The sequence below is a fragment of the Mycobacterium florentinum genome (assembly GCF_010730355.1).
Taxonomy (GTDB): Bacteria; Actinomycetota; Actinomycetes; order Mycobacteriales; family Mycobacteriaceae; genus Mycobacterium; species Mycobacterium florentinum.
On sequence record NZ_AP022576.1, the window covers coordinates 1,379,414 to 1,434,608 of the forward strand.

Genomic DNA, 55,195 nt, shown 5'->3' on the forward strand with positions numbered 1-55,195 from the left:
GGCAGCCCGTCGGCAAGCCGCGCCCGCAACGGCTCGAGCAGGTCCAAATCGAGCAGCAGGTGGCTCATCGTGGTGGATTCCCCGCCCGGGATGACCAGCCCGTCGATCGACTCGATCTCGCTGCGGCGGCGCACCGGCATCGACTCGGCTCCGGCGTCGCGCAGCGCCGCCAGATGCTCCCGGGTGTCGCCTTGCAGCGCCAGCACGCCGATCCTCGGGCGGCTCACGACTGGTATCCGCGTTTGAAGCGGGTCAGCCCCTCCTGCATGACCGCCGCGACCATCTCGCCGGACTGGGTGAAGATCTTGCCCTGACACAGCGAGCGACCGCCGCTGGCCGACGGCGAGGACTGGTCGTAGAGCAGCCACTCGTCGGCCCGGAACGCGCGCATGAACCACATCGCGTGGTCCAGCGAGGCCACCTGCAGATGCTCGCGCACGTCGAGGTGGGTGACCTGCGCCGACCCCAGCAACGTGAGGTCGCTCATGTAGGCCAGCGCGCAGATGTGCAGCACCGGGTCGTCGGGCAGCGGGTCACGGTGCCGGAACCACACCTGTTGCTGAGATGCCTTGCCGGGCAACAACTCCAAGCGATCACGCGGCACGATGCAGACGTCCCACTCCTCGAACTGCTTGAACCCGGCATCGTCGAAAACCTTGATCGAGTCCAGCCCGGGCAGGCCGTCGGGCGGTGGCGCGGCCGGCATCGGGTCCTGGTGGTGGATGCCTTCCTGATCGGTCTGGAAGGACGCGCCCATGTTGAAAATGATCTCGCCGTGCTGGATCGCGTTGACCCGCCGGGTGGCGAACGAGCCGCCGTCGCGGGTGCGCTCGACGAGGAAAACCGTGGGCTCTCTTGGGTCTCCGGGCCGCAGGAAGTAGCCGTGCAGCGAGTGCACCTGGTAGCGCGGGTCGACGGTGCGCACCGCCGAGACCAGGGACTGCCCGGCGACGTGGCCCCCGAAGGTGCGCTGCAGAAATCCCGATTCCGGGCTGAAGACGCTGCCCCGGTAGATGTTGACCTCGAGCTGCTCGAGATCAAGGATCTCTTCGATCGCCACAGATCGTTCTTACCAGCCGCGTTCGGCCAGGCGATGCGGCTGGGCGATCTCCTCGACGTTGATACCCACCATCGCCTCGCCCAGGCCGCGCGAAACCTTGGCCAGCACATCCGGATCGTCGAAGAACGTGGTGGCCTTGACGATCGCGGCGGCGCGCTGCGCGGGATCGCCGGACTTGAAGATGCCCGACCCGACGAATACGCCCTCGGCACCGAGCTGCATCATCATCGCCGCGTCGGCCGGGGTGGCGATGCCGCCGGCGGTGAACAGCGTGACCGGCAACTTGCCCGCCCGGGCCACCTCGACGACGAGATCGTAGGGCGCTTGCAATTCCTTTGCCGCAACGAACAATTCGTCCTCAGACAAGGATGTCAGGCGACGGATCTCGCCGCCGATGGCGCGCATGTGCGTGGTCGCGTTGGACACGTCACCGGTGCCGGCCTCGCCCTTGGAGCGGATCATCGCCGCGCCCTCGTTGATACGCCGCAGTGCCTCACCGAGATTGGTTGCGCCGCACACGAACGGCACGGTGAACTTCCACTTGTCGATGTGGTGGGTGTAGTCGGCGGGGGTGAGCACCTCGGATTCGTCGACGTAATCCACGCCGAGGCTCTGCAGAATCTGCGCCTCGACGAAATGCCCGATGCGCGCCTTGGCCATCACCGGGATGGTCACCGCGGAGATGATGCCCTCGATCATGTCGGGGTCGCTCATTCGCGACACCCCGCCCTGGGCGCGGATGTCGGCGGGTACTCGCTCCAGCGCCATCACCGCGACGGCGCCGGCGCCCTCCGCGATGCGGGCCTGCTCCGGGGTGACGACGTCCATGATCACGCCGCCCTTGAGCATTTCGGCCATGCCGCGCTTGACGCGCGCCGTTCCCGTCACTGGCTGGCTCGACTGTGCGCCGCTGTCCACTAGCCCCTTCTCTCCTCGAACCATCGCGCTTCCACTCTAGTGGTGAGTGACGACCGAGTTTTCCCGCCGTTTCGGATCGACATTCGACATCTGTACAGCAGGTGGGTGCGGCGACAGCCACATTGTGCTACATATTGCGACAGCCATTTGCGCACACTGTTGCTGCTGGTGCGAATCACGGGGTGGCACCCCTGGTCACACCGCTGTGGCGGTTGGCCGAGAAGAGGTTCGGAGATGTTGCCGGATTTCGTGCTATTGCCGCCGGAGATCAATTCCGCGCGCATGTATGCCGGACCGCGCTCGGGGACGATGTGGGCAGCGGCGGCCGCCTGGGACGCGTTGGCCGCACAGCTGGCGTCGTCGGCAAGTGCCTTCGCGTCGACGGTGTCGACGCTGACCGGCGGAGCGTGGCAGGGCCCGGCGTCGATGCTGATGGCAACCGCGGCAACTCCCTATGTGCAGTGGTTGACCGCGACCTCGGCAAAGGCAGAGCTGGTGGCCAACCAGGCCCGCTTGTCGGCGGGCGCGTTCGAGGCGGCGTTTACCGCCACGGTGCCCCCCGAAGTCGTGGTGGCCAACCGCACCCTGCTGATGACGCTGATCGCAACGAACATCTTGGGTCAAAACACCGCGGCCATCGCGGCGACCGAGGCCGAGTACGCGGAAATGTGGGCCCAGGATGTGGCGGCCATGACGGGCTATGACGCCGCCACCACCGCGGCAGAGGCCGGATGGACACCGTTCAGCAACCCGCCCCTGACGCTGTTTGGCATGCCCGCCACCCCTACCTACCCCTCGCTCCTTGACCAGCTGATCAACTCACTGGTCCAGTCGGTGACTCAGCAGCTGATGAATCCGATGTCGCAATTGCAGATGCTCTCGACGCCCGCCCAGTTCGCGATGGAACCGATGCAAATGGCGATGGGCCAGCTCATGTCCGGCGCGAATCCGTTGCTGAGCGGGGCAGGCAGCCTCCCGGCGATCGATCCGGTGCTGGCGACCGCGTCGAGTCCCGCGGTGGGCGCACCGGGCGCGGCGCAGCTCACGGGCGGCATGGTCACCGCGGGTGTGGGCCGGGCCGCCCCGATCGGGGCGCTGTCGGTGCCGGCGACCTGGGCCGGCACCGCGCAGGCGGCGGCCCCGCCTCCCGCGGTCGCCGGCGTGCCCGCTGCCGCGGCCGCTCCCGTTTCGGCGACCGCAACCTCCACGCCGTACGTGCCGCCGATGAACGTGCCCGGGCGATTGACGGGTGCCGTCACTCCCGCCGTCGCCGCGGCCCCCAAGGCCGTGGCACCCCGCGCGGCAGCGGAGTAGGCAGGCGGCGCGCCGATGACCTACGTGATCGCCGACCCCGACGCGATAGGTGCGGCTGCCGACGAGTTGCAAGGGATCGGCGCGGCACTCGAAGCGACGAACACGGCCGCGGCGGCCCCGACGACGGGAGTGCTACCGCCGGCTACGGATTCGGTATCGGTGCGCACGGCCGCGTTCCTGGATGCCCAGGCCGCGCAGTATCAAGCGCTCAGCGCGCAGGCGGAACTGTTCCACAACCAGTTCGTGCAAACCCTGATCACCGCGCAGAACGCCTACGCCGAAACCGAGGTCTCCAACGCGGCCGCCATGCAGTCGGCGTCGAGCAATCAGATTGCGCTGATCATGGGCGGTACCGGCAACCCGACACCCAGTGCCCAATATCTGCAGGAGGTCTACCAAACCTTCGTCCTCCCGAATTACCCCGGCTATTCCGCGCAGGGTCTATACACGCCCGAGCAGTTGTGGCCGCTCACCGGCATCAACAGCCAATCCTTCGGGCAGTCGGTCCAAGAGGGCATCGCGATACTGAACAACGCGATCATGACCCATACCGCCGCAGGCGACCAACTCCTCGTCGTCGGCTATTCGCAGAGCGCCACGATCGCCACCATGGAGATGCGCTATCTCGACGCCCTGCCCGCCGTCCTGCGGCCGAACCCCAACCTGCTGAACTTCATGATGCTCGCCGATCCGAACAATCCGGTGACCGGCGGAATCCTGACCCGCTTTATCCCGGGAGTGTTCACCGGATTTCACGTGCCGACGCCGTTCGACACCATCTACACGACCGCCATCTACGGCATCCAGTACGACCCCGTCGCCCAGTTCCCCGCGGGCATTTTCAACATCTCGGCCGACCTCAACGCCATCTTCGGCTTTCCGCTGCACACCCAAACTCCGTTGCTGACCGCGGCGCAACTTGCCACCGCGATCCAGCAGCAGATCGGCAACACCACCTACTTCATCGTTCCCACCATGAATTTGCCGCTGCTGGATCCGCTGCGGATGATCCCAATCTTGGGAAATCCGTTGGCCGACTTGCTCCAACCGTTCCTGCAGCCGTTAGTCGAGTTCGGCTACGCGACTGGGCTGCCCGGGCCGCTGCAGTCCATCGGCTCGCTCGCTATCGCCGGCGCAAGCCCGGCTATCTCGGTCCCGCTGGCTGTGGGCCTGCCGCCCGCGGGCGTCCTGCCCATTCTGTCGAACGCGCTCTAGTTCACGTCAACGGATGGACTGCAGCCGGGGCAGCCGGCCCGGTCTGTCGTTGTCGGCCAACGCGATCGCGTCGGCAAGCAGTTCGGCCAACTGGCGCGGGTACACGGTCTGCCCGGCGGCCACCAGTTCGGCGATGTCATTGGCATCGCACCAGCGGTGACAGTGAATGTAGCGGCGTTCCAGTTCGGTTCGGCCCGTGCAGACCGGCTCGAAGCGCGCGGTGCGCCGCACGAAGAAGAACTCCTCGCTGTCGATCAACGCGCCGTTGAATTCGAAGACCTCGTCGCGCCGCCAGATCGGCCCGACCATCTCGGCCGCCTCGACCCGTAAACCGGTCTCTTCGGCCAACTCTCGCGCGGCAGCCTCGGCCAGCCGTTCGCCCGGGCCTACCTCGCCGCCCACCGTGAACCACCACCGCGGCGCCGATTCCGCGATCGCCGGATCCGAACCGCACAGCAGCAGCACCGCGCCGGTCTCATCCAGCAGCACCACCCGCGCCGAGGTCCGGTGTTTGGGCACCCCGTGACCGGTGTACGCCAGCGCGTGCGGTCGCTCGACGATCTCGAAATAGCTTGGCAGCGCGGCTGTTCCGCCGAGACGAAGGGCACGCACCGGCCGCCGCTCGCCGAGCGCGAGGGTGTCGCGGACCGCGTCGTTGTGGAATCGGCGGGCCAGCAGCAGCCGGGCTTCGGCGTCGGCCAACTCGGCGATCAGGCCGGCCGGCAGTGCGGCCGGGTCGACCATCGCCAGCGCCGCGGACAGCTCGTTTTCGGCGTTCTCCCGGGATTGCCGGGGCGCCCGCTCGGCGGCGTCGGCCAACGCGGCCAGGCGTCGGCCTTCGGGGTTGTTCGTGGAGCCACCGTAGGCGTCGATCGCGACGGCACGCGCGACCACCGCGCGGCGCGCCAGCGCGCTGTCGAGGGCCTGCCAGGACAGGTCGTAGCGAATGTTGAGGCGGTTCAGCCGCTGCGCCGTCTGAAGTGCCCAGCCACCGATCGTCGCCAGTACGGCGATCAGCACGATCAGCAGCAGGATGACGATCAGCGGCCAGGCCATCAGCCGGCCACCTGGACCTTGACGCCCGCGCCGGCGACCGTCTCGTACACCCGCATGATCTGGCTGGCCACCACTTGCCAGTCGTAGCGGGCCACCGCTTCGGCCGCCGCGGCGACGTAACGCTCACGCAGCGCGTCGTTTTCGAGCATCTCGATCAGCCCGTCGGCCAGTGCGGCGGCGTCGCCGACCGGTACCAGCCGTCCGGCCTCACCGTCGCACAGCACGCGGCGGAAGGCGTCCAGGTCGCTGGCCACTACCGGCGTGCCCGCGGCCATCGCCTCGACCAGGACGATCCCGAAACTCTCACCCCCGATGTTGGGCGCGCAGTAGACGTCCGCGCTGCGCATCGCCGACGCCTTTCCGGCGTCGTCGACCTGGCCAAGAAAGTGCATATGCTCAGCCAAAGCGCCTGCCTTCGTGCGCAATTCGTCCTCGTCGCCGTGGCCGACGACCAGCACCTGCAGGTCGGGAAATCGTTCCACCACCCGCGGCAGCGCCTCGAGTAACACCCCCATGCCCTTGCGGGACTCGTCGAAGCGGCCCAAGAACAGCACCGTGCGGCCCGGCCGCGGATACCCGTCGAGGCGCGGCGCCGAGGCGAGCGCGGCGACGTCGACCCCGTTGGGAATCTCCACCGCGTCGGACCCGAGCGCCTCCATCTGCCAGCGCCGGGCCAGGTCGGACACCGCGACGCGGCCGATGATCTTCTCGTGCAACGGCCGCAGCAGGCCCTGAAAGACGGACAGCGTCAGCGATTTGGTGGTCGAGGTGTGAAAGGTGGCCACGATCGGACCCTCGGCGATCCGCAGGGCCCACATCGACAGGCTGGGGGCGTTCGGTTCGTGCAGATGCAGCACGTCGAAGTCGCCGTCGGTCAGCCAGCGCCTGACCCGGCCGTGCACCGCGGGACTGAATTGCAGCCGCGCCACCGAACCGTTGTAGGGAATCGGGATGGCCTTGCCGGCGGAGACGACGTACTCGGGCAGGCGGACGTGCGGCGACGCGGGAGCCAGCACGCTGACCTCATGGCCCCGTTCGCGCAACACCTCCGCGAGCTGCAACACGTGCGATTGCACCCCGCCCGACACGTCGAACGAATAGGGACAGACCATCCCGATCCGCATCAGGCTTCCTTCAGCCGGGCACGTCTGTCATCGGAGAGATCGGCCAGCCACTGCGGTTGCAGCATGTGCCAATCCTCGGGGTGGGCGGCGATGTTGTGGGCGAACCGATTCGCCAGCTCCTGGGTGATGGTTGCGACATCCCCGCTGGAACAGTCCAGCGGCGTGCTGATGGATACCCGCCAGGCGTCGCCCTCGTTCCAGCAATGCGCCGCGCACAGCGCCGCCCCGGTTTCGATCGCGAGCTTCGCCGGTCCGGCCGGCATCCGGGTGGGCTCGCCGAAGAAGTCGACTTCCACACCGGTGCGGGTGAGATCGCGTTCGGCCATCAAGCACACCACCCGGTTGGCCCGCAGTCGCTCGCACAACACGTCGAAGGGGGGCCGGTCGCCACCGGACAACGGCAGCACCTCGAAGCCGAGGCTTTCCCGGTAGGCGATGAAACGCCGGTACAGCGACTCGGGTTTGAGCCGCTCCGCGACGGTGGTGAAGGTGCCGCGCGTCTGCGCCAGCCATACCCCGGCCATGTCCCAGTTGCCGCTGTGCGGCAGCGCGAGCACCGCGCCCCGGCCCACCGCCAGGGCCGCATCGATATTGTCGGCGCCGATGAACAACTCGTCGATCCGACGGGCCAGGACAGCGTGGTCCATGGACGGCAGCCGGAACGCCTCGCGCCAGTAACGGCCGTAGGACGCCAGCGAGGCCCGCATCAGGCTGTCGGGCACCTGCGCCGGCGGTACCCCGATGACCCGGGCCAGGTTCTTGCGCAGCTGGTCGGGGCCGCCATTGCGGGCGGCGTAGCGCGCTCCGGTGTCGAATACGTTGCGCGCGGCGAACTCTGGGACCGCTCGCACCGCCATCCAGCCGGCGGCGTACGCCCAGTCGCTCGCCGTCCTGGTCACCAGGTCGCGCGGCGCGGTGAGCGCTTTCAGGCCGGGCGGAGTGGAGATCACGGCGTCCCCGTTTCGCTTCCCGGATTGGGCGGCAGGGGTTCGGCCGCACCGGGCGAGGTCCGCACCGCGTGCAACCGCTGCACGCAGGTCACCACGCTGGCCACCGCCAGCACCCACATCGCGACGGGCAGCGCCGGCGGCCAGGCTACGAACGGAAAGTCCGATACACCCGCGCCGACCAGCACGATGATCAGCCGTTCCGGTCGTTCGATGAGGCCGCCGTCGCCGCGCAGACCGCTGGCCTCGGCCCGGGCCTTGATGTACGAGATCACCTGGGAGGTGACCAGGCAGATCAGCGTCGCCGCGGCCAGCGGTTTGTCATGCAGGCCGAAGACAATCCACCACAGCAGCCCGCAGAACACCGCGCCGTCGCTGACCCGGTCGCACGTGGCGTCGAGCACCGCGCCGAATCGCGTGCCGCCGCCGCGCTCGCGGGCCATCGCACCGTCGACCATGTCGAAGAGCACGAAAAACCAGACGACCAGCGTGCCGACGAACAGCTTGCCCATCGGGAACAACGTCAGCGCCCCCGCGACGGCCACGACGGTGCCCAAGATCGTGACGGCGTCCGGCGTCAGACCCACCCGCAGCAGCGCCCTGGCCGTCGGAGTGGTGAGCCGGGCGAACGCGGCCCGGGACAGGAAGGGCGCCTTACTCATTGCTGCTTGGCCCACTCGGTGGCCAACAACTGACGCGTCTCGCGCAGCAGCTGTGGGATCACCTTCGCGCCGCCGACGATCGTGATGAAGTTCGCGTCACCACCCCAGCGCGGCACCACATGCACGTGCAGATGTTCGGCCAGCGATCCGCCCGCCGATGTTCCCAGGTTGAGGCCGACGTTGAAGCCGTGCGGGCGCGACACGCTCTTGATCACCCGAATCGCCTTCTGGATGAAGGCCATCAGCTCCGCACTCTCGGCGTCGGTCAGGTCCTCGATTTCGGACAGCCGCCGGTAGGGCACCACCATCAGGTGCCCGGGGTTGTACGGGTAGAGGTTGAGCACGGCGTAGACGAGTTCGCCGCGCGCCACCACCAGGCCCTCTTCGTCTGGCAGTTGCGGAATGTCGGTGAACGGCTCCTCGGGGTTGCCGTTGTCGCGCTTGGCCGGCGCCTCGGCCAGGTACGTCATCCGGTACGGCGTCCACAGCCGCTGCAGGTGGTCGCGCTCGCCGACACCCGTGTCGAGGATCGTGTCTTCGCTGTCCTGCTCACTCACCGCCGGCTACCTTCACCAGTTCTTGTGTGGGAGCGGCATTCTCACGGTCGGCGATCCACTTCACAATGGTATCGATCGCGGCGTCCAACGGCACGCCGTTGATCTGGGTGCGGTCCCCGAAGCGGAAGCTGACCGCCGCGGACTCGACGTCGCGGTCACCGGCCAGCAACATGAACGGCACCTTCTGGTTGGTGTGGTTCACGATCTTCTTGGCCATCCGGTCATCGCTGGTGTCCACCTCCACCCGCACACCTCGCGACCTCAGTTGCGCGGCAACATCTTTCAGGTAAGCCGCGTGTTCGTCGGCGACCGGGATGCCGACCACCTGAACCGGCGCCAGCCACGCCGGGAAGGCCCCGGCGTAGTGCTCGGTGAGAATGCCGAAGAACCGCTCGATGGACCCGAACAGCGCGCGGTGGATCAGCACCGGCCGTTGCCGGCTGCCGTCGGACGCGGTGTATTCCAGCTCGAACCGGTCCGGCATGTTGAAGTCGAGCTGAATGGTCGACATCTGCCAGCTGCGGCCCAACGCATCCTTGACCTGCACCGAGATCTTCGGGCCGTAGAACGCCGCGCCACCGGGGTCGGGAACGAAATGCAACCCGGACGCCACGGCCACCTCCCGCAGGACTTCGGTGGCCTCGTCCCACATCTCGTCGGAGCCGGAGTACTTCTCCGGGTCCTTGGTGGACAGCTCCAGGTAGAAGTCGTCGAGCCCGTAGTCGGCCAGCAAGTCGAGCACGAAGCGCAGCAGCGAGGTCAGCTCGTCACGCATCTGCTCGCGCGTGCAGTAGATGTGCGCGTCGTCCTGAGTCATGCCGCGCACCCGGGTCAGCCCGTGCACCACGCCCGACTTCTCGTAGCGGTACACGCTGCCGAACTCGAAGAGCCGCAACGGAAGCTCGCGATACGAGCGACCGCGTGACCGATAGATGAGGTGATGCATCGGGCAGTTCATCGGCTTGAGGTAGTAGTCCTGCCCGGGCTTGCGCATCGTCCCGTCCGCGTTGAACTCCGCGTCCAGGTGCATCGGCGGGTACATGCCGTCGGCGTACCACTCGAGGTGGCCCGAGGTGATGTACAGCTGCTCCTTGGTGATGTGCGGGGTGTTGACGAATTCGTACCCGGCCTCGATGTGCTTGCGCCGCGAATACTCCTCCAGCTCGCGCCGGATGATGCCGCCCTTGGGGTGGAAAACCGCCAGGCCGGAACCGATTTCGTCGGGGAAGCTGAACAGGTCCAGCTCGACGCCCAACTTGCGATGGTCGCGCCGCTGCGCCTCCTCGAGCAGCTCCAGGTGCTTGTCGAGCGCCTCTTGCGACTCCCAGGCGGTGCCGTAGATGCGTTGCAGGCTGGCGTTGCTCTGGTCGCCGCGCCAGTAGGCCGCCGAGCTACGGGTGAGCTTGAACGCCGGGATGTGCTTGGTGGTCGGGATGTGCGGACCGCGGCACAGATCCCCCCAGACCCGTTCGCGGGTACGGGGATTGAGGTTGTCGTAGGCGGTGAGTTCGTCGCCGCCCACCTCCATCACGTCGGGGTCGCCGGACTTGTCGTCGACCAGTTCGAGCTTGTAGGGCTCGCCCGCCAGCTCGGCGCGCGCCTCGTCCTTGGATTCGTAGACCCGCCGGTCGAACAGCTGGCCGTCCTTGACGATTTGGCGCATCCGCTTTTCCAGCTTGGTCAGGTCCTCGGGGGTGAACGGCTCCGCCACGTCGAAGTCGTAGTAGAAGCCGTCCGCGATGGGCGGCCCGATCCCCAATTTGGCCTGCGGGAACAGATTCTGGACGGCCTGGGCCAGCACGTGCGCGGCCGAATGCCTGATGACGCTGCGGCCCTCGTCGGTGTTGGCCGCGACCGGGACCACCTCGGCGTCGGCGTCGGGTACCCAGCTCAGGTCGCGCAGCTTGCCGTCGGCGTCGCGCACCACCACGATCGCGTCGGGCGTACCCCGGCGCGGCAACCCCGCCTCCCCGACGGCCGCGGCCGCGGTAGTCCCGGCAGGAACCCGGATCGGGGCTGCGGGGACGGGTTGTGCGGGGGCGCTCATCGGGTTGCTCTCCAAGGTTTGGTTAGGGAATTGATCGGCGATCGACTCAGAGCCATGCTATCGGGGCCGACCTCGAAGAACCCATCGCGTTAAGGGCTGGGAGGCGCCGCCGCTATCGCGACACTGAAACCACGCACACGACACGCCGGCGCGGCTGTACATGGTTTCAGTCTCGGCACATCCCGGCTGCGACGCGGTCAGGGCTGGCCGGGCTTGAGTTTCACGAACAGCGCGTCGGCTTCGGCCAGTAGCGTGTCGCCGTCGGTCAGGCTTCCCGACACAAAGATTTTGCGGCCGTCCACGCCGTCGATGCCGGCGTCGAACTGCAGCTCCTTTTCGATCGGCACGATGTGGCGGTAGTTGATCTTCAGGTAGGCGGTGCGCTGGCGCGGACTGCCGGTGAGCACCGACGTCGTCAGGCCGAGCACGGTGTCGAACAGCATGCCCAGCGATCCGCCGTGCACGGCGCCGTTGCGACCCAGGTGAAACCGCGCGAAGCGGGCCCAGCCCGCCATCCGGCCATCCTCGGTCCGGTGCGCCCCCATCGGCACGGTCAGGATGTTGCCGCGCAGCGGCAGGTCCATCCGGCGGCCCGACGGCGACGCCCACTCGTCGGCGTCATACGGGCTCAGCAGCGCGGACAGCTTCTCCAGCGTGTCCGCGGCCTCGGAGATGACCTCGTCCGGCGCGTCGACGGCGCGCGCATGGTCCTGCAGCTTGCGTACCGCGTCGATGAACCGGCCGTAGTCGGGCCCGCCCTGGGTCGTCGGTACGGGTGGGTTGAATCCGCCGCCCGGGTGTTCCTGATGCTCGCCGGCCACCAGACCACCGTATTGGGTGGCCCGCTACTGCGCTCCGGCGGCCGCCAGGGTCTCGAACTCCTCGTCGGACAGCGTGATCTCGGCGGCCGCCACGTTCTCCTCCAGGTGCGCGACCTTCGAGGTCCCCGGGATCGGCAGCATCACCGGCGAGCGCTTCAGCAGCCAGGCCAGCGCCAGCTGACCGGGCGTCGCGTGATGGTCGGCAGCGATGCGTTGCAGCGGGCCGTCGGCGGCGGCCAGCGGCCCGGCCGCCAGCGGGAACCACGGGATGAAGCCGATACCCTGCTCGGTCGCGGCGTCCACCAGCGGCTCGGACTTGCGGACCGTCAGGTTGTACATGTTCTGCACCGACACGATCGGGGTGATCTGCTGCGCCTCGTTGAGCTGATCGACGTTGACCTCCGACAGCCCGATGTGGCGGATCTTGCCTTCGTCCTTCAGCCTGGCCAGCTCGCCCACCTGGTCGGCCAGCGGCCACTTGGGGTCGACGCGATGCAGCTGCAACAGGTCGATGGTCTCCACACCCAGGCGGCGCAGGCTCATCTCAACTTCCTGCCGCAGGTACGCCGGGAAACCCATCTCGACCCAGACATCCGGACCGGTCCGCAAAAACCCGGCCTTGGTCGCGATCACCAGGTCGTGGTACGGGTACAGCGCCTCGCGGATGATCTCCTCGGAGATGTACGGGCCGTAGGAGTCCGCGGTGTCGAACAGGTCGACGCCCAGTTCGACGGCGCGCCGCAACACGCGCACGGATTCGTCGCGGTCGGCGGGTGGTCCCCAGACTCCCTTGCCGACGATGCGCATCGCCCCGAACCCGAGGCGGTTGACGGTCAGATCGCCGCCGAAAGTGAATGTTCCAGACGCTTGGGCAATGGTTTTCGAGTTCTGTGCGGTCACGCTTACGACCGTACGCCCCAACCGCATTCGTGCACCTGGCGTGGCAAGCTGGCCGGATGGACCTGGCAGCACTGGACAAACTTCCGCTGAGTTACGCCGAGGTGGGCGCAACCGCCGGGGCCGAGCTGCCGGCGGGATACGGCCATTTTGATTTCGAGAAGCGGATCGGCACGGGCCGGCCGCGGTTCGAGCGGGCCGCCGCGGCCGTGCTGCGCTGGGGGATGCAGCGGGGGGCCGGGCTGCGGGTGCAGGCCAGCTCCGAGGTCGCGGCCGTCGACACGGTGGTGCTGGTGCGGATGGGTCCGCTGCAGGCCCCGTGCCGTGTCGTCTACGTGATCGACGAGCCGGACCTTCGCGGTTTTGCCTACGGCACGCTGGACGGCCATCCCGAGTCCGGTGAGGAACGCTTCGCCGTGCGCCGGGACCCCTCGACCGACGCAGTCTTCGCGGAGGTGACGGCGTTCTCCCGGCCCGCGACCTGGTGGAGCAAGGCCGGCGGGCCCGTCGTGTCGGTGGCGCAACGCGTCATCGCCAAGCGCTACCTGCGTGCGGTGTGACCTAGCGGGACCCGATGCTGCCGTTGTGCACGCCCTGCGCCAGGCGGGCGAGCGCGACCGCGCCGACCAGCAAACCGAGGTCGCGCAGCGCGATGTCGTAGAAGCCGGAGAAGGTCAACAGGTCGACGATGATCCCGGCCAGCCAGGCCGCCACGACCCAGGCGCCCAGGCGGGGCGCCACCGCCACCAGCACACCGGCGGCAATCTCGATGACCCCCACGACGTACATGCACTGGTCGGCGCTGCCGGGAAAGAGATGGCCGATCCAGCCGGCCAGGTAGATGCTCCAGTGCTGCGGATAGGTCAGCAGGTTGAAGAATTTGTCCAGCCCGAACGCGATGGGCGCGACCGTGAAAACGGTGCGAAGCGCGAGGTAGGCCGAGAAAGCCGGGTCCTTGAGCTGGTCTCGCAGAGCGGGCGTGGCGGTGGCTTGTGCTGTGCTCATGACGTCCTTCCTTTCTAACAGATAATAATCTGTACGTTAGATTGGGTAGACTGTAGCGTCAAGTATTTTGTCTGTTAGAAATGGGCCGTTGACGTGGATGGCATGGACTCGTTGGAGCGCGACGCCGCCGGCATTGGTGCGCTCGCCGATCCGGTGCGCCATCGGCTCTATCAGTTCGTGTGCGCTCAGCCGGCGCCGGTGAGCCGTGACCAGGCGGCCGACGCCGTCGGAATCGCGCACCACCAGGCCAAATTCCACCTGGACCGGCTGACGGCCGAGGGCCTGCTGGAGACCGACTATGCCCGCCTGACGGGCCGATCCGGCCCCGGCGCGGGGCGGACCTCCAAGCTGTATCGCCGGGCCAACCGCCACATCGCGGTCAGTCTCCCGCAGCGGGAGTACGAGCTGGCCGGGCGGCTGATGGCCACCGCCATCGCACAGTCGGGCAGCACCGGGGAGCCCGTCGTCGAGATGCTCAACCGGGTCGCCCGCGACTACGGCCGGCGGATCGGTGCGACCACGCGCGCGCCCGCGGACGCCGCCGCGGCGCTGGAGTCGGCCCTGCGGGTGCTGAGCAAGTACGGTTATGAACCCCGCCGCATCGACGGCTCCGCCAATCATCACGTCGAGCTCGCGAACTGCCCGTTCCACGCCCTGGCCCACGAGCAGACCGAGCTGGCCTGCAACATGAACCACGCATTGATCACCGGTGTGGCCGACGCGTTGGCGCCGCACGGCCCCGACGCCCGGCTCTGCCCCGGGGCGGACCGGTGTTGTGTCGTGCTGCGACGCGGCCGCGACTAGGTCCAGCGGGCGAGCAGTCGCTCGGCGCCCGAACACATCTGCTCGATGACCTCGGCGACCGATGCGTCGTCGCGGATCATACCGACGCCCTGACCGGCGTCGACGGGAGCGATCCGCCGGTCGTCGGCGTCGATCGCGGCGGCCAGCTCGTCGCAGGCCGGCGCATCGAGCGTGTCCTCCTTGCCCGTCCAGCGGGCGACGAACTCATTGCTCAGCACGCGCGACGGGAATCGCGCCGGCCACGGCAGGCCCTTGGCGACGTCGAAGGCCCGGGTGACGGCCGTGTCGGTCGACCGGGCCGCGATCAGCGCCTGGCGGCTGCCATCGCCGGTCAGCGCCTCGGGACACGCAGCCAGCCGAGTGCCCACCCAGGCGCCGCTGGCCCCGGCGGCCAGCACCGCGGCCAGGCTGCGCGCCGAGGCGATACCGCCCCCGGCGAGCACCGGCACCGACACGGCGTCCAACACGTCGTCGAGCAACGGCAGCGTGCCGAGCTTCGTATCGCCGTGCCCGCCGCCCTCGGAGCCGCGCGCGACCAGGATGTCGATGCCCGCGTCGACCGCTTGACGGGCTCCGAGCGCGTCGTAAACCTGTGTGACAGTGGTGATTCCGGCGTTGTGCGCGTGAGCGACCCACGACCAGTCGGTACCGAAACTGATGGACAGCAGGACTGGCCGCGCGGCCAGGGCGTCGTCCAGCAGCCCCGCCTCGGTGCGCATCACCCAGTCCACCAGGCCGATTCCGAACCTGCCGTCGACGTGTTGCAACTGGGTCCGCAGCAACTCCCTGTTCGCGACGCTGCCCATGCCGACCATGCCCAGACCGCCGGCGGCGCTGACCGCGGCGGCCAGCCGGCCACCCGCGACGCCGCCCATCGGGGCGTTGACGATCGGCACTTGCAGGCCGAGCCGCCTTGACCAGGGCGTGGACAGCATGTCAGCTAGTGCGCCGCACCGGGCTGGCTTTTCAGCACGGTCAGCATCACCACCGAATCCTCGACCGCGTGCAGGGCATGGCGTTGCGGCGGAATCGCGATGTGGTCGCCGGTTTTGCCGTCCCAGGAGTCGTCGCCGGCCGTCAGGCGCACGTGACCCTGCAGCACCTGCAGCGTCGCCTCGCCGGGGCTGTCGTGTTCGGACAGGTCGTGGTCGGCGAGCAGCGCGAGCACGGTCTGCCGGAGTTCGTGGTCGTGACCGCCGTGGATGGTGTGTGCGGCCCGTCCGCTGTGCGACTGCCGGGCTTCGGCCAGCTTTTCGGTGGCCAGGCTGGTGAGCGAGATCGATTCCATTGCTACGTCCCCTTGGTGTGACGGTGGGCTATCCGTGGTTTCAAGCGGTCAATAGGAGTATCCCCGCCACGGTAAGCGCCACGACCTTGACCACCTCTAAACCGACGTAGGCGTAGTGGGCGCGGGAGCGGGGCGCATCCAGCCCGGCGAGCACCTGGTCCGAGCGCCGGGTCAGCCGGGGGCGCACGGCGATCAACTGGATCGCCAGCATGGCGTACGCGACGGCAAACACGATGCCGATGCGCATCGGCATCGGGCCGTCCACCACGACCGCCAGGGTGATGATGGCGAACGCGACCTCGACGGTGTTGAGCGCGCGAAAGACCAAGCGCCCGATACCAAGTCCGATCTGCAACGTGACGTTCGGCGCCCGGAACTTCAGCGGCGCTTCCAGGAACGAGATCGCCAGCACCATGCCAAGCCAGACGAATGTGACCGCGACGGCGACCGCCATTTCGGTGTTCACGGTTAGGCCTCCTGCAACTCGAGATGTGCCACACATAGATCGGGTTCGACGAACGCATCGAGACGCTCGACGGCAACCGGGGCCCCCGAGGTTTCCAGCGCTCCCTGCATGAGCCCGAGGTGCACGGGACAGACGACGGCGGTTCGGCTTTCGGCGAGCTCCAGGAACGGGCAGTGCCGCAGGCCGACCTGTTGGTGCTCGCCGGCTCGTCGGCGCTCGGGCGCGAAGCCAAGCTGATCGAGCACCTCGACCAGGTGGCCGATGGCCTTGTCGGGGGTCTGCGCCTCGCCCGGCTCCGCGCTCGAATCCAGCTGTCGGCCCCACGCCCGCCCGGCTGCCCGTGCCTTGGCGGCGGGATCCTCATCGGCCGCGAACGCCATCGTCAGAATCTCGGCCAGCAACCGGTACTGCCGCGTCCCGCCGCGATCCATCTGCCGTACCGCCCGGAACATCAGCGGTGGACGCCCCGGACCCTTGCGGCCCGGCTCGACCTGTTCCACCTGGTCGTCGCCGACCAGGCTGTCAAGGTGGAAGCGCACGGTGTTGGGATGCACGCCGAGCGCCTCGGCGATCGCGACGATGGTCATCGGCTCCCGGGACGTCCGCAGTACCCGCAGCACCTCACGGCGGCGACCGGCGGGCTCCCCCGGTGGCGTGGCCCCGGGCGTCATCGGCCGCTCACGCTCCTTCGGATACGTCGGCTTTCGGATGGGCGGCCACCAAGGGTGCGTCGACGCCGAGGGCACCAAGCTTGGCCGCGCCCCCGGGTGACCCCAGCGGGGCGTCGCGCCCCGGCAGGGTTTCGGAGAAAAACGCCGCATTGTCGGCCAGGTGTGGCTGCAGCTCGTCGGGCAGGTCGTCTTCGTAGTAGATCGCGTCGACCGGACAGACCGGCTCGCACGCGCCGCAGTCGACGCATTCGTCGGGATGGATATAGAGCGCCCGGCCGCCCTCGTAGATGCAATCCACGGGGCATTCGTCCACACATGCCCGATCCATCACATCGATGCAGGGCTTTCCGATAACGTACGTCATGCGATAGAGTTTACACAATCACGATTGTGAAAACCAGGAAGGGCGGGAAAGACTATGTCTCCCATGTCGAGTCGGGCCGACGACAGCGTTGCGGGCCACTGGCTACTGGCGCGGCTCGGAAAACGTGTCCTGCGCCCCGGCGGCGTCGGGCTCACCCGCACGATGCTGGCCGGCGCCGAGGTAACCGACGCCGATGTGCTCGAGCTGGCGCCGGGCCTGGGCCGCACCGCCGCCGAGATTCTCACCCGCTCGCCACGGTCGTACGTGGGCGCCGAGCAGGACCCCGATGCGGCCGAGACGGTTCGTGGCGTCATCGCCGGCCTGAACGCCGGATCCGGGACGGTCCGGGTCGCCGACGCCGCGGACACGGGATTGCCGGACTCCAGTCGCGACGTCGTGATCGGCGAGGCGATGCTGACGATGCAAGGCGATGCCGCCAAGCACGCCATCGTCGCCGAGGCGGCGCGGGTGCTGCGTCCGCGCGGCCGCTACGCGATCCACGAACTCGCGCTGACGCCCGACAACGTGCCCGAGGAGATCAGCACGGAGATCCGGCAGTCGCTTGCCCGTGCGATCAAGGTCAACGCGCGGCCGCTGACCGTCGCCGAATGGTCGCGGTTGTTGTCCGATCACGGACTGGTCATCGACCGCGTCGTGACGGCGCCGATGGCGTTGTTGCAACCGCGCCGGATCATCGCCGACGAGGGTCTGGTCGGGGCACTGAGATTTGCCAGAAACCTGCTCCTCAACCCGGACGCCCGCAAACGGGTGCTCACGATGCGCGCCACCTTCCGCAAGCATCGCGAGCGACTGACCGCCGTCGCGATCGTCGCCCGCAAACCGGACAACGAGTAAGGTCTGTTGCTGCGGACGCGGCTCGACGAAGGCGTTGAACTTAATCGACATTCTCGTTCGTATTAATCAACAATTTCCCTGGCATATATCGAGGTACCCCTAGGGTATGTGCCGTGTCCGATCCCTCGACGTACACCGGGTACGCGCACGCCTCGCGCGGCCGGCGGGCGTCACATCATTCGGGTGACGACCGCGAGAAGGCGATTCTGGCCACCGCCGAGCGCCTCCTGGAAGAGCGGCCGCTGGCCGACTTCTCCGTCGACGACCTGGCAAAAGGCGCCGGCATCTCCCGCCCGACCTTCTACTTCTATTTCCAGTCGAAAAACGCGGTGCTGCTGTCGTTGCTGGACCAGATGAACACCAAGGCACACGAGGCCCTCAGGTTGCTGCGCGCCAAGCTGTCCGACGACCCGGCGACGCTGTGGCGCGACCGCATCGAGGCGTTCTTCGAGGTGTCGGGATCGCACCGCGCGGTCGCGGTGGCCGGTGCGGCCGCCAAGTCCACCAACCCCGATGTCCGGCAGCTGTGGTCGACGCTGATGCAGAAGTGGATCTCGTTCACCACCACCGCGATCAAGGCCGAACGTGAACGCGGCGCGGCGCCGGACACCATCTCGGCCGAGGATCTGTCCATCGCGCTGAACATGTTGAGCGAGCGGGTGATGGCCGCGACGTTCACCACCGAGGAACCGGCGATCCGCGAAGACCGGGTGATCGACACGCTGGTGCACATCTGGCTGGCCAGCATTTACGAGGACGGCAACGCCTCGGCCGGGCATGCGGGCCTGGCGCTACGGGATACGGTGACCTCCCTGGCCGACTACCCGCTCGGCGCGACGTAGGCTCTCGTCGATCAACCGGTCGACGGCGCCGAAATAGGTTGGCGACGGCGGCGTCGCGGCCAGGTCGGCGATTGCCTGTTGCTCACCGAGAACGTCTGCCGCACCGAGGTTCTCGGCCATCCGCGGGGCATGCACCTGCAACCCGGCCAGCAGCTCCGCGGATTGGGAGCCCGCGATCACGGTCCGCCGGGCCAGGATCCGCAGCGTGTCCCATTCGGCATGCCAGGCGCCGTCGGGGCGTTCGTCGTTGGCCAGCGCCGCCGCGGTGTGCAGGGTCGCCGCCAGCTGCGGTGCCGATATCGCGGCCCGCCGGATCAACACCGACAGCACCGGGTTGCGCTTGTGCGGCATCGACGACGAGCCGCCGCGGTGTTCGGCAGGCGGCTCGCTCAGCTCGCCGATTTCCGGTCTGACCAGCGTGAGCACATCCGAGGCGATCCGGCCCCAGCTGTCGGTGCAGCCGAGGAAGGCGTCCGCCGCGGCGGTGACCGGCGTCCGGGTGGTATGCCATGGCGCTCGCGCATCCAGTCCCAAAGTGGCTGCCGCACGGCGCATTACCTGCTCCGCGACCTCCCCGGGATCCGTCGCGCCGGTCAGTAGCGTCGCGAGTTCCGTGGTAGCCGACCAGGTTCCGACGGCACCGCCGACCTGGATCGGGGTGATCAGCGCGCAAAGCCGTTCGTACGCGTCGACGACACCGTCGCACCACCCGGCCGCCTTGGCGCCGAACGTGGTGGGCGCGGCCTGTTGAGTGAGCGTGCGGGCCACCATCGGGGTGCCCCGATGTTCGTTCGCAAGGTTGATCAGTGCCGAAATCTGTTCGCGCAGCTGTGTTCTCAGCTCGTCGGCGGCGGCACGCACGCCCAGCATCAGCGCGGTGTCCACGACGTCCTGGCTGGTGAGCCCGCGATGGATCCACGGGCCGATACCGGGCTCGGCCCGCTGGCGCAGCAGCTGGACCAGCCCGACGATCGGGTTGCCGCCGTCCTCGGCGCCGGCCGCGAGCGCCGCCAGGTCCTGGTGGCCCACCAGCTGTGACAGGTCGGCGTTTTCCGCGCCGGCCGGCGCCAGACCCGTGGCGGCCAGGGCGACAAGCCACGCGGATTCCACCGCCACCATCGATGCCAGCAGCGCGCGATCGGTCATGTGCTCGCCGGCGCGGCGATCGCCCGGCCACAACAGATTGCTCATCCCCCGGCGCCCCGGTACGCCAGAAACACGGTCTCGCGTGGACCCTGCAGGTGAATGTCGAACCGATAGTCCGTTCGACTTTCGGCGACGCAGCACAAAGTTGCTCGCCGGTCGGCGTCGACGGTCCCCAGGTTCACGTCCGCGCCGGGCAGATAGGCGCGCGTGAACAATCGGTCCAACAGTCCGCGAGCGAAGACGGTGATGGCGAAGAACGGCGGCCTTCGCGGCGCCACGGTGGTGAAGCTGTAATACCCGGCGGCATCCGTTGCGGCCCTGCCCCATCCTCCGTCGGCCTGCCAAAGTTCGACCACGGCATCCGGGACCGGTTCGCCGGCGCCGTCGTACACCGTGCCGTGCAGCCGGATCGCCGCGGCGTCGTCGACCAGGCGGGTGCGGCACGGCAATCCGAGATGCAGGAACGGTCCGACGGTTTGCCCTGGGGTGCAGAACAATTCAGTCATGCGTGCTCCAGGAACCCCAGCACGATGTCCCACCGATACCCGGTCGCGAACTCCGGCTCGGTGAGGCCGTGGTCGTAGCCGGCGATCAGCCGTTGGCGCGCAGCGGGATCCACGACCGATTGGAAGATCGGGTCCAGATCGAACAGCGGGTCGCCCGGGAAGTACATCTGGGTGACCAGGCGCTGGGTGAATGCGGTCCCGAACAGCGAGAAGTGGATGTGGGCCGGTCGCCAGGCGTTGTGATGATTGCGCCACGGATAAGGGCCGGGCTTGACGGTCAAGAATCGGTACGTCCCGTCGGGCCCGGTCAGGCAGCGGCCGGCCCCGACGAAGTTCGGGTCCAGCGGAGCCGGGTGCTGGTCGCGCTGGTGGCGATAGCGACCGGCGGCGTTCGCCTGCCAGATCTCGATCAGCTGGCCGGCCAGCGGTCGGCCGGACTGGTCGAGCAACCGCCCGGCCACGATGATGCGCTCGCCGATCGGCTCGCCCGGATGACCGGCCGTCAGGTCGGCGTCGCGCGGATCGACGTCGCGCTCGCCGAAGCACGGCGCTGTGCGCTCGAGCTCGTCGGGATCCACAAGCAGCAGAGGTTGTTTCGGGTGGCGCAGCGCGCTGCTGCGGTACGGCGGATAGTCCAGCAACGGCTGGGTGTCCGCGCCGCCGGCGTGCCGAGCCGCGATTTCGGCGATCTCCGCCGTGATGTCCCCCTGCGACGCGACGCGCTCCGGTGCGGCCCTCACGAAGCGTGAGGCTACTCGCCCAATTGACCAGCCCGGGCGTTCTGCGGGATTCTACTAAGCGGAATTTATTTCTGTAGAGCAGAGTAGCGAGGTTTCCCGTGGCAGACGATGTCGAGGACGGCCTATTCGAGAATGTGCGCCGCGGCCTGGTCCCCGCACACATCTACAACGACAGGCGGCTGTTCAACCTCGAGAAGGAGCGCCTGTTCGGCCGGGCGTGGACGTTCGTCGGCCACGAGTCGGAGATCCCGCAGGACGGCGACTACGTGGTGCGCCGGGTCCTCGATGATTCGTTCATCCTGACCCGTGACGCCAATGGCGATGTCCGCGCGTTGTTCAATATGTGCCGGCACCGCGGCATGCAGGTGTGCCGCGCGGAGATGGGAAATGCCTCCAACTTCCGGTGCCCGTATCACGGCTGGACGTATCGCAATGACGGACGGCTCACCGGCCTGCCGTTCCACCGCGAGGCCTACGGGGGCGACGACGGCTTCACCAGGACCGCCCACGGCCTGCTGCCGGCACCGAACTTCGCCAGCTACAACGGTCTGCTGTTCATCAGCCTGGATCCGCACGCGGAGCCGTTGCAGGATTTCCTCGGCGACTTCCGGTTCTATCTCGACTTCTACACCAAGCAGAGCACCGGCGGCCTGGAGGTGCGGGGGCCGCAGCGCTGGCGGATCAAGGCGAACTGGAAGATCGGCGCCGAGAACTTCGCCGGCGACATGTACCACACGCCGCACACGCACGCGTCGATCGTGGAGATCGGCCTGTTCCGAGAACCCAAGGCGCAGAAGCGCAAAGACGGCGCCACCTACTGGGCGCATCGCGGCGGCGGGACCACCTACAAACTGCCGCCGGGCAGCTTCGAGGAGCGAATGCGCTATGTCGGCTATCCCGACGAGATGATCGAGCGGATCAAGGGCGTCTGGTCGCCCCAGCAGCAACGGGTGGTCGGCGACGACGGGTTCATGATCTCGGCAGCCACCTGCTTTCCCAACCTGAGCTTCGTGCACAACTGGCCCCGCGTAAGAGACGGGGTGCACGACGGGCATGACGAGGTGCTGCCCTTCATCTCGATCCGCTTGTGGCAGCCCATCAGTGAGAAGGAGACCGAAGTCTGCTCGTGGTTCGCGGTGGACTCCGCCGCGCCGGCGCAGTACAAAAAGGATTCGTACAAGGCCTATCTGATGTGCTTTGGTTCGACCGGCATGTTCGAACAAGACGACGTGGAGAACTGGGTGTCGCTGACCACCACCGCGGGCGGCTCGATGGCACGCCGGCTGCTGCTGAACAGCCGGATGGGCCTGCTGTCCGACGACCGCCCGGTGGTCGAGGCGCTACCCGCCGAGTCCTTCCACGGCCCGGGGCGCGCGCAGGTCGGCTACAACGAGTACAACCAGCGCGAGTTGCTCAAGCTGTGGGCCGACTATCTGCGGGAGGTCGGGGTATGAGAAAGCCGTTGCCGTCGCTACCTTTTGATGACCCCCGGCATCTTCAGGCACACCAGTTCCTGGTGGACGAGGCCTACCTGCTGGACGCCCAGCAGTACGAGCTGTGGCTGGAGACGCTGACCGACGATGTCCGCTACACGATGCCGGTCCGGGTCACGACCGCCCGCGGCGCCGGGTTCGACACCTCTCCGGGGATGGCCCACTTCGACGAGGACAAGTACTCGCTGAGCCAGCGGGTCGCGAGGATGGGCACCGAACACGTGTGGGCCGAGGATCCGCCGTCGCGGCTGCGCCATTTCATCACCAACGTGCGCACCTTCGAATCCGACGACGCACACCTGGTCGTCGAATCCGCCGAACTGCTGTTCCGCAGCCGCGGCGACGTCAACGAGAGCGCACTGCTGTCATGCGGTCGCGAAGACGTGCTGCGCTGGTGCGATGATCGATGGAAACTCGCCCGGCGGACGATCAGCGCCGACGAGTCGGTGTTGCGGATGCAGAACCTGGCGGTGTTCCTGTGAACGACGAACTCGAACGGTTGATGGCGGGCGCGGTCGGCGAAACACTCACGGTGGCAAACGAATTCACCGAGGTCGTGATACAGCGAGTCGACACCCGCAATGGATCGAGACTGCTGATCCGCGCACCGAGAACGGGGCGCTGGATCAGCCTGGACGCACTAGAGGTGGAGGCACTGACGTGGCAGAACCCCCGAACGATGGCGGCGATGGTCGGGAACTCTCAGGCGCCGCTGCTCCCCGATCCCCAGTGACCACCTGGCTGCCCGGCAAACGCGCGCTGGTCGTGGGCGGCGGATCCGGAATCGGGCGGGCCGTCGTCGACGCCTTCCTCGCCGAGGGCGCCAGAGTCGCTGTGCTGGAACGTGATCCGCAGAAGTGCGACCTGTTGGTCGAGCAGCTACCCGATGTTGAGGTGCTGCAGGGAGACGCGATCACCAGCGAGGCCAACCATCGCGCGGTCACCGCGGCGGTCGACTCCTTCGGCGGGCTCGACATCCTGGTCAACTGCGTGGGGGTCTTCGACTTCTACCGGGGCGTGACCGATCTCGACGCCGACGGTCTCGGGGACGCGTTCGACGAAATGTTTCGCACCAACGTGCTGAGCCATCTGCAGTCCGTCAAGGCGGCGGTCGCCGCGCTGCGCAACGGGACCGAGCCGTCGATCGTTCTGACCGAGTCCGCGTCGTCGTACTACCCGGGGCGCGGTGGCGTGCTGTATGTCTCGTCGAAGTTCGCCGTGCGCGGGCTGGTGGCGTCGTTGGCCCACGAGCTCGCGCCGCAGATCCGGGTCAACGGCGTGGCGCCCGGCGGCACGCTCAACACCGACTTGCGCGGCCTGAACAGCTTGGGGCTCAACGACACCCGCCTCGATGACTACCCGAACCGGGCACGCGACGTCGCCGCCCGCACCCCGTTGAACGTCGCGCTCTCCGGGGCGGACCACGCGTGGTCGTTCGTGTTCTTGGCCTCCGGGCGGTCCCGCGGCATCACCGGTGAGACCATTCACCCGGACGGCGGATTCGGCATCGGCACACCGAAAGTGGAGCCACGATGACCGGCGAGCTGGACCGGCAGCGCACCCTGGTGGCGCTGGGCTGCCGGGTCGCCGCGTCGCGCGGCCTGGTCGACGGGATGCTAGGGCACCTGAGCCTGCGCGTCGACGACGATCACCTGCTGGTGCGCTGCCGCAGCGAGTCCGATACCGGCGTGGCCTTTACCCGGCCCAGCGACATCCGCCTGATCCGTTTCGACGGCAGCGCCGGCGCCAGTGGCGAACTCGACGGGTACAGCGTTCCCAACGAACTGCCCATCCACGTCGAGACCATGCTGGCCGACGCGCAGCACCGGGCCGTCGCGCACCTGCACCCCGCCGCCGTCGTCGCCGCCGATCTGGCCGGCGTCACGATCCGGCCGATCTGCGGGGCTTACGACATTCCCGGCGCCTGGCTCGCGCGCGACGGCGTGCCGGTTTACCCACGCGCCGTGCTGATCCGCACCAGCGCGCTGGGCAAGGACATGGTGGCCGCGATGCGCGGCCGGCCGGTGGTGATCCTGCGCGGACACGGAATCACCAGCGCCGCGGCCACTGTGCCGCGGGCCGTGCTGCAGGCGATCAGCGTCGACGGGCTGGCCCGGATGTCGTTGCGGGTGCTCGCGGCCGGCGGCACGCTGCACGACATCGCCGACGCCGACTGGGACGACCTGCCCGACTTGGGGCCGGCTTTCACCGCCGATGCGGCCTGGCGCCATGAGGTGGCGCGGCTGCGAGCCGACTGACCATAAGGTCACAAGTTCGCATCTGCTGGCGGACACTCGATGGTTACCCGCGGGATTGCCGCGCTGGTCGGCTTAGCCTTTGCAGGTGACCGAACTGGACCGCCGGCGATTTCTGGTCGCGCTGGCAGCGACGGTTGCGGTCAGCGGGATCTCGTTGTCCTCGGCGAACGGATCCCGGGAAACCGTGGCCCGCGCCGACGTTCTCGGATCCGCGCCCAACCCGGTCACTTTGGCGCCGCCCAAGTTGTTGCCGCCGCCGGGACCGGCGGCGCGTGTCACGCTGCCCGGCGGCTCGGTGCTCAAACAGCTTCCCGGCAACGGCGATCTGTTGGCGTGGACCGTCGATGACGGCGTCGACACCGATGTGGTGCGGGCCTACACCCAATTCGCCAAGGACACCGGCGTGCGGCTCACCTACTTCGTCACCGGCGTCTTCAAGTCCTGGACGGAGAATGCCGCGCTGCTGCGTCCGCTCGTCGACTCCGGGCAGATCCAGCTGGCCAACCACACCTGGACGCATCCAGACCTGACGAAGCTGTCGCCGAAGCAGATCGCCGACGAGCTGAAGAGCACCGATACGTTCCTGCGCGATATGTATGGCGTGGACGCCGCACCCTACTTCCGGCCGCCGTACGGCCACCACGGCGCCGTGGTCGACGCGGTGGCCGCCGACTTGGGCTACCAGGTACCCACGCTGTGGAATGGCGACTTGCGGGATTCCGCGCTGCTTTCCGAAGACCGGATCGTCAAGCTCGCCGACCAGTACTTCACCGCGCAGAACATCGTGATCGGCCATCTCAACCACGCGCCGGTCACCCACGTCTACGGACAGTTGGTGGAGATCATCCGGGCTCGCAAGTTGCGGACCGTCACACTCAACGATGTGTTCCTGCGTCCGGAAATCCCTTACCGGACACCGAGTTTCGCTACCTGAGCAGCTTACTCAACCCAGCTGATCGCCAATCTCCTTGGCCGCCTTGACAAGTACCGCCGCCACCGCTGCGTGCTGCGCGCTGTCGAGCCGATGCTGCGGCGCGGCCGCATTGAGCGCGAGTCGCAGGCCGGGAGCGCGGGTCGGAATGGCTACCGCGACGGAGGCGACGCCTTCCTCGCTCTCCTCCTCGTTGATGGCGTAGCCCCGCTCGCGGATGCGGGCGAGCTCGTCCTCCAACTCGGCGCGGCTGCCGATCGAGCGCGCGGTGATGCGCTCGAGTTGCTCGTCGGGCAGCAGCGCATGCAATTCCGGTTGCGACAGCTGGGCCAGCATGACCTTGCCCGTCGAGGTGCAATGCGCCGGCATCGTGCGTCCCAACCGGGAGGCGACCCGTACGGCGGCCGGGCCCTCGACCGCGGCGACGAAACGGACGTTGACGCCGTCGAGCATGCCGACGTGCGTCGTTTCCCGGAGCTGGTCGGACAGACCGCGCATGATGGGTGTGGCGCAACCCTGAATGTCGATGCGGCCGAAGATCGCAAACGCCACACCAGTGAGTGACGGACCGGGCAGGTAGGCCTTGGACACCGGGTCTTGGCGGACGAAGCCGCGATAGGTCAGCATCGCCAGCAGCCGGTGTGCCGTGGACGATGCCACACCCAGATAGCGGGTCGCCTCGCTCAGCCGGATCTGGGGCTGCTCGCCCAGCAGGAGCAGCAGCTTGAGCGCGTTGTCGACCGATTCGATCGGATACTGCGGCACAAGCGAATCGGCGGCCGGCTCGTTCGCGGCCTGCTGCTCCTTCTTCGGCACGAGTTCACGGTACTCAGTCGGCGCACGCTGCACGACTCACAGCACGCTCAGAACCGTCGCGCCGAGCAGCCCCGCCGCGACGACCACGCCGGACGCTGTCGCGATGGCCTTCCAGCCGAAGCTGCGGGCGACCATCGCGACGCCGGGCACACTGATGGCGGGCAGGGTGATCAGCAGTGCACCAAGCGGCCCCGACGAAACGCCGAGCAGCGCCAGGCTCTGCAGGATGGGGATCTCGCCTGCCGTCGGAATGACGATGAGGGTGCCGACAATCGCCGCCGGCACGACGATCAGCAGGCCGTGGTGCGCAGGTTGAGTCAACGTCACCAGCCAGCCGCGGAACGCCCCGACGACCAGCACCATGATCGCGTACTCCGGCAAGAGGACCAGGCACAAGCAGAGCAGGCAGCGCACGAATCTTCTTGCGGCCCCGCCAGACTCATCGTCAGGCGGCGCGATCGCCACCGGCCCGGATTCTGCTCGCGCGCCGGTGACCAGCCCCACCGCCACCGCAACGCCGACCACCGTCACCACCCCGACGACCGCGCGGGTCAGCGTCCATTGCCAGGGTGCGACGAAGAACAGGAAAACCAGTACGGCGGGATTCAGTAGCGGGTTTCCCAGCCAGTAGGCGATGGCCGCGGTCCGGGTGACGCCGTTGCGCCGCAACGTGACTGCGACGGGCGCGGCACAGCACGTGCACATCATCGATGGCATGCTCGCGGCTCCGCCGGCCAGCGCACTCGAGATCAAACCGCGGCGGTTCAGCATCCGCGGCAGCCACGTCCGCGGCACCAGCGCCTGAACGGAGGCACTGATCAGCAGCGCCACCACGAGTGCCGGCCAAATCGAGGCAAAGTACGCGTGAAAGAAGCTGGTGGCGGCATGCCATGTCGGACCGTCCCCGGCGTGCACTCCACCGACCGCGAGGATGTTCGACCCCGACCAGTGATGGGTCCGCTGTGCCGTCAAAGCTTTGGCGAGGTACGGCGTCCATTTCGCCCACAGCAGCCCGACCACGAACACACCCACCGTGACGAGCACGCCGATCGTGACGGCCACGCGACCCTGGATCCGAACCGAATTGACCGTCATTGATCAATCTTCCTGTGCGGCTTGAGCTTTCGCCCATCGGTAGTCGGCCTTGCCGGACGGTGACCGCTGCAGACGGTCACGGAAGATTACCGCCTTCGGCAGCTTGTAGCGAGCGACATGGCGGTCGGCCTCGGCGATGATGCTGTCGGCCATGTCGTCTTGCGAAGCCGGTTCCCCGTCGGCCAGCGCGACGATCGCGACAACTTCGTTTCCCCACCGGGTGCTGGGCCGGCTCGTCACCACCACGTCGTACACCGCCGGGTGCTCGGCGATCGCGGCCTCGACCTCTTCGGCGAAGATCTTCTCGCCCCCGGAATTGATCGTGACCGAATCGCGGCCCAGCAGCTCGATCTCGCCGTCGGCGAACCAGCGGGCCCGATCGCCGGGCACCGAATGCCGGATCCCGTCGATCACCGGGAACGTCCGCGCGGTCTTCTCCGGATCGCCGAGGTAGCCCAGCGGGATCAGGCCCTGCTGGGCCAGCCAGCCGATCTCGTCGTCGCCCGGGCTGAGGATCCGGGTCAGGTCCTCGCTGACCACCACGGCACCCGGGTTCGGGGCGAAACGGCCGGTCGCGCTGTGCGCGCGACTGGAGGCCTGGATCATCTGGGCTCCGGATTCCGACGCGCCACCCGCGTCCAGGATGGTCAGGTGTGGCAGCAGGTCCAGGAAACGCTGCTTGAGCGGTGCGCTGAGCGCCGCTCCGCCGGTGACCAGCAGCAGCAGTCCGGACAGGTCGTAATCGCCGGACTCGAGCGCGTCGAGCAGGGGCCGCCCGAAGGCATCGCCGACGAAGGACACCGACATCACCCGTTCGCGGCTGGCCAGCGCCAACGCCTCGGCCGGATCGAAGTGGGTGGTCGTCGGCGGCATCACGAAAGGCCGGCCGCCACACAGGCTGATGAAGGCCGCCCACTGCGCCGCACCGTGCATCAGCGGCGCGCAGGTCATCGAGCCGGGTCCTTGCAGCCGCGATCGCTCGATGACGTCCGCCATGCTGGTCACCGGCTCGCCGCCGAACGGCGGCCGTCCGCCCATCGCGTTCATATAAATGTCGTGCTGGCGCCACAGCACCGCCTTGGGCATCCCGGTGGTGCCGCCGGTGTAGAGGACGTAGAGATCGTCGGGCGACACCGTCAGATCGAGCGGCTCGTCGGACACCGACGCCAGCAGTTCCTCGTAGCGCACCGCCCCGGGCAACGGATCGTTGCCGGACTCGTCGTCGACGTGGATCAGCCGCATCGGCGCCAGCTCTGATTTCTCCAGCGCCTCGGCCAGGGTCGGGGCGAACCGCGCCTGATACATGACCGCTTCCGCGCCGGCATTGCCCAGCAGATAGCCCAATTCGTCGGCGACGTAGCGATAGTTCACGTTGAACGGGGCAACCCGCGCCAAGTACGCGCCCAGCATGCCCTCGAGGTACTCGTTGCAGTTGGCCATATACAGCCCGAGATGACTTTGCCCGGATTCGTGCGGCGCCAGCTCGTGACGTTCCCGGCGCACGCCCAGTCCCCACGAGTGCAGCGCCCGCGCGAGCCGCCGGGCCCGTTCGTGAGTTTGCGAGAAAGTGAATCGTCGGTGTCCAAATACAATGCAGTCGCGATCGGGATTGGCGGCCGCGACAGCCGAGAACACTTGGGCGAGATTGAATTCCACTGACTCTCCTCACGCCGACCGGTCCGGCGACAGCCACGCTACGCCAGCGTTTCGGGGCGGATGTCGCGCATCGGAATTCGGATCGGGTTTAGTCTCGGCATCGTGTACGGAGCTATGCGTGCCGGATACTCCAGGTACGTCGCCCTCGGCGACAGTCAGACCGAGGGCCTGTGGGACGGTGACGAAACCACCGGGTTGTTGGGATTCGCCGATCGTCTCGCCATCATGCTCGACACCCTCTACCCCGGGTTGCTATACGCCAACCTCGCGGTCCGCGGCAAGAAGCTGGGCGACGTGCTCATCGAGCAAATTCCTCCGGCGCTGGCTATGAAGCCCGATCTGATCACGGTGTGTGTCGGGATGAATGACGTCATCGCGCCCGGACGACAGTTCCCCCGGGCGCTGGCCGAGCTCGACTACGTCTATGCGGCGCTGGCCACATCGGGCGCGACGGTGGTGACGACGACCTTCCCGAACGTCGCGCAATTCCTGCCGTTCGGCCGCATCGTGTCCAAACGGCTTGCCCGGATGAACAACGCGATCACCGTCGCCGCCGGCCGCTACGGGTTCAAGCTCATCGACCTGTATAACGCGGCCTCGATGCGCGATTGGGACACCTGGAGCTTCGATCGCGTGCACGCGTCCCCCAAGGGTCATATCCTGTTCGCCGCCGCGGCCGCGGAGGCCCTGAATTTGCCTGACAGCAGCCATGATTGGGCCGCGGCACATCCCAATCCCACGCAGCTGTCGATTGCCGACGGCGCATACGGCCGGCTGCGCTGGACGCAAGACAATTTCTTCCCCTGGGTCTGGCGCCGCATGCGCGGCCTGTCCGCGGCCGACGGGCGATTCCCCAAACGCCCCGAGCTGGAGCCCATCAGCGTCCCGCCCGGCGCCGCGCCCATCGACGACATTGCGGTACGGGTTCGGCATCAGTCAGGCATTCTGGACCCATGAACGTCGAGGCTTTGCTGCAGTCCATCCCGCCGCTGGCGGTCTACCTCGTGGTCGGGGGTGTTGTCGGGGTGGAAAGCCTGGGCGTGCCGCTTCCCGGCGAGATTGTTCTGGTCAGCGCGGCGCTGATGTCGTCTCATCACAACCTTGACGTCAACCCGATCGGTGTCGGCGTGGCCGCCGTGATCGGAGCGGTGATCGGCGATTCGATCGGCTACTCGATCGGTCGGCGCTTCGGCATGGGCCTCTTCGACAAACTGGGCCGGCGCTTCCCGAAGCACTTCGGCCCGGGGCACGTGATGCTGGCCGAGCGCTTGTTCGACCGCTGGGGAATCCGGGCGGTGTTCTTCGGGCGCTTCATCGCGCTGCTGCGAATCTTTGCCGGCCCGCTGGCCGGCGCGCTGAAGATGCACTATCAGCGGTTCCTGGCGGCCAACGTGTCCGGCGCCATCTGCTGGGCGGGCGGCACGACCGCGCTGGTCTATTTCGCGGGAATGGCCGCCGAACGATGGCTGGAACGGTTCTCCTGGATCGCGCTTGTGATCGCGATCATCGCCGGCTTGATCGCCGCAATCTTGCTGCGCGAACGCACATCCCGTGCGATCGCCGAACTCGAGGCAGAGCACGCCGCGCAACACGGAAGCACCGCCGCCGACCCGGCTTGACGCGTTGGCGACGAGCTAGCCCGCCGCCTCCCCGATCTCGACGACGTCCGCCGGCCGATGTTGCTCGATCAGCGAGATGGCCATCTTCTGGGCGCGCCGAGCGGCATCCAGGTCGCCCACGGCCGCAAGAATGATGGCCCCCTTCATCAGGATGTGCCACGACGAAGCGAAGTCCTCGACGTCGGTGAGCCCGGCCGCCAGCGCCCGGCGGCGCACGATGTCGCGGACGTGCTCGATGTGCGCGATGCTGGCCTGCCCGGCGGGATGATCGGCGCCCAGCTCGAGCAGCACGTTGATGAACGAACAGCCCTCATAGCCGTCGCGGAGGTGAAACCACTCGTGCATGACGTCGAACATCGCCAACAGCTGTTCCTCGGGCGTGGCGCCGAGTTGCTCGGACCGCGCCTCGATCAACCCGTGCGTCCAGATCTCTTCGCGGCGCTCCAGCACGGCCAGCACGAGGTCGTTCTTCGTCGCGAAATGCCGGTACAACGTCGCCTTGGCCACGCCGGCCCGCTCGATCACCTCATCGGTGCCGACCGAACGAATCCCACGCCTGCTGAACAGCTCATATGCCGCATTCAAAATGCGTTCATGGGCGGATGGAGTGACAAGGACGCCGTCGGAGGTTGCCATATTTCGACTTACGATACTCTTAAACGCCACAAGTAGACAGACCGCCCTGTCTCGTTATACAAAGGAGATCCGCGGTTCGCGGAAAGTCTGTCTTCAGACCCCAGGACGGACATCCATCGCGGCGCCAGCCGGTGCCGGATAAGGAGTCCCCAATGACGACCATTTTCGAATGCTCTCCCCCCGCCACGGGCCCGCGCCCGATGCTCAGCACCCGGTTGGTCCACGAGCTCGGCGACCCGCACAGCACGCTGCGGGCGACCACCGATCGCAGCGGCACCGCCGTGCTCATCTATGCGGGCGGCGAGATCGACGCCTGCAACGAGCAAACCTGGCGCAGCCTGGTCAGCGAGGCGGCCGGCGTCGCCACGGCCTCCGGCCCCCTGATCGTCGACGTCACCGGACTGGATTTCATGGCCTGCTGCGCGGTCGAGGTGCTGGCCGCCGAAGCCGAAGCCCTGCACCGGCGCGGGGTCGAACTGCGGTTGGTCAGCCCACAGCGAATCGTTTCCCGCATTGTCGACGCGTGCGGGCTCGGCGGCGTGCTGCCCATCTACCCGACCGTCGACTCCGCGCTGGGTCGGTAGCCACGGTTGGCGGCTGCGGCGCAGGCCGCCGAGGCCGCTGGCTGGGGCTGATTCCGTCTTACACCGTGACCAGGCGGTACAGGCCGATCAGTCCGACCACGACGATCGTGGCGCGCAACGCATTCGGCGATAACCGTCGCCCGTAGCGCGCGCCGACCCACCCGCCGATCAGCGAACCCACCGCGATAAGCCCGGCAACCGGCCAACTGATCCGGCCGAAAGCCACCAACGTATAGCCCACCGCTGCAACGACATTCACCAATAGCGCCAGCAAATTCTTGGCGGCGTTCATGCGCTGCACCGACTCCGGCAGCAGCGCGCCCATGACGCCGACCAGCAGGATGCCCTGCGCGGCGGTGAAATAGCCGCCGTACACACCGATGGCAAACGTTGCGAAGACGAGTACCGCCATCCGGGCCGGCGTGACGTGTTCGGGTGATCGCCCGGCCTCTTCGGCCCGCCGGCGTGCCCAGGCCTGGATCCGCGGCCCGACCAGGACCAGCAGCAGGGCCAGCACCAGCAGTGCCGGCACGATCTTGACGAACACCGTTTCGGGCAGGTGCAGCAGCAGAAACGCGCCCAGCGCGGCGCCGGCCAGTGAGGCCGGGATCTGCCAGCGCAACCGATCCCACTGCCCACTCAGTTCGGAACGGTATCCCCAGGTGCCCGACACGCTGCCGGCCACCAAACCGACGGCGTTGGACATCGTGGACGTGACCGGCGGATAGCCCAGCGCGACCAACGTCGGGAACGTGATCAGGGTTCCGGATCCCACGAGTGCATTGATGGCACCGGCGCCGAACCCGGCCAGGGCGATCAAAACCATATGCAAGTGCGACACTGCCGACGACGATAGTCCGCTGTCGGTTTGTGCCGACAATCGCGCAGCTGAGCGGCTTTTCGTCAGGCCGGCGGTGCTTCGGAGCCGCGGTCCACGCCGGTGCGTAGCTTGACCGAGGCCGAATACGCGAGGCTGCGGAAATGCAGCACGGGGTCGTCGGACGGTTCGATGCCGTCGGTGACCCGCATCGGGTCGAAAACGACGATGTCGCCGCCATGTTCGCGCTCGGTGTCCAGACCGGTGATGTCCAGGGTGCCGACCGCGATCGTCTCGGCGCTTCGCCAGGGCGCCGACGGGTCGACCGTCGAGTCCTGCGGACCGGCGATCTGCACGCGGTAGTCAAACTTGACCGGCCCTTGTGCAAGACGCGCATTCAGTTCGTCGGTGAGGAAGTCGGGACCGGCACCGCGGGCATCCGATGCCGACAGGTAGCTCTCGCCGGCGGCCGGGATCAGGTGGTAGCGAACAGATCTCGCGTTGCCGTCGGCGCTGATCCACCGGAATGCATGCAGGCCGTGGTATTCGATGGTGGCGTAGCTGGCCGGCACCTTGTTGGCGTCGCGCACCACCGGCAAAGCCCCGAGCAGCCGGGGATGCGTGACGAAGTACTTGGCCATGCGCAGCGGCGTCGTCAGCCCGGGGCGCATCGCCTTGAGCAGATCGATGAAGCCCTCCGGCTTGCTGGCGACGAAGAGCCGGGCGGTCTGCGTCGACACGTCGGTGGTGGATCCGTCGGGCAGAGTGAACTTCACCGCCATCCCACGCACTCCCGGCGAGCCGTCGGGCTGTGCCGGGTTGCCGGATCCGTTGGAGAAGCGGATCAGCGCCGGGACCGTTGAACCGTCGAGATGCTTTGCCCGGGAGAGTTCTCCCCCATCGCGGGTAGCGGTGAACGTACCGCGGTACAGCGTGCCTTTCGCGTGCAGCGCCCGAGCGCCGGGTTGGGCTCCCCCGGTAGCGCGAATCGCCTCGATCGCATCGTCAGCAGTAACCATTCGCGAATCTTAGAGTGCTACTCGGGAAAGCCGAAGAGTTTGACGACACCGTGATCGCGACCCGCGGTGTAACCGCCGTCCACGGCGATGGCCTGACCGCTGACGAATGACCCGTCGAGTGACAACAGGAACGCCGCCATGGCCGCGACCTCGTCGGGCCGGCCGAGCCGTTGCAGCGCATGCTCCTCGGTGATCGAGGCCAGCGGACCCTCCATCCCCGGCAGCCCGAAAACGCTTTGGGCCATGGGCGTATCGATGAAACCGGGACAAATGACGTTTGCCCGAATGCCGCTCGGGCCGTAGTCGAGCGCAATGTTCTTGGTGAGCAGCACAACCCCGCCCTTGGCCGCGTTGTAGGAGCTGCCGCCGGCGGTGCCCTCCAGTCCCTCGATGCTGGCGACGGTCACAATCGAGCCGCGTTCGCCGTCGACCCTGTCCTGCTCGATCATCCTGGCCAGGGCAGCCTTGGCCACCAGGAACGTGCCGGTGAGGTTGATCCCGATCACGCGATCCCACTCGGCACGGTCAAGCAGATGGACCGGACCACCCCCGGCCACACCGGCGGCGTGAAAAACTCCGTCGAGGCGGCCGGGCACCGCGGCCAGCACGGCCTCGATGGCGGCTTCGTCGGTCACGTCGGCCGTCACGAAGTGGAAGTCGGGACCCAAGTCGGGCGGGGATTCCAGGTCGGCTCCGATGACGGTGCCGCCCTCGGCTACCAGCCGCCGCGCGGTAGCCAGGCCGATGCCGGACGCCGCGCCCGTCACGACGAACGTGCGGTGACGGGCGCGATCAACATTGACCATGTGTTGATTCCTTTATCAGAGTGTTTGCCAGCAATGGTTACATACGTTGTCAACACGATTCTGCTAGGCCGTAACTCCCAGTGTCGCACTAGCATTTTCTGTGTGGAGTTGCGTCATCTTCGTTATTTCGTAGCGGTCGCCGAAGAGCTGAATTTCGGTCGTGCCGCCAAGCGGTTATGCATTGCCGGACCGTCACTTTCGCAGCAAATCAAGGTCCTCGAACGAGATCTGCGGGTGCGATTATTCGATCGCGACCGGCGCTCGGTCACCCTGACGGCCACGGGTGCGGCGTTGCTGCCGTCGGCCCGCACGCTGCTGGATCAGGCAGATCAGTTGCGGCGGTCGGCAATCGGGCTGTCGCTGGCCGAACCCGTGCGGATCGGCTATGCGCAGTGGCTTCCGCCGGACCTGGCCGATCGGACGTCCGCGGTGGCGAAGGTGCACATCGACACCTGGGTGCTGCCGTCGCACGCGCAGGTCACCCGGGTCGCCGAGGGCGGCGTCGATTTGGCGATCTGCGGGGTGCGCTCCTCCGATCTGGACCGGCACGGCCTCAATGCGCATCTCATTGGCGCAGAACAGCTCTACGCGGTCAGCGTCGGCTCGGACACCTCCGCGGTCGACGCGTCCGACGCGGTCGTGTTGCTCGACGCCGACTCCGGTAGCTGGTTCTCCTGGAACCGGTACGGGGAGCAATTCGCCAGGGAGACCGGCGCCCGCACGGTGCGGATCAGCGATGGCGGGCTTGCTGCCCCAATGTTTTTCGAGCATGTCCGTCGGCTGGGCCGGCCGGTGCTCAGCTCCCCCAAGGCCCAAACTGCCGCGCTGCCAGCAGACCTCGTACAACGCCCGATTGCCGCGCCCGCACCCTTTTGGACGTGGTCGCTGGTGTGGCGGCGTATCGAGAACCGCGAGACCGTGCGGGGGGTGATCGACGCGCTGGCAGCCGCCGCCGAAGTACCCGACCTCGACGAGGCTTGGCTGCCGTTCACCGACCCCTACCGGTCACGAATCACCTTGGCAACCGCCTGATTACACCGTGCTGCTGATGCGTTCCGGTACCCCCAGGATCGACTTTCCGTAGACCTCGTAGCCGACGGTCGCCTGCAGGCCCGCGTGCCGCGCCGCGGTGTTCGCGTCGCGCCAATACTGTTGCAGTTGGCTGGATTCCGCGAAGCTTCCCGCACCGTGCGCGTCGACCAGGATCGACAGCGCGTCGACGACCTGATGGGCGGCATAGCCGAGCCGGGCGCGGAACTCCGCGCGGGCGGCGTAGCCGAAGGTTCGTCCATCGGTGGCCGCGGCATCGACCGTGGCTGCCATGTCGTACGCGTGCAGCCGTGCCGTGGACAGGCGCATCGCCGCTTCGGCGATCCGTATCTGTAGCCCGACCGATTCGCGCTGTCGCGAAATCGTGGTACCGGCAAGCGGTTTGGTCTGCGCGTTATCCGCCACGAAACGTAGCGCAGCGCGCCCGACTCCCAGCAGCGGGGCCAGCAAGGGCACCATCACCGCCGGGACGGCCGGCAGCCGGTACATCGGCTCGTCGGCGGTCGGCGGGAGGGTTCCGTCGGCGATCGCGCCGAGGGAGACGGCCCGATAGTCGGGAACGAAGACATCGTCGGCGACCCAGGTGTCACTGCCGGTTCCCCGCATACCGATAGTGCGCCAAGTGTTTTCCAGCGTCAGCTCGGCGGCCGGCATCGCGCACAGCATCGCCTCCTCCGGCTCGCCGGGCAAAACTCCGCCCACCAATGCCCAGTCGGCTTGATAGGCGCCCGACGCGTAGGGCCAACGCCCGCAGACGCTCAGCCCCTCCGGCACCCGCCGCGCCGTGCCGGGGTTCGTCGATCCGGCGAATCGTGCGTCGGGATTCGATCCGAAGAACTCCTCCTGAGCCTGCGGCCCAAACCGGGCGGCCAGCGAGCTGGCCGACGCGCCGAGCACAACCAGCCACGACGCGGAGGCGTCGGCCTCGCCGAGTGCCTCGCCCACCTCCAGCACGGTGCGAACACCGGCGGCGTAGCCGCCGAAGCGCTTGGGAGTCTGCAGCCGAAACATCCCGGCCCTGGTGAGGGCGGCGTCGACCGGGTCCGGTAGCCGGCGAAGCGATTCGCCCGTTGCGGCGTGCTTAGCCAGAATCGGTTGCACCGCGCGGGCTTGGGCGACGACCTGCTCGTGCGTCGGGAGGTCGCGTGCCAGCACACCGTGATTCATCACAGCTGATCATTCGCTGAATCAGGCGTCTTTAGCCATGATCGGATTGCTCCCAGGATAGAGCCTCCCACTCTCACCGAAACTCGTTGTGGACAGGGTGACTAGCCTTGGCTTGACTGAACTCGGGGAATTCATGAGCTTCGATGAGCGGAGGAGTAATGCCACCAGCCGACGTCACCACCGGGACGACGGAGACGCTGGTCGGAGTGGTCGAGCGGCACGCGCAGCACCGGCCTGACGACGTAGCGATCCACTTCGGCGAGCAGCAGTGGACGTGGGCACAGTGGGTGTCGCGGATTCGCCAGACCGCCGGAATGCTGCGGTCCGCCGGTTTGCAGCGGGGCGACGTGGTGGCATTCCTGGACAAGAACCACCCAGCCTGTCTGGAAACCCTGTTGGCGGCCACGTCGATCGGCGCGGTGGCGACCATCGTCAACTGGCGGGTGATCGGCGACGAGCTCGTGCACGTACTCAACGATAGCGGCGCACGCGTGCTTGTCGTCGGTGCCGAGCTGGCGCCCGCGGTCGAAGCGATCCGCGCGAAAACCCCTGGCGTGGACCGCATCATCGTGGTGGGCGGTTCCGACGACGAATATGAATCCTTGGTCGCCGCGGCCTCACCTGTCGACGTCGACCCCGATGTCGCGGATACCGACGCCGCTATCACGATATACAGTTCGGGCACCACCGGGCGCCCGAAAGGCGTTCAGCTGACGCAGCGCGCGCTGGTCAATCACATCGTGAATCTGTCTCCGCCGTTTCCGTTTTCGGACGCAGACGCCAACCTGGTCGCCATGCCGCTGTTTCACGTCGGTGGGATCGCGTACGCGTTCTTCGGTATCCGCGCGGGCGTACCGACGTTCCTGACCCGTGAGCCCGAGGCGGCGACGCTGATCGGCGCCGTGAAAGCCGGTGCGACGCATGCCTTTTTCGTGCCGCCGGTGATCGCGCGGTTCCTGGACGCCGGGGAAGCGGCGATCGGTGCGATCTCGGGTTTGCGCTACCTGGTCTACGGAGCGGCGCCCATGCCCCTGCCGTTGCTGCAGCGCGCGCTTGCGGCCTGGCCCGAGATGAACTTCGTGCAGGTGTACGGGCAGACGGAGCTGTGTGGCGCGATCGCGGCGCTCGACGCCGACGACCATCGCAATTCCAGCCGTCCCGAGCTGCTCATGTCGGCCGGAAAGGCAGCACAGGGCAACGAGATTCGCATTGTGGACCCCGAGTCGGGTGAGCAGCTGCCCAACGGCGAGTCCGGCGAGGTCTGGGTGCGCAGCGATCAACGGATGATCGGCTATCTGAACCGGCCCGAGGCGACCGCCGACACCATCACCGACGACGACTGGCTGCGCACCGGCGACATCGGGCGCCTCGACGACGACGGCTACCTGTTCATCGAGGACCGGCTGAAGGACATGATCATCACCGGCGGTGAGAACGTGTACGGGCCCGAGGTGGAAAGCGTGCTCCTCCAACACCCCGGACTCGTCGATGCCGCAATCATCGGTGTGCCCGACGACCGCTGGGGCGAATCGGTCAAGGCGATCGTCGTTGCCGGCACCGAGCTGGAACCCGCCGAGGTCATCGAGTTCTGCCGCCGGCACCTGGCCGGCTACAAATGCCCGCGGACAGTCGATTTCGTCGACGCGCTGCCCCGCAATGCGAGTGGAAAGATATTGAAAAACCAGCTCCGCGAACCATATTGGAAGGATCGCGGCCGCAGCGTCTGATGCCGGCTGCACGATCCACGACGAAAGGGTGTAATGAGCAGGCCGTTCGAACCGATCAGCACCGGCATCGCCGCACATATCGGCAAGTACGCCGACGCGGTACGCATCCCCGCGGGCTCCGAGGTCATCTACACCTCCGGCACGCCCGGGCTGCGTCCCGACGGAACGCTGCCGAACGACTTCACCGAAGAAGCCACCCAGGCGTGGCGCAACGTCGAGGAGGCACTGAGCCGGGCCGGGGCGAGATTGTCCGACATCGTCAGCGTGCGGCAGTGGCTGACCGACGCGGCCGACATTCCGGCCTATGCGGCGGTGCGCTCGTCGGTGATCAAACATGAGCCGGTCTTCATGCTCGCGGTGATCCCGGCGCTGGTCTGGCCGGATATCCGGGTGGAAGTCGAAGTCACCGCGATCCGCAGACCGGCGATGTTATAGCCTGCACTCGACCCGATATCGATTCTCCGCGAATGCAATCAGGGGCGACATGAGCGAGGTAGTCGACGCGAAGCGACGGGACGGCGCGATCGCGGTGCTGGGTGGCCCCACGACGGTCATCGACATCGGGGGCCGCAGGATCGTGATGGACCCGACCTTCGACCCGCCCGGGCCCCATGACTACCTGAACAAACTGACCGGTCCCGCGGTCAGCGCCGAGGACCTGGGGCAGGTCGACGTGGTGCTGATCAGCCACGACCAGCATCCCGACAATCTGGACACCGCCGGCCGCCGCTTCGCCGAAGCCGCGCCGCTGATCGTCACCAATCCCGGCGCCGCGGGGCGATTCGGGCCGCCGGCAGTGGGACTGAAACCATGGCAGTCCTACTACCTGCCGGGTGGGCCCGGACGCGTTGCGGCACAAGCGGTTCCGGCCGTGCACGGTCCGGCCGACGGGATGCGCGACATGGAGGGCAACGTCAACTGCGAGGTGACGGGTTTCGTGCTGTACGGACCCGGCCTGCCCACCATCTATCTCAGCGGGGACAACGCCTCGATGAGTGCCGTCGGCGAGGTGGCGGACCGGATCGGTGAAATCGACGTCGTGGTGCTGTTCGCGGGGGCCGCGATCGTGCCGACCAAGGAGCGCGGACGCCCGCTGACGCTGACCTCGGCCCGCGCCGCCGCGGCCGCCGAAATCCTGGGGGCCAAGGTGGTGATACCGGCCCACGTCGACGGCTGGGCCCACTTCAGCGAGGGCCCGGCGGAACTGGCCGCGGCATTCGACCAGGCGGGCGTCAAACGACTGCTGCGCACCGCCCCGCACGGCGAGTGGATCGACTTGAAGGACTAGGCGCGGCCTTAGAGACGCCCTTCGGTCCGCAGCTCCGGGTGCACCCAGTCCGGCGAGCGCCGCTCCTTGAACGCGCGGACGCCTTCACGTGCCTCGGCGTCCATCAGGCTGCCGGTCATGCCGATGCGGTCATACAGGCCCAGATAGTTGTCGATGCTGGATTTGATGACGTTGCGGGCGCGCGGCGCGGTCCGGCAGCTCTGCGCGAGCAGGTCGCCGGCCACCTCGAACAGGCTCTCGTGCGGCACCACCCTGGTCACCAGGCCCCAATCGAGGGCTTCCTGCGCGGTCAGCACCCGGCCGGTGAACATCAGGTCGCGAGTGCGCACCGGCCCGATCAGGCGCAGCAGCATCTGGCTGTAGTAGGTGTCGGCGTAGCCGCGGAACAGCTCGGGTACCCGGAACGACGCGCGCTCGCTCACCACGGACAAATCGCTGCACAGCGCGATCTGCATGCCGCCGCCCTGGCACAGCCCGTTGACGGCGGACACGATCGGCTTGGCCGAGGTCCGCACCGCGTCGAACGGCGTGACGTCCATGCCCAGCGCGGCGCCGAAGGTGATCCAGTCGTCGACGCCTCCCCCGCCGGTCATGTCGCCGCCGGGTGCGAAGACGTCCCCGGTGCCGGTGATCAGCAGACCCGCCAGGCCGGGGTCTCCGTTGACAAGGCCTACGGCATAACGGATTCCGAAGTACATCGCGGGCGTCATGGCGTTGCGCGCCTCGGGGCGATCGATCGTGCAGATCGCGATCGGTCCCCGGCGCTCGAACGACAGATACGGGGTGCCCAGCCAATCCCCGTCCGGGGGCAGGGGCGTTGTCTGCGGGATCTGCGTCACGGGATTCCTCTCGCTTCGGCGCGCTACTGAAACTCTTACAGTATGCGCGAGACCCGCCGGCGCCCGCGTCTACACATACGGCAGCGTCGCGACCTCGGTGACCTCGGACATGCTGAAGAGCAGGTTGCGATGCTTGTCCTGCAGCGTGGTCGTGGATTCGCCGACCGACTTGCCGCACTGGGGGCAGGTCGTGATGAACCGCGGCTGGTCGTCTTCGTCCGGCCAGAACCGGCGCGGCCCCACCTGGGCGCCGGGGTCGTAGACGACTTGGTGTTGCGGGGCCTCTTTGAGAATCCGGCCCACGGGATGCGTTTGCGGGCATTCGAGTTTCAGCGTGCCGATACCTTCGTTGTTAACCATTGCTCGTCCCCGTCCTTAGTTTCGTCCGATACTCATTGTTGCCCTCACGCGCAGGGCGTGAACGTGTAGGTCTCGCCGTGGGCCAGGTAGACGAATTTGGTGTTGGCCGAGGAGGCCTCGGCGGCCTTCTTGAAGTCATCGAGGCCCGAGAGGAACACCGAGAAGTCGTTGTAGTGGATCGGGATCGCCGTGCGCGGTTGGGTGATCTCGACGGTCCGCACGCCCTGCTCCCCCGTCATCGTGACGACGGTGACCAGGAAGGTGGTGCCGCCGGTGTGGATCAGGCCGAGGTCGATGCCGGGGTAGCGGCGTGGAATGTCTGCGAGGTCGTCGACGACCATCGTGTCGCCGGTGATGTAGAGCCGGTAGAGCTGCTCGCCGTTGCGGCTGAAGTCCAGCAGGTGCCCGTTGACCGGCATTAGCAGCTCGTTGACCTCCTCTTCGGTGGAGTGCTTGCCCGGCATCGCGGTGATCGTCAGCGTCGCGTCGCCCTTGTGTACCTGCAGGGATTCCCAGGTGTCCAGCGGGTGGCCCTGTCGGAAGCCGAGGGCGCCGAGTTTGTCCACCGCGTCGGCCGTCGAGACGATCGGCAGGTTCTTGTCGAGTTCTTGCGCGGCGACGTCGTCGAAATGGTCGCCGTGGTAGTGCGACAACACGATCAGATCGATCGGGGGCAGGTCGGCGATCTGGCAGGCCGGCTCGACCTCGCGCCGGGCCCAGATGCCGTGGCCCAGAAACACGTGCTCGCCCTTGTGCAGGAAGGCCGGATCGGTCAGGATCGTCAGCCCGCCGAAGCGGATCAAGGTGGTGGCGTTGCCGATGAAGTAGACATCGCCCTCGGTGAAATCCGCTGTCCCGGTGCTGGTTAGCTCTAACGAGGTCATTCTGTCCTCTCCGGCATGAGCTGGTGATGTCGCCGCTTCAGTCTGGACCGGATCGCGCCGGTGTGCCAGAGGGGGCGGCCCACGCATAGGCGGCGATGCCGTCGATGACTAACCTCAGCCCCATGCCCGCGGATGCCAAGCAGTCGACCAAGGCTCGGATCCTGCGCGCCGCCGCCGAGCTGATCGCCAAGCAGGGCTATGCCGCCACCTCCACCCGCGACATCGCGGCCGCCGTCGGGGTCGAGCAGCCGGCCCTCTACAAGCACTTCTCGGCCAAGAGCGACATTTTCGCGGCGCTGGTCCGCCTTGCCCTGGAGTGGCCGGGCGAGCTGGCCGATGAGCTCGCGGCGCTGCCCGCGCCGGCGGTCGTCAAGCTGCACCGCATGCTGCGGGAGTCCCTCGACCATCTGCACGCCTCGCCCGAGGTGGTCGTCTCTGTCATCGCCACCCCGGACCTGTGGCAGGACCGCTTCATCGCGGAGCAGGAACTGGCCGCGAAGATCGAGCAGGCGCTGGCGGATCTGATCGAAGCGGCGCAGGCCGAAGGTGACGTGCGGGCCATGAACCCGACTTCGGCGTCGAGGCTCTTGCAGGCGCTATTCGACGCGCTGACACCCTCGCTGCAGGTCAACCCGGACGAGATCCTCGAGTTCGCGATGATCGCGCTCTTGGTCGAACCCGCCCGCTTGCCCGAAATCTCTTCTGCCGCAGACGGTTTAGACGTCCGGACCACGCGGCCGAGCATCGGAATCTAGCCGCTCGCCGCCTTGAACTCCTAACCCGCGCCAGGTCACGGCCGTCGGAGCCGCCCAATTTGCCGGCTAACAACGCTTGACATCTGGTTATCGGCTGATAACCTAGTTTCAAGTTATCAAGCGATAACCACACCGACCGCAGATAGCAGCCAGGAGACGAATCGCGATGACAAAGACGCTGAACGTGGAGTACGCCGAGCTGGTCGCCCGGGCCGACGAGCTCGACGCCCGGATTGCGGGCGTACCGACCGACAACGGCCACGCGCCGTGCGCTCTCGAGCTGGCCGCCCGGGCGGCCGAACAACTCGGCCTGTCCGCCGACAACATGCGGATCTACCTGGCCGCCGGCGAACGCGAGCACGGACGCCTGGCGCAATCACTGCGAAACGCCGCCAAGGCCTACGCGGAGACCGACGAGCTGGCCGCGGACGCCCTCGACAACGACACGCCCGTCGCCGCGGCAGCGCCTCCCCAGCCGGATTGCGATGTCGAGCCGCCGATGCTGACCAGCACGGTTTCACTGATGGCCTCGGACCCCATCCCCTACTACCCGACCAAAGAGGCGGCGAAGGCCCTGATGCAGGGTGACCAGGGCGCATCGCTGCTGAACTTCGCGGACGAGTGGGCGGCCTACCTGCGAACGTTGTCGCACGCCAGCTTTCGGTTCCGGCCCTTCACGGACTGGGACAGCGAGGCGAGCGCCGCCGTCGAGCAGCACTTCGATCAGGATCGCGCGTGGCTGGACCAGATGGCCAGACTGTGCGGTCAGCTGTCCACCCAGGCCCGAAACCTCGTTGCCGCACACCGCTGGGCTGTCAGCGAGCACCCCACGCTGGCGCAGCTGCGGCAGCTCGACGAGCGATGGATTTTGAACCAGAGCGTGCCGGGCTGGGAAACGTTCGGCAAACAGGCGCTACTACGGCTCTACGCGCAGTACCAGGCGAAGTCGGAGGCGGTGCTGGCCGAATACGAGCAGCGGGCAGCGCTGGCGCCGGTGAATCCGCCGAGGCCTCCCGTCGCCTACAAAATCGACGCGCAGACCGCGTCCGGCCCTGAGCCCGGTCCCGGCGTCGATGCCCTGCCCCTCCCGACCGACGGACTGCCTTCCCTGCCGGGCGGTATGCCCGCGTTGCCGTCCGCCGGCATGCCGGACACGGCGACCGACTCCAAGCTGACCGACGCCGTGATGAACTCCAAAGCGGCGTCCGCCAAGGCGAGCCCGGGGCTCAAGCCCGCATCCGTTGGGGGTGGCGGCATTCCGCCGATGCCGAAGATGCCGTTGCAGCGCCCGGTGCTCTCCGATTCGATTTCCCGGGTCGGCGGTGCGGCGCCCGGCGGCGCCGGCGTGGCGGGTGGGATCCCGGTCCCCGCCGCGTACGCGGCCTTGAACAACGGCGGCGGGATGGGCATGCCGATGGGCGCCGCCCCCGGCGGCCAGGGCCACGAGGCCGGCAAGGCCAAGCGCGTGCAGCAGGAGGGCGAGGCGCTCTACACCGAGGACCGCGCGTGGACCGAGGGTGTTATCGGCCGGCGCCGGGTCGCCTGAAACTCAGCTCGAACCGCTCTGGTTGGAGATTGCGGGCAGAACGAGGGTGTCGGTGACCTGTCGCAGGAACTTCGCGTCCACGGTTTGTCCGTTGAGCACTCGTAGCAGGCTCATCGCCGTGAGGACGTTGGCGACCAGCGACCAGTCGCGGTCGGCGGGGATTTCACCGCGCGCCACGGCGCGGGCCAGAACGATCGAGATCTGACGTCCGCCCCGCAGCAGCATCAAATCGTCGATGGCCGTGGCGAGTTGGGGATCGCGAGTGGCTTCCAGCGCGACGCGCAGCAACAGGTCGTTGGTGATCAACCCTTCGTCGTGGCTGACAGCCCGGTCGATGAGGGTGTCGATGTCGCCGGCCAAACTCCCGGTGTCGGGGGCGTCGTCGGTACGCAGATCGGGTCGCCAGTAGACGAGGACGTCGGTCATCAACGCCGCCTTCGACGACCAGCGCCGGTAGATCGCGGCCTTGCCGACGCCGGCGCGCGCGGCGATGTCGTCCATGTTGGTGGCGTCGTAGCCGTTCTCGGTCAGTGCGGCGAGAGCGGCGTTGAGGATCGCGGGATCACGGGATCGGTCCAGCTTGCCAACCGTGCGTTGGCGAAGCTTCAATTCCATCTCACTGATATGCCCGATACCAGCCTGGGTGTCACCTTTTCCAACCACGAGCGCTACACCGTTGTCAGTTGCCGGACGGGAGTGGTGTCGCTCTCTGGTTCTGGGGCAGCCTTCCTCATCTTGAAGGTGTTCAGCGGCCACCAGAACCAGCGACCCAGCGCGGCCGCGATCGCCGGTGTCATGAAGGCCCGCACGATGAACGTGTCGACGAGCAAGCCCATCCCGATCGCGGTGCCGAACTGCCCGATCACCACCAGGTCACTGACGATCATCGACGCCATGGTCGCCGCGAAGATCAGGCCGGCCGCGGTGACCACCCGGCCCGACGCGCCCATGCCCCGGATGATGCCGGTGTTGAGGCCGGCCGGGATTTCTTCCTTCAGCCGGGAAACGAGCAGCAGGTTGTAGTCGGATCCCACGGCCAGCAGGATGATCACCGTCAGCGGGAGCACGATCCATTGCAGGCCCACCCCGAGGATGTCCTGCCAGAGCAGCACCGACAGACCGCATGCGGTGCCCAGCGACGCCAGCACGGTACCGACGATCACCAGGGATGCCACCAGGCTGCGGGTGATCAGCAGCATGATCGAGAAGATCAGGATCAGCGTCGCGATGCCGGCGATCGTCAGGTCGATCTTCACGCCGTCCTGCATGTCGCTGTACATCGAGGCGGTGCCGGCCAGCGACACCTTCGCCGACTCCAGCGGAGTTCCCTTGATCGCATCGGCGACCGCCTGCTTGACGCCCTGGACGTGCTGGATTCCCTCCACCGAGGCGGGATCGCCCTGGTGGGTGATGATGAACCGGACCGCCTTACCGTCGGGCGAGACGAACATTTTCAGGCCGCGCTTGAAGTCGGGGTTTTTGAAGACTTCCGGCGGCAGATAGAAGCTGTCGTCGTTCTTGGCTTCGTCGAAGTAGTTGCCCATCATCGTGGAGCCTTCGGCGTTCTCTTGCATGTGCTGCTGAATGCCCGCCATGGAGCTGTGGGTGGACAGCATGTAGTCGCGCATTCTCTGCATCGACTCGATGGTCTTGGGAAAGTCGGCGAGCAGTTGCGGCATCAAAATATCGAGCTTGTCGATGTCTTTGGTGGTTTTCCCGATGTCGTCGGCCATGAGGTCGATGTCGTCGAGCGTGTCAAAGATCGACCGCAACGACCAGCACACCGGGATGTCGAAACAGTGCTTCTCCCAATAGAAATAGGAGCGAATCGGGCGCCAGGTGTCTTCGAAATCCGCGATGTGCTGCCGCACTCCCTCGATATCACCTTGCAAGACGTGCATATCGCCGGTCATCTCGTGGGTGGTTGCGGTCATGTCCTTCATGACGCCATACATGTGCTGCATGACGGCGATCGTTCGGCCCATCTCGTCGGCCTGCTCGAGCATCGACGCCATGCTGTCGTTCATGAATTTCGCCGTCTGCAGGGTGCTCGAACTGTTCATGGCGATCACGAACGGGATCGAACTGTGCTCGATCGGCGCGCCCAGCGGCCGGGTGATGGTTTGCACCCGACCGATGCCGCGTTCATGGAAGACGCTCTTGGCGATCCTGTCGATGATCAGCATGTCCGCCGGATCGCGCAGATCGTGGTCGGCCTCGACCATCAGCAATTCCGGATTCATGCGCGCCGGGGTGAAGTGCCGCTCGGCCGCTGTCTGCGCGACGTTGGCCGCGATGTCCGGCGGGGTGAACTTCTTGTCGTTGTAGGTCGGGACATAGGTCGTCAGACTGACGAAACCGATCACCGCGATAAAGAACGTCACGACAATGATCGGTACCGGCCACCTCGTCACCATGGTGCCGACTTTGCGCCAACCCCGTTCCGACACTTGACGTTTCGGATCGAAGAAACCGAACTTGGATGCGACCGCGAGTAACGCGGGAGCCAGCGTCAGGCCCGCCAGCATCGTCACCACCAAGGCGATGGCGCACGGGATGCCCATCGTCTGGAAGTACGGAAGTTTGGTCGCGGTCAGGCACAGGCAGGCGCCGACGATCGTCAGGCCCGACCCCAGGATGACGTGCACCACGCCGTTGTAGGCGCTGTAGTACGCCTGCTCTTTGTCTTCGCCACGGGATCGGGCTTCGTGATAGCGGCCCAACAGGAAGATGAAATAGTCGGTTCCCGTGGCGATGGTCAGCATCGTGACCATGCTGACGGCGTACGGGGTCAGACCGATGATGTCCAGATTGCCGGCGGTCGCCACGATGCCTTCCGCGGCATACAGCTCGAAGCGGACCAATATCAACGCCAGGATCGCATTCTTCAGCGACCGGTAGATGATCAGCAGCATCACGAAGATGACGCCGATCGTGACCAGCGTCATCAGGTCCATGCTGTTGTGCGCGGCGATCAGCGTGTCGGTATTGAGCGCGGTGTTACCGGCCACGTAGGCCTTGACGCCCGGCGGAGGCGGCACGCTTTTGACGATCTTGCGGACCGCGGCGACCGACGCGTGGGCGGGCGTGGTGCCCTGCGCGCCGTCGAGGAAGACCTGCACGTAGGCGGCCTTGCCGTCCGGGCTCTGGGAGCCGGCGGCGGTCAGCGGGTCACTCCAGAAATCCTGGAGGAACTGAACGTGCTTGCTGGCCCTGAGCTTCTCGACGATCTTGTTGTAGAAGACGTGCGCGCTGTCCCCGAGCTTGTCGTCGCCTTCCAACACGACCATCGCCGAGGAGTCGGTGTCGAACTCCTGGAACTTGTGGCCGATGTTCATCATGTCTTTGAAGGCGGTCGCGTCCCGCGGAGTCATGGGCACCGAGTGCTTGCCCGCGACCTCGCCCAGCGCCGGCGTGAACAGCGTGGTGCCGAGCGCGACGAGAATCCAGAACAGGATGATCGGCACCGCCATGACGCGGATCAGGCGGGCGATGCGGGAGCGAGAGCCAGGCTCGTTACTCATACGGATTTCACCAAGCAGTAGATGAACGGTTGGTATTCGTCGAGACTGCGGTCGTCGCGGACTTGGCCGTCGACGATGACCCGGCACCGGATGTGGCGCATGCCGGTGTCGCCCTGGGCGACGATGTTGGCCGACATCGACGGCAGGGTCGTCACGATGGTGTACGACCACGGCAGCGGGGCGTTTTCGACGAGGTGGGGTTGCCCGTTTTCATCGAGGTAGTTGACGCTGACGCTGCCACCGCCCGAGGGGGCCGTGATCTCGTAGGTGATGTGCTTTGGATTGAAGGGCTTCGTCTCGGCATTCACGTCGCCGTGCGCGACAGCCGTGTTGGCACCGAAGCTGGCGCGAACGCGAAGTACCACATATCCGCCGAGCGCGACGACGACGACAAGGAGTAGCGGTATCCACGCCCTCTTGAACCATCGATACACCCGCATCCCCTCCTCTGACGGCCACCGCCGAGAGCCGCAACATCACACATGAGTTGTCGGCACCCGCGTCGAGGTTGACGTGCCGGACCGGACCCGCCGACGGAACTTGAGTTCCATAGTTGGGTAGTTCAGAACTGTACAGCATTGGGGAGCGCTCCCGCGAGACAGGTCGGACCGGGACTGGAAGCGGTGGTGCCGATGCCTGAGCGCCGTCTGGGCGCTTGAATCCCTTGGATGCAGGGATGTTTGGGGGTGATGGCTCGGCCGACGGCCGCGCCTATCGTGTCGATGCAGGTCAGATTGTGTGGTCCCGGCTGGGATCGAACCAGCGACCTTCCGCGTGTGAAGCGGACGCTCTTCCACTGAGCCACGGGACCGGCGCCGAGAGGCGAACGACGTCAGAGACTAGCACGAACGGCCGGCTACCAGCACATGACTTATCCGCCCCCCGGGGGTGCGTTATAGCCTGGAGCGACAACGCGCCGAGAGATTTGTGTGCGCCCGCTCAGGTGGACTATCGTCGTCCTTCGCACCGGGCGACGATCTCGCTCGTTGCGCGCGGATGTAGCGCAGTTGGTAGCGCATCACCTTGCCAAGGTGAGGGTCGCGGGTTCGAATCCCGTCATCCGCTCGAAGGTGCAAGAGGCATCAACCCCAGCGGTGGAGTGGCCGAGTGGTGAGGCAACGGCCTGCAAAGCCGTGCACACGGGTTCGATTCCCGTCTCCACCTCCAAAAAATTTCCTCCCAGCGCGATTAGCTCAGCGGGAGAGCGCTTCCCTGACACGGAAGAGGTCACTGGTTCAATCCCAGTATCGCGCACCAGAGTTCTTCCAGCTTAAACTTGGTATCTAGCCGAGCTATACGAGCTGCATGCCAAATATGTGCCAATAGGGCGCCTGACCGCATCAGTTGTCCCGGATAGCGATGCCTGGCCAGGCTCCACCGGCCAGCTCGCGGATGGCAAAACACGTGACCCGGCAAATTCAGCAGCCAAGCTGTAACACCCATCCAGTCGCCACGACTTGCTGACGAGCGGATTCGCGACGGAAGCCGCGATGGGACGTATAGCCTCGATACTCGATTGACCCCGCCTTCGAGGTAGCTAAGAGGACGACAGGGAGGAGCAACGATGCTGCGGTCGAATGCAAGGAGCGAGGCACCGCTCCCGGAGCGGCGCCCGCCAGACACCAGCGACGCCGAATGAGTGTGGCGGACGCCGCGCTTATCGCAGAAGCTTGCACTGCCTTGAGTGTGGTGGACAATGGCCCGATCGGAGCTCTAGGTGGTCAGAAGGCCGTCCGCTTGGTTGACCGATCAGGGCAACAATGCGTGCTGAAGGTCGTCGCGCTCACGGCGACTTCGCCTACAACGCTCACGAGAGCCGAACGCGAAGTCGAGCTCCTAAAGTCACTGACTAGCCCGCACGTCGTGAAGGTCGTATCCGACCTCGTTGCCCTGGGCAGTCCCGCGCGCGGTGCAACATGGCTGGAGGAGTTTCTCGACGGCGAGGACCTGAGTCCGCTGCTTACCAGCAAGTGGTCATGGTCTGACGTGGCCCGCCTTGGTTACGAAGTGGCGCTCGGTTTGGCAGCCGCCCACGCCAACGGCGTCATACACCGGGACCTCAGCCCCAACAACGTGCGACGGCTATCGAGCGGCAGCTACAAGGTTATGGATTTTGGCTTCGCCCGCCACACGCTCAGGACCGGCATAACAGGTATCGGACAGCCGGGCACGTACGGCTATCACACCCCGGAGCACATGAACGCTTACTCCGGAGTTCCTATGCCGTCCTCCGACGTCTTCGGCGTCGGCATCCTGATGTACCAAGCACTGACGGGGAATATCCCCATTCCGTATCACGGTGACGATGCAGACTACGCTCGCCGCTTGCAGCGAGCAGAGCTTGTCGCCGACCTTGGGACCGAGCGACCAGATCTAGGTGCTGGCGAGCAAGCGATAGTGCTTCAAATGCTCCACGCTCAGCCTGCCCGGCGATTCCGCAACGGCCGCAAGCTCGCTGATGCATTGGAGCCGTTCGTATGAGCATTTGGATCGAGGACAGTCCACGAAACTTGGCCGGCTGGATTATTGAGTCCGTAAGCAGCGGCTCCGCAAGTGGCGCCGTAATCACGCCCTGGGCAACGCCATTTCAACAACATGCCGGCGCCGGCAGGAAGCCGAGCGCGGCAAACCGCATCGCCGAGTTACAAGCTGGCGGTGTCAACGTGATGTTCGATCCCATGACGCACGTCCTGCAGATGAGCGGTGTTGGTGACCTTCGCTTCTACGATGAGTACGACCTTTGGGCAGGGGCACGCGGAGACCTGTCTGATCAGGCCCTTATAGAGGGTCACGTGGACAAGGTGTTCGGGATACAAGATTCGCTAAACGTATCTCATTGTGCTCCAACGGTACTCCTGCACTCTGGCTTGGAAATGTTCAGCGTTGTGGCTTTGGACGTGGCCCGAGAAGCGATTCGCCGCGATCCACGCGCGGTGCTGACAATTGCGGGTACGCCACCCTTCTGGGCCAGTGGGGCGGCACTGGACGCACATATCGGCGCCCTCGCTTCCTTGGACCCGTCAGCATGGGTGTTAACGGTTGTCAGAACCGAGACTGAGCTTCCCGTCACGGTCCAAGCCGAGGAGGTACATGGACTTTGTCGGACAACGAGGGCACTGAGCGCGGATGCGCCTGTACACATCTCGCACGGAGATCTCGCAGGCTTGCCCGCCATAGCTGCCGGCGCGTCAACTTTGGGATCCGGGTGGGATCAACGTCAGCGAGTTTGCGCGCACGGCCATTACGGCCCTAGGGATCCGGGATCAGACGGCGGAGGCGGCTGGTACAAACGGCCGACGCTCCGAGGATTGCTCGGAGTGATCAGGTCGAACGAGGGGATAGTCTTGAACTCGCGTGACCCCGGCCTAGTCGCCCGTCTCGGCGGTCTACCAGTTGACGCGGTTCGCGAGGCTTTTGACCACCACCTCGCAACACTTTCGGCAGTCGTTGATGGGATCAAAGCCGAGCAAGATTGGGCGACAAAATATCGGCACCTCGCAGCGTTGTATGACGCTGCGAGGGCCGATTGGCCCACCGTGCAACGACAGGCCACCACCACTACCAATGGTCGCCATTGGATCGACGGCGTAGCAGGTGGTTTGACGCTTTATGCGCGGACAGAAGGTTGGGCGTAAGAACGAGTGGCGGCGAAAAAGTGCTCTGATGCTAAGAATTTGAGTGCACTCGAGCGCTTCGAGATACGCGGCCGGACTATCCATTTCCCGGCGACTACCAAGCCCCCCCGGTCGGCGTGAACTGCGGCAGTCACTAGCTCAAGCGGCCCACGACCAAGCGGCCCCAAGACGAGCACGTAGCTGTCAGCCCAAGTCAAGTAAGCGCGGGCTTGATTCGTTGCGGCGACGCGATCGCGAACTTTTGCTTCGATCGCATACACCCGGCCAGCTGGCTGCAACGCTTCGGGACGAATGTATCGACTTTCCCTAACCTGGTGCAGGGCACCACGATCCAGAAGTCCTGGCAAGCGACGAATCACGGTGCTGGTTGGCCAACCCAGTGAGTGTGCAATGCTATCAACCGTTTTCGGGACCTTTGCCGCAGTAACCGAAATTATGGACGCATCCAGGCTGTTAAGGATGGGTGGGACGTCAAGTTCGGACCGCAGCTGCAGTGCATCAGCACCGCCAACCATCGCGGTGAAATCGGGGATTCCGATCGGGCCCGTCATTTCTCGGACGACAATGACTCCGCGGTGAGCCCCGGGTAGTGCGCCGCTTGCGGCAACCGCATCGCTGTGAAGCGCCGCCTCGTGAATCGGTTCGAATCGCCGACCAGGACGTGGAGCACTCGTGTGCCGAACCGCCGTCAACGCCACTCTTATAACTCTTCCATAACATCGCTCCAACCAAGCCGACATGAACGGTATGTCGCCGCCCTCGGCTCCGCAACATGCCAGCTCAACGCTTAACGTTGCAGTTCAACGCCGTAACGGGACAGCCACTTACCCGGAGGCCCGACAACTTGCAACCAAGCTGCAATTTTCGGCGCCGCCTGAAAAATACTCGACTACGGCGCCGAAGTCAGGCATGGGGGTGGGCACAATTTTCGCCTCCGACTTGTGGAAAGTCCGCTCTGGTGCAGGCCCTATGTGGCGTCCAGCCCAGATCGGCCAACGCCGAGCTTTCTTCGCTTCAAGGCGCTGGCGAGCCTTTGCGTCCGCGCGTTCACCGCCCAGTACTGTCCTGATGCGTCCCGAAAGGCCGCGTAGTAGTCGTAAACCGCTGGGTTGTATTCAAGTTTGGGTAAGTGTTCTACCGTTTGGCCATCAGCGAGGTAAAGCTCACTGCCGTCGTGGTAATTCAGGAATGTGTGCCCGCCCCGGTATGAGAGTTTGTTGTCGGTCGGCCAGCTGAACGGACCGGAGTTGGTCCAGCCCTTTGTCGCAAGCTTCGCGATCTGGCGTTGAGTCTTCGAAGCAATGACGCATCGGTGATCGAAGACGGGTTTGCCGGAGAGGTTTTGAATCTTGATCTTGGGGGGTCCGTGCTCATGCGGGTGGAGCCATACCAGCACCGAACTGGCCTGGGTTCGCTGGTCGCGCTGACGGTCGAACATGTAATAGGTCGCTGCGGCCAGCACGGATAGTCCGGTCAGGAGCGCTCCAGTCCAGGCGGCGACGGTTCCCCATTCTGCCGGATCGAACGACATGGCGGCACCATAACGCCACGGCGCGGTCACCGCTTGGATGCCACGCTGCACCTCAGAACCTCACCGCCACCGGGATCGGCCCTTCGGTTTTCGCCGATTCGCCTTTCGGGTCCGCTAGCACGATCATTTCCGGGACACCGCGTTAATGTCGACGACACAATAGGCGGCATGAACGTCCTGGCCGCCGTCGCGCTTTCCGCAGCATTCTTCGCCCCGACGGCTCCTGCGCCGCCGTTCTCGCCGTCAAACTGCCAGCCGGTGAGCAACGGCGGCAATTGCTATCAGCCGGGCCAATTCTGCCGTAACAGAGACCACGGCATAACCGGCGCGACCGCTGACGGCCAAAAGATTGTTTGCACCAACAATGATGGTTGGCGTTGGGAACCCGCCTCCTAATTGGCTGGCACCAGCTGGCACCAACAGTTCAGTTAACCACTATTTATCAGCTTGGTCCGCGTTCGCTTTCCGACGACGCCGTTGCTGCACCCCCAACATCCGACAATGCCCCGTGACCTAGGGAAATGCGCTGCTGCACCTCGACTTCCGCAACCTGAAAATCTTCGGTTTTTGTTCGGGGGGGGGATATAGCCAGCTGGTGGGGAGTGTCTGCCGGACCCCTGTTCGCGCGGGACACCCACCCCCCACCCTGGTCGGTTGACGAGCTCGGTCAAGCACCGCTTCGACCCGACGTGTTACCGGCAGTTGGGTTCATCCGCCTTTGGGTGGTAACCCAGTGGCCGGGGAAAGCCACGGGTTTGTGGCCCCACCCTGCACCCGACCACTGGGGGCCTTTAGGTTCCGCGCGGGCCAGGGAGCTGCCTTCCCCGGCCCGCGCGGGCCCGCACCCGGAAACCTCTCGCCCGGTCAAAGTACGAGCGGCCCCACCCAGCGCGGGAGCTTGATTCCGTGAGGGGCAGTGTCCTGGTGGCCGTGTCCGCGTCTGGCCGCTTCCCGCGTCCACAACCTCTGCCCCCCACGGAAGTGGTCCCGTACGGGCCGGCAGAACCGAGGGCAAATCAGCAGGCCGACCCGTACGGAAGTCCTTATGCCACAAGAAGTCTAAAGGCGGCATCGTTGACGGAATCGCTACCCCAACGCGCATAGCTGTACAACCCGCGCTGGCCGGTGGGCCTCATGTTGGCCCCCAGCAGATGCGGGATCAACTCCACAGCGCTGCCGATCCGCTGGGACACAACGAAATTCCGGAAATCGCCGTACAGCAAGACCGGGTTGTTACCAGCACCACCACCAAGCGCCGCCGACATGTTGGACAACTCGGCGACCGGCTTGCCCAGCAACGTGGGCACCGTGGCACGTAACTCCGGAAACAGCAACGCACCGTTGCTGGTTTCCATGGCGCGCAACAGATTCAGGACCCCAAGGTTGGCGCACCACCGTGCGTTGGCCTGCCAGCGCGGCCCCAACGTGTTCTGAAGTTTGTACACGTCGGCGGCGGTAATGGTGTCAGCGGTCGCCGTGGCCACCACCGAGCTGCCACCCGTCAACGCGGTCACGATTCCTGTGGGGGAACCAGTTCCGCTGCCGTTGGTCAGGGCTTCGTTCAGCAACTGCAGCTGGCTGTCGGCCATCAAGCGGCCCAGTTCCCCCAAAAGCGTTGGCGCGTCCTGGGATACCTCGATGCTGAACGGCACGAACGTTGCCGATTTATACGCCGGGATGGACGGCTCGGTGAACGCGGGCGAGTCATCCGACACCTCAGAAGCCTCTGCATCCCAGCTGCTTTGGACGCCGAGACTCGTTACACCATGCCAAACGTCCGTCACCGTGGAGACGACCCGTGAGATCTGCAACAGCGAGTTTTCCGATCCCGCACTGGTCAAAATCACAGTCGGA

At 66.5% G+C, this 55,195-nt stretch carries 59 protein-coding genes and 4 tRNA genes (2 of these 63 cut by a window edge); 26 read left to right on the top strand and 37 right to left on the bottom strand.

The genetic code is table 11. From position 1 onward, the window contains the following. The 3 genes in view from pdxT to pdxS are tightly spaced (at most 9 nt apart) and all read right to left on the bottom strand, a layout consistent with a single transcriptional unit that may run on beyond the window. Positions 1-227, bottom strand: partial view of a pyridoxal 5'-phosphate synthase glutaminase subunit PdxT gene (gene pdxT, locus G6N55_RS06380; protein ID WP_085226910.1) — the 5' portion only. 370 nt of this gene lie to the left of the window's left edge; the window shows 227 of its 597 coding nt (coding positions 1-227); the start codon lies at positions 225-227; the stop codon falls past the left edge of the window. Continuing rightward, positions 224-1,060 (bottom strand): acyl-CoA thioesterase II, encoded by an 837-nt coding sequence (gene tesB, locus G6N55_RS06385; protein WP_085226908.1) that lies wholly within the window; start codon positions 1,058-1,060, stop codon positions 224-226. The genes pdxT and tesB overlap by 4 nt, the downstream gene beginning before the upstream one ends. Positions 1,061-1,069: 9 nt before the next feature. After that, a complete protein-coding gene (gene pdxS / locus G6N55_RS06390) occupies positions 1,070-2,002 on the bottom strand; it encodes a pyridoxal 5'-phosphate synthase lyase subunit PdxS (protein ID WP_085226906.1) in 933 nt (310 codons plus the stop codon). 210 nt (positions 2,003-2,212) lie between these two features. On the opposite strand from pdxS, the gene G6N55_RS29455 reads away from it, so the two are divergent. Both G6N55_RS29455 and G6N55_RS06400 read left to right on the top strand, forming a co-directional pair. Continuing rightward, positions 2,213-3,292 carry a PPE family protein gene (locus G6N55_RS29455; protein WP_085226904.1) on the top strand — a complete coding sequence of 360 codons (1,080 nt, stop codon included), beginning with the start codon at positions 2,213-2,215 and terminating at the stop codon, positions 3,290-3,292. A 15-nt stretch (positions 3,293-3,307) separates the two neighbouring features. After that, a complete protein-coding gene (locus G6N55_RS06400) occupies positions 3,308-4,507 on the top strand; it encodes a PE-PPE domain-containing protein (RefSeq protein WP_085226903.1) in 1,200 nt (399 codons plus the stop codon). Between the two features lie 6 nt (positions 4,508-4,513). On the opposite strand, the gene G6N55_RS06405 is transcribed toward G6N55_RS06400, so the two are convergent. From G6N55_RS06405 to G6N55_RS06440, 8 genes are all read right to left on the bottom strand, one after another. After that, the gene (locus G6N55_RS06405) at positions 4,514-5,563 is read right to left on the bottom strand and encodes an NUDIX hydrolase (protein WP_085226901.1); all 1,050 of its coding nucleotides are present in this window, start codon (positions 5,561-5,563) and stop codon (positions 4,514-4,516) included. Next, entirely contained in the window at positions 5,563-6,687 is a 1,125-nt protein-coding gene (locus tag G6N55_RS06410) for a glycosyltransferase family 4 protein (RefSeq protein WP_085226900.1), read from the bottom strand. The genes G6N55_RS06405 and G6N55_RS06410 overlap by 1 nt, the downstream gene beginning before the upstream one ends. After that, the gene (locus G6N55_RS06415; protein WP_085226898.1) at positions 6,687-7,637 is read right to left on the bottom strand and encodes a phosphatidylinositol mannoside acyltransferase; all 951 of its coding nucleotides are present in this window, start codon (positions 7,635-7,637) and stop codon (positions 6,687-6,689) included. The genes G6N55_RS06410 and G6N55_RS06415 overlap by 1 nt, the downstream gene beginning before the upstream one ends. After that, positions 7,634-8,296 carry a phosphatidylinositol phosphate synthase gene (pgsA, locus tag G6N55_RS06420; protein ID WP_085226896.1) on the bottom strand — a complete coding sequence of 221 codons (663 nt, stop codon included), beginning with the start codon at positions 8,294-8,296 and terminating at the stop codon, positions 7,634-7,636. Before pgsA ends, G6N55_RS06415 begins: the two co-directional genes overlap by 4 nt. Further along, positions 8,293-8,853 carry an HIT family protein gene (locus G6N55_RS06425; RefSeq protein WP_085226894.1) on the bottom strand — a complete coding sequence of 187 codons (561 nt, stop codon included), beginning with the start codon at positions 8,851-8,853 and terminating at the stop codon, positions 8,293-8,295. Before G6N55_RS06425 ends, pgsA begins: the two co-directional genes overlap by 4 nt. Then, positions 8,846-10,900, bottom strand: coding sequence for a threonine--tRNA ligase (gene thrS, locus G6N55_RS06430; protein ID WP_085226892.1), 2,055 nt, complete (start codon positions 10,898-10,900; stop codon positions 8,846-8,848). Before thrS ends, G6N55_RS06425 begins: the two co-directional genes overlap by 8 nt. Positions 10,901-11,097: 197 nt before the next feature. Next, a complete protein-coding gene (locus G6N55_RS06435; protein WP_085226891.1) occupies positions 11,098-11,724 on the bottom strand; it encodes a PaaI family thioesterase in 627 nt (208 codons plus the stop codon). A 21-nt stretch (positions 11,725-11,745) separates the two neighbouring features. After that, positions 11,746-12,648, bottom strand: coding sequence for an aldo/keto reductase (locus tag G6N55_RS06440; protein WP_085226889.1), 903 nt, complete (start codon positions 12,646-12,648; stop codon positions 11,746-11,748). A 29-nt stretch (positions 12,649-12,677) separates the two neighbouring features. On the opposite strand from G6N55_RS06440, the gene G6N55_RS06445 reads away from it, so the two are divergent. Next, the gene (locus G6N55_RS06445; protein ID WP_085226887.1) at positions 12,678-13,178 is read left to right on the top strand and encodes a DUF1990 family protein; all 501 of its coding nucleotides are present in this window, start codon (positions 12,678-12,680) and stop codon (positions 13,176-13,178) included. Position 13,179: 1 nt separating this feature from the next. On the opposite strand, the gene G6N55_RS06450 is transcribed toward G6N55_RS06445, so the two are convergent. Beyond that, entirely contained in the window at positions 13,180-13,623 is a 444-nt protein-coding gene (locus G6N55_RS06450; RefSeq protein WP_085226885.1) for an Rv2617c family stress response/phage resistance protein, read from the bottom strand. Positions 13,624-13,716: 93 nt separating this feature from the next. Here G6N55_RS06450 and G6N55_RS06455 point away from each other — a divergent pair, with 93 nt between their 5' ends. After that, positions 13,717-14,427: a helix-turn-helix transcriptional regulator gene (locus tag G6N55_RS06455; RefSeq protein ID WP_179968125.1), complete on the top strand. Its 711-nt coding sequence runs from the start codon at positions 13,717-13,719 to the stop codon at positions 14,425-14,427. Here the strand turns inward: G6N55_RS06455 and G6N55_RS06460 are convergent. From G6N55_RS06460 to fdxA, 5 genes are read right to left on the bottom strand one after another with little or no spacing between them, the layout of a single operon-like run. After that, the gene (locus G6N55_RS06460) at positions 14,424-15,362 is read right to left on the bottom strand and encodes an NAD(P)H-dependent flavin oxidoreductase (protein WP_085226881.1); all 939 of its coding nucleotides are present in this window, start codon (positions 15,360-15,362) and stop codon (positions 14,424-14,426) included. The genes G6N55_RS06455 and G6N55_RS06460 overlap by 4 nt on opposite strands. 5 nt (positions 15,363-15,367) lie before the next feature. Beyond that, positions 15,368-15,715: a cupin domain-containing protein gene (locus G6N55_RS06465; protein WP_085226879.1), complete on the bottom strand. Its 348-nt coding sequence runs from the start codon at positions 15,713-15,715 to the stop codon at positions 15,368-15,370. A gap of 40 nt (positions 15,716-15,755) precedes the next feature. Next, positions 15,756-16,169, bottom strand: a complete 414-nt coding sequence (locus G6N55_RS06470; protein ID WP_372517574.1) for a hypothetical protein — start codon at positions 16,167-16,169, stop codon at positions 15,756-15,758. A gap of 14 nt (positions 16,170-16,183) precedes the next feature. Further along, entirely contained in the window at positions 16,184-16,852 is a 669-nt protein-coding gene (locus G6N55_RS06475; protein ID WP_085226875.1) for a helix-turn-helix transcriptional regulator, read from the bottom strand. A 7-nt stretch (positions 16,853-16,859) separates the two neighbouring features. Further along, on the bottom strand, positions 16,860-17,216 hold the full coding sequence (gene fdxA / locus G6N55_RS06480; protein WP_036468405.1) for a ferredoxin: 357 nt from the start codon (positions 17,214-17,216) through the stop codon (positions 16,860-16,862). A gap of 54 nt (positions 17,217-17,270) precedes the next feature. On the opposite strand from fdxA, the gene G6N55_RS06485 reads away from it, so the two are divergent. Beyond that, positions 17,271-18,071 carry a class I SAM-dependent methyltransferase gene (locus G6N55_RS06485; protein WP_085226873.1) on the top strand — a complete coding sequence of 267 codons (801 nt, stop codon included), beginning with the start codon at positions 17,271-17,273 and terminating at the stop codon, positions 18,069-18,071. Positions 18,072-18,184: 113 nt separating this feature from the next. Beyond that, positions 18,185-18,913, top strand: a complete 729-nt coding sequence (locus tag G6N55_RS06490) for a TetR/AcrR family transcriptional regulator (protein ID WP_085226871.1) — start codon at positions 18,185-18,187, stop codon at positions 18,911-18,913. Here the strand turns inward: G6N55_RS06490 and G6N55_RS06495 are convergent. The 3 genes from G6N55_RS06495 to pcaH are packed head-to-tail and all read right to left on the bottom strand — an operon-like array spanning position 18,863 to position 21,305. Further along, complete coding sequence (locus G6N55_RS06495) at positions 18,863-20,104, bottom strand: lyase family protein (RefSeq protein WP_085226869.1); 1,242 nt, start codon at positions 20,102-20,104, stop codon at positions 18,863-18,865. The two genes, G6N55_RS06490 and G6N55_RS06495, sit on opposite strands and share 51 nt — an antisense overlap. Beyond that, positions 20,101-20,565 carry a carboxypeptidase regulatory-like domain-containing protein gene (locus tag G6N55_RS06500; protein WP_085226867.1) on the bottom strand — a complete coding sequence of 155 codons (465 nt, stop codon included), beginning with the start codon at positions 20,563-20,565 and terminating at the stop codon, positions 20,101-20,103. The genes G6N55_RS06495 and G6N55_RS06500 overlap by 4 nt, the downstream gene beginning before the upstream one ends. Further along, on the bottom strand, positions 20,562-21,305 hold the full coding sequence (gene pcaH / locus G6N55_RS06505; RefSeq protein ID WP_085226865.1) for a protocatechuate 3,4-dioxygenase subunit beta: 744 nt from the start codon (positions 21,303-21,305) through the stop codon (positions 20,562-20,564). Before pcaH ends, G6N55_RS06500 begins: the two co-directional genes overlap by 4 nt. A gap of 98 nt (positions 21,306-21,403) precedes the next feature. On the opposite strand from pcaH, the gene G6N55_RS06510 reads away from it, so the two are divergent. From G6N55_RS06510 to G6N55_RS06535, 6 genes are all read left to right on the top strand, one after another. After that, entirely contained in the window at positions 21,404-22,759 is a 1,356-nt protein-coding gene (locus G6N55_RS06510) for a Rieske 2Fe-2S domain-containing protein (RefSeq protein WP_085226864.1), read from the top strand. After that, positions 22,756-23,280, top strand: coding sequence for a 3-phenylpropionate/cinnamic acid dioxygenase subunit beta (locus G6N55_RS06515; protein ID WP_085226862.1), 525 nt, complete (start codon positions 22,756-22,758; stop codon positions 23,278-23,280). The genes G6N55_RS06510 and G6N55_RS06515 overlap by 4 nt, the downstream gene beginning before the upstream one ends. A 20-nt stretch (positions 23,281-23,300) precedes the next feature. Next, complete coding sequence (locus G6N55_RS06520; protein WP_085227148.1) at positions 23,301-23,531, top strand: dihydrodiol dehydrogenase; 231 nt, start codon at positions 23,301-23,303, stop codon at positions 23,529-23,531. Beyond that, positions 23,528-24,334, top strand: a complete 807-nt coding sequence (hcaB, locus tag G6N55_RS06525; protein WP_085226860.1) for a 3-(cis-5,6-dihydroxycyclohexa-1,3-dien-1-yl)propanoate dehydrogenase — start codon at positions 23,528-23,530, stop codon at positions 24,332-24,334. Before G6N55_RS06520 ends, hcaB begins: the two co-directional genes overlap by 4 nt. After that, entirely contained in the window at positions 24,331-25,056 is a 726-nt protein-coding gene (locus tag G6N55_RS06530; RefSeq protein ID WP_085226858.1) for a class II aldolase/adducin family protein, read from the top strand. The genes hcaB and G6N55_RS06530 overlap by 4 nt, the downstream gene beginning before the upstream one ends. A 94-nt stretch (positions 25,057-25,150) precedes the next feature. Next, complete coding sequence (locus G6N55_RS06535; RefSeq protein WP_085227146.1) at positions 25,151-25,990, top strand: polysaccharide deacetylase family protein; 840 nt, start codon at positions 25,151-25,153, stop codon at positions 25,988-25,990. Positions 25,991-25,999: 9 nt separating this feature from the next. Here G6N55_RS06535 and G6N55_RS06540 read toward each other — a convergent pair whose 3' ends face one another. The 3 genes from G6N55_RS06540 to G6N55_RS06550 are packed head-to-tail and all read right to left on the bottom strand — an operon-like array spanning position 26,000 to position 29,554. Beyond that, positions 26,000-26,803 carry an IclR family transcriptional regulator gene (locus G6N55_RS06540; RefSeq protein ID WP_085226856.1) on the bottom strand — a complete coding sequence of 268 codons (804 nt, stop codon included), beginning with the start codon at positions 26,801-26,803 and terminating at the stop codon, positions 26,000-26,002. Between the two features lie 36 nt (positions 26,804-26,839). Then, complete coding sequence (locus tag G6N55_RS06545; protein WP_085226854.1) at positions 26,840-27,898, bottom strand: permease; 1,059 nt, start codon at positions 27,896-27,898, stop codon at positions 26,840-26,842. Positions 27,899-27,901: 3 nt separating this feature from the next. Next, the gene (locus G6N55_RS06550) at positions 27,902-29,554 is read right to left on the bottom strand and encodes an acyl-CoA synthetase (protein ID WP_085226852.1); all 1,653 of its coding nucleotides are present in this window, start codon (positions 29,552-29,554) and stop codon (positions 27,902-27,904) included. 114 nt (positions 29,555-29,668) lie between these two features. On the opposite strand from G6N55_RS06550, the gene G6N55_RS06555 reads away from it, so the two are divergent. Together G6N55_RS06555 and G6N55_RS06560 are read left to right on the top strand one after the other, a co-directional pair. Continuing rightward, on the top strand, positions 29,669-30,511 hold the full coding sequence (locus tag G6N55_RS06555) for an SGNH/GDSL hydrolase family protein (protein ID WP_139827103.1): 843 nt from the start codon (positions 29,669-29,671) through the stop codon (positions 30,509-30,511). Then, positions 30,508-31,173 carry a DedA family protein gene (locus G6N55_RS06560; protein ID WP_085226850.1) on the top strand — a complete coding sequence of 222 codons (666 nt, stop codon included), beginning with the start codon at positions 30,508-30,510 and terminating at the stop codon, positions 31,171-31,173. The genes G6N55_RS06555 and G6N55_RS06560 overlap by 4 nt, the downstream gene beginning before the upstream one ends. A 15-nt stretch (positions 31,174-31,188) precedes the next feature. Here the strand turns inward: G6N55_RS06560 and G6N55_RS06565 are convergent, their stop codons facing one another. Further along, positions 31,189-31,809: a TetR/AcrR family transcriptional regulator gene (locus G6N55_RS06565; protein ID WP_085226848.1), complete on the bottom strand. Its 621-nt coding sequence runs from the start codon at positions 31,807-31,809 to the stop codon at positions 31,189-31,191. 200 nt (positions 31,810-32,009) lie between these two features. Here G6N55_RS06565 and G6N55_RS06570 point away from each other — a divergent pair, with 200 nt between their 5' ends. Next, positions 32,010-32,393: an anti-sigma factor antagonist gene (locus G6N55_RS06570; protein ID WP_085226846.1), complete on the top strand. Its 384-nt coding sequence runs from the start codon at positions 32,010-32,012 to the stop codon at positions 32,391-32,393. 58 nt (positions 32,394-32,451) lie between these two features. Here the strand turns inward: G6N55_RS06570 and G6N55_RS06575 are convergent, their stop codons facing one another. The 3 genes from G6N55_RS06575 to G6N55_RS06585 form a co-directional block, all read right to left on the bottom strand. Further along, complete coding sequence (locus tag G6N55_RS06575) at positions 32,452-33,219, bottom strand: sulfite exporter TauE/SafE family protein (protein ID WP_163667703.1); 768 nt, start codon at positions 33,217-33,219, stop codon at positions 32,452-32,454. Between the two features lie 77 nt (positions 33,220-33,296). Next, the gene (locus G6N55_RS06580; RefSeq protein ID WP_085226842.1) at positions 33,297-34,229 is read right to left on the bottom strand and encodes a catalase family peroxidase; all 933 of its coding nucleotides are present in this window, start codon (positions 34,227-34,229) and stop codon (positions 33,297-33,299) included. A gap of 17 nt (positions 34,230-34,246) precedes the next feature. After that, positions 34,247-35,035 carry an SDR family NAD(P)-dependent oxidoreductase gene (locus tag G6N55_RS06585; RefSeq protein WP_085226840.1) on the bottom strand — a complete coding sequence of 263 codons (789 nt, stop codon included), beginning with the start codon at positions 35,033-35,035 and terminating at the stop codon, positions 34,247-34,249. A 102-nt stretch (positions 35,036-35,137) separates the two neighbouring features. Here G6N55_RS06585 and G6N55_RS06590 point away from each other — a divergent pair, with 102 nt between their 5' ends. Continuing rightward, positions 35,138-36,067, top strand: a complete 930-nt coding sequence (locus tag G6N55_RS06590) for a LysR family transcriptional regulator (RefSeq protein ID WP_179968126.1) — start codon at positions 35,138-35,140, stop codon at positions 36,065-36,067. On the opposite strand, the gene G6N55_RS06595 is transcribed toward G6N55_RS06590, so the two are convergent. Further along, a complete protein-coding gene (locus tag G6N55_RS06595; RefSeq protein WP_085226837.1) occupies positions 36,068-37,252 on the bottom strand; it encodes an acyl-CoA dehydrogenase family protein in 1,185 nt (394 codons plus the stop codon). 158 nt (positions 37,253-37,410) lie between these two features. Here G6N55_RS06595 and G6N55_RS06600 point away from each other — a divergent pair, with 158 nt between their 5' ends. The 3 genes from G6N55_RS06600 to G6N55_RS06610 are packed head-to-tail and all read left to right on the top strand — an operon-like array spanning position 37,411 to position 40,267. Continuing rightward, positions 37,411-38,979 (top strand): long-chain-fatty-acid--CoA ligase, encoded by a 1,569-nt coding sequence (locus G6N55_RS06600; protein WP_085226835.1) that lies wholly within the window; start codon positions 37,411-37,413, stop codon positions 38,977-38,979. Between the two features lie 33 nt (positions 38,980-39,012). Continuing rightward, on the top strand, positions 39,013-39,414 hold the full coding sequence (locus tag G6N55_RS06605; protein WP_085226834.1) for a RidA family protein: 402 nt from the start codon (positions 39,013-39,015) through the stop codon (positions 39,412-39,414). A gap of 49 nt (positions 39,415-39,463) precedes the next feature. Continuing rightward, a complete protein-coding gene (locus tag G6N55_RS06610; RefSeq protein WP_085226832.1) occupies positions 39,464-40,267 on the top strand; it encodes an MBL fold metallo-hydrolase in 804 nt (267 codons plus the stop codon). Positions 40,268-40,275: 8 nt separating this feature from the next. Here G6N55_RS06610 and G6N55_RS06615 read toward each other — a convergent pair whose 3' ends face one another. From G6N55_RS06615 to G6N55_RS06625, 3 genes are all read right to left on the bottom strand, one after another. After that, positions 40,276-41,106 carry an enoyl-CoA hydratase/isomerase family protein gene (locus tag G6N55_RS06615; protein ID WP_085226830.1) on the bottom strand — a complete coding sequence of 277 codons (831 nt, stop codon included), beginning with the start codon at positions 41,104-41,106 and terminating at the stop codon, positions 40,276-40,278. A 69-nt stretch (positions 41,107-41,175) separates the two neighbouring features. Beyond that, positions 41,176-41,466 carry a hypothetical protein gene (locus G6N55_RS06620; RefSeq protein ID WP_085226828.1) on the bottom strand — a complete coding sequence of 97 codons (291 nt, stop codon included), beginning with the start codon at positions 41,464-41,466 and terminating at the stop codon, positions 41,176-41,178. A 44-nt stretch (positions 41,467-41,510) separates the two neighbouring features. Next, the gene (locus G6N55_RS06625; protein ID WP_085226827.1) at positions 41,511-42,350 is read right to left on the bottom strand and encodes an MBL fold metallo-hydrolase; all 840 of its coding nucleotides are present in this window, start codon (positions 42,348-42,350) and stop codon (positions 41,511-41,513) included. Between the two features lie 122 nt (positions 42,351-42,472). Here G6N55_RS06625 and G6N55_RS06630 point away from each other — a divergent pair, with 122 nt between their 5' ends. Both G6N55_RS06630 and espB read left to right on the top strand, forming a co-directional pair. After that, positions 42,473-43,105, top strand: a complete 633-nt coding sequence (locus G6N55_RS06630; protein ID WP_085226825.1) for a TetR/AcrR family transcriptional regulator — start codon at positions 42,473-42,475, stop codon at positions 43,103-43,105. 166 nt (positions 43,106-43,271) lie between these two features. Beyond that, positions 43,272-44,651: an EspB family ESX-1 secretion system-associated protein gene (espB, locus tag G6N55_RS06635; protein ID WP_085226823.1), complete on the top strand. Its 1,380-nt coding sequence runs from the start codon at positions 43,272-43,274 to the stop codon at positions 44,649-44,651. A 3-nt stretch (positions 44,652-44,654) separates the two neighbouring features. On the opposite strand, the gene G6N55_RS06640 is transcribed toward espB, so the two are convergent. The 4 genes from G6N55_RS06640 to G6N55_RS06655 all read right to left on the bottom strand — a co-directional run bounded on the left by G6N55_RS06640 (position 44,655) and on the right by G6N55_RS06655 (position 48,986). Next, complete coding sequence (locus G6N55_RS06640) at positions 44,655-45,266, bottom strand: TetR/AcrR family transcriptional regulator (RefSeq protein WP_085226821.1); 612 nt, start codon at positions 45,264-45,266, stop codon at positions 44,655-44,657. A gap of 53 nt (positions 45,267-45,319) precedes the next feature. Beyond that, positions 45,320-48,175, bottom strand: coding sequence for an MMPL/RND family transporter (locus G6N55_RS06645; protein WP_085226819.1), 2,856 nt, complete (start codon positions 48,173-48,175; stop codon positions 45,320-45,322). Continuing rightward, entirely contained in the window at positions 48,172-48,615 is a 444-nt protein-coding gene (locus G6N55_RS06650) for an MmpS family transport accessory protein (RefSeq protein ID WP_085226817.1), read from the bottom strand. The genes G6N55_RS06645 and G6N55_RS06650 overlap by 4 nt, the downstream gene beginning before the upstream one ends. 299 nt (positions 48,616-48,914) lie before the next feature. Further along, positions 48,915-48,986, bottom strand: a tRNA-Val gene (locus tag G6N55_RS06655). A 181-nt stretch (positions 48,987-49,167) separates the two neighbouring features. Here G6N55_RS06655 and G6N55_RS06660 point away from each other — a divergent pair. From G6N55_RS06660 to G6N55_RS06675, 4 genes are all read left to right on the top strand, one after another. Beyond that, positions 49,168-49,240, top strand: a tRNA-Gly gene (locus G6N55_RS06660). Positions 49,241-49,268: 28 nt separating this feature from the next. Then, a tRNA-Cys gene (locus tag G6N55_RS06665) sits at positions 49,269-49,342 on the top strand. 15 nt (positions 49,343-49,357) lie between these two features. Next, positions 49,358-49,432 (top strand) — tRNA-Val (locus tag G6N55_RS06670). Between the two features lie 378 nt (positions 49,433-49,810). Continuing rightward, complete coding sequence (locus G6N55_RS06675; protein WP_085226816.1) at positions 49,811-50,656, top strand: serine/threonine protein kinase; 846 nt, start codon at positions 49,811-49,813, stop codon at positions 50,654-50,656. Positions 50,657-52,777: 2,121 nt separating this feature from the next. Here G6N55_RS06675 and G6N55_RS06680 read toward each other — a convergent pair. After that, positions 52,778-53,392 (bottom strand): hypothetical protein, encoded by a 615-nt coding sequence (locus tag G6N55_RS06680; RefSeq protein ID WP_085226814.1) that lies wholly within the window; start codon positions 53,390-53,392, stop codon positions 52,778-52,780. Positions 53,393-53,509: 117 nt separating this feature from the next. On the opposite strand from G6N55_RS06680, the gene G6N55_RS06685 reads away from it, so the two are divergent. Then, positions 53,510-53,737 (top strand): hypothetical protein, encoded by a 228-nt coding sequence (locus tag G6N55_RS06685; protein ID WP_139827082.1) that lies wholly within the window; start codon positions 53,510-53,512, stop codon positions 53,735-53,737. Positions 53,738-54,384: 647 nt separating this feature from the next. On the opposite strand, the gene G6N55_RS06690 is transcribed toward G6N55_RS06685, so the two are convergent. After that, positions 54,385-55,195, bottom strand: partial view of a phage major capsid protein gene (locus tag G6N55_RS06690; protein WP_163667194.1) — the 3' portion only. It continues 617 nt past the right edge of the window; the window shows 811 of its 1,428 coding nt (coding positions 618-1,428); its start codon lies off the right edge, out of view; it ends in the stop codon at positions 54,385-54,387.

Bases quoted from the DNA above. Each gene is read 5' to 3' on its own strand.
- pdxS (WP_085226906.1), bottom strand. From the start codon at position 2,002: ATGGTTCGAGGAGAGAAGGGGCTAGTGGACAGCGGCGCACAGTCGAGC.
- G6N55_RS29455 (WP_085226904.1), top strand. From the start codon at position 2,213: ATGTTGCCGGATTTCGTGCTATTGCCGCCGGAGATCAATTCCGCGCGC.
- G6N55_RS06400 (WP_085226903.1), top strand. From the start codon at position 3,308: ATGACCTACGTGATCGCCGACCCCGACGCGATAGGTGCGGCTGCCGAC.
- G6N55_RS06405 (WP_085226901.1), bottom strand. From the start codon at position 5,563: ATGGCCTGGCCGCTGATCGTCATCCTGCTGCTGATCGTGCTGATCGCC.
- G6N55_RS06410 (WP_085226900.1), bottom strand. From the start codon at position 6,687: ATGCGGATCGGGATGGTCTGTCCCTATTCGTTCGACGTGTCGGGCGGG.
- pgsA (WP_085226896.1), bottom strand. From the start codon at position 8,296: ATGAGTAAGGCGCCCTTCCTGTCCCGGGCCGCGTTCGCCCGGCTCACC.
- thrS (WP_085226892.1), bottom strand. From the start codon at position 10,900: ATGAGCGCCCCCGCACAACCCGTCCCCGCAGCCCCGATCCGGGTTCCT.
- G6N55_RS06440 (WP_085226889.1), bottom strand. From the start codon at position 12,648: ATGCGGTTGGGGCGTACGGTCGTAAGCGTGACCGCACAGAACTCGAAA.
- G6N55_RS06445 (WP_085226887.1), top strand. From the start codon at position 12,678: ATGGACCTGGCAGCACTGGACAAACTTCCGCTGAGTTACGCCGAGGTG.
- G6N55_RS06450 (WP_085226885.1), bottom strand. From the start codon at position 13,623: ATGAGCACAGCACAAGCCACCGCCACGCCCGCTCTGCGAGACCAGCTC.
- G6N55_RS06460 (WP_085226881.1), bottom strand. From the start codon at position 15,362: ATGCTGTCCACGCCCTGGTCAAGGCGGCTCGGCCTGCAAGTGCCGATC.
- G6N55_RS06465 (WP_085226879.1), bottom strand. From the start codon at position 15,715: ATGGAATCGATCTCGCTCACCAGCCTGGCCACCGAAAAGCTGGCCGAA.
- G6N55_RS06470 (WP_372517574.1), bottom strand. From the start codon at position 16,169: ATGGCGGTCGCCGTCGCGGTCACATTCGTCTGGCTTGGCATGGTGCTG.
- G6N55_RS06475 (WP_085226875.1), bottom strand. From the start codon at position 16,852: ATGACGCCCGGGGCCACGCCACCGGGGGAGCCCGCCGGTCGCCGCCGT.
- fdxA (WP_036468405.1), bottom strand. From the start codon at position 17,216: ATGACGTACGTTATCGGAAAGCCCTGCATCGATGTGATGGATCGGGCA.
- G6N55_RS06485 (WP_085226873.1), top strand. From the start codon at position 17,271: ATGTCTCCCATGTCGAGTCGGGCCGACGACAGCGTTGCGGGCCACTGG.
- G6N55_RS06495 (WP_085226869.1), bottom strand. From the start codon at position 20,104: ATGAGCAATCTGTTGTGGCCGGGCGATCGCCGCGCCGGCGAGCACATG.
- G6N55_RS06500 (WP_085226867.1), bottom strand. From the start codon at position 20,565: ATGACTGAATTGTTCTGCACCCCAGGGCAAACCGTCGGACCGTTCCTG.
- G6N55_RS06515 (WP_085226862.1), top strand. From the start codon at position 22,756: ATGAGAAAGCCGTTGCCGTCGCTACCTTTTGATGACCCCCGGCATCTT.
- G6N55_RS06520 (WP_085227148.1), top strand. From the start codon at position 23,301: ATGGCGGGCGCGGTCGGCGAAACACTCACGGTGGCAAACGAATTCACC.
- G6N55_RS06530 (WP_085226858.1), top strand. From the start codon at position 24,331: ATGACCGGCGAGCTGGACCGGCAGCGCACCCTGGTGGCGCTGGGCTGC.
- G6N55_RS06545 (WP_085226854.1), bottom strand. From the start codon at position 27,898: ATGACGGTCAATTCGGTTCGGATCCAGGGTCGCGTGGCCGTCACGATC.
- G6N55_RS06555 (WP_139827103.1), top strand. From the start codon at position 29,669: ATGCGTGCCGGATACTCCAGGTACGTCGCCCTCGGCGACAGTCAGACC.
- G6N55_RS06560 (WP_085226850.1), top strand. From the start codon at position 30,508: ATGAACGTCGAGGCTTTGCTGCAGTCCATCCCGCCGCTGGCGGTCTAC.
- G6N55_RS06565 (WP_085226848.1), bottom strand. From the start codon at position 31,809: ATGGCAACCTCCGACGGCGTCCTTGTCACTCCATCCGCCCATGAACGC.
- G6N55_RS06570 (WP_085226846.1), top strand. From the start codon at position 32,010: ATGCTCAGCACCCGGTTGGTCCACGAGCTCGGCGACCCGCACAGCACG.
- G6N55_RS06575 (WP_163667703.1), bottom strand. From the start codon at position 33,219: ATGGTTTTGATCGCCCTGGCCGGGTTCGGCGCCGGTGCCATCAATGCA.
- G6N55_RS06580 (WP_085226842.1), bottom strand. From the start codon at position 34,229: ATGGTTACTGCTGACGATGCGATCGAGGCGATTCGCGCTACCGGGGGA.
- G6N55_RS06585 (WP_085226840.1), bottom strand. From the start codon at position 35,035: ATGGTCAATGTTGATCGCGCCCGTCACCGCACGTTCGTCGTGACGGGC.
- G6N55_RS06595 (WP_085226837.1), bottom strand. From the start codon at position 37,252: ATGAATCACGGTGTGCTGGCACGCGACCTCCCGACGCACGAGCAGGTC.
- G6N55_RS06600 (WP_085226835.1), top strand. From the start codon at position 37,411: ATGCCACCAGCCGACGTCACCACCGGGACGACGGAGACGCTGGTCGGA.
- G6N55_RS06605 (WP_085226834.1), top strand. From the start codon at position 39,013: ATGAGCAGGCCGTTCGAACCGATCAGCACCGGCATCGCCGCACATATC.
- G6N55_RS06610 (WP_085226832.1), top strand. From the start codon at position 39,464: ATGAGCGAGGTAGTCGACGCGAAGCGACGGGACGGCGCGATCGCGGTG.
- G6N55_RS06620 (WP_085226828.1), bottom strand. From the start codon at position 41,466: ATGGTTAACAACGAAGGTATCGGCACGCTGAAACTCGAATGCCCGCAA.
- G6N55_RS06625 (WP_085226827.1), bottom strand. From the start codon at position 42,350: ATGACCTCGTTAGAGCTAACCAGCACCGGGACAGCGGATTTCACCGAG.
- G6N55_RS06630 (WP_085226825.1), top strand. From the start codon at position 42,473: ATGCCCGCGGATGCCAAGCAGTCGACCAAGGCTCGGATCCTGCGCGCC.
- espB (WP_085226823.1), top strand. From the start codon at position 43,272: ATGACAAAGACGCTGAACGTGGAGTACGCCGAGCTGGTCGCCCGGGCC.
- G6N55_RS06640 (WP_085226821.1), bottom strand. From the start codon at position 45,266: ATGGAATTGAAGCTTCGCCAACGCACGGTTGGCAAGCTGGACCGATCC.
- G6N55_RS06645 (WP_085226819.1), bottom strand. From the start codon at position 48,175: ATGAGTAACGAGCCTGGCTCTCGCTCCCGCATCGCCCGCCTGATCCGC.
- G6N55_RS06650 (WP_085226817.1), bottom strand. From the start codon at position 48,615: ATGCGGGTGTATCGATGGTTCAAGAGGGCGTGGATACCGCTACTCCTT.
- G6N55_RS06675 (WP_085226816.1), top strand. From the start codon at position 49,811: ATGAGTGTGGCGGACGCCGCGCTTATCGCAGAAGCTTGCACTGCCTTG.
- G6N55_RS06685 (WP_139827082.1), top strand. From the start codon at position 53,510: ATGAACGTCCTGGCCGCCGTCGCGCTTTCCGCAGCATTCTTCGCCCCG.